This window comes from Tateyamaria sp. 7Alg 36, assembly GCF_059882455.1.
Genome location: NZ_CM187613.1, coordinates 680801 through 737023, shown reverse-complemented (window position 1 = coordinate 737023; position 56223 = coordinate 680801). Strand labels below are relative to the sequence as shown.

Genomic DNA, 56223 nt, shown 5'->3' with positions numbered 1-56223 from the left:
GATTCCCCGATCTGGACGCAACTCATAGACACGCAGGGCGCGCGCACTGCCGCCGCATCAAAAATCCCACGGCACGATCCACATCAAACGCCCTTATTCTACGGCCCATCCCACGCACAAAAACGCCTTCGGTGAAAAATCATCGAAAACTTCGCAAAACCGCGCTTGACGGGGCAGGGCGCAAAACATATGACCACCAAACGCAGCGGGCGGTTGTAGCTCAGTTGGTTAGAGTACCGGCCTGTCACGCCGGGGGTCGCGGGTTCGAGCCCCGTCAACCGCGCCACTGCTGCATAAAAAGCCGCTCCCGATTTCGGGGGCGGCTTTTTCATTTCCCCGACGCGACGCTCCCACCTCTCACCCGCTCATGGGGGCAAATAATTAATTTCTGCGAAACTCGGGATTTGGGCGCGAAAAGCCGTTGACGCCCGCGCCGTTGCATTCTATTCCGCCGCTCACGCGCGGTTGTAGCTCAGTTGGTTAGAGTACCGGCCTGTCACGCCGGGGGTCGCGGGTTCGAGCCCCGTCAACCGCGCCACTTTCCCCCCTTTGGAATGATCACTGCGCATAGCGTTAATAGCTGTAGCCCAAGGCCGATTCCTGCGCCGGATCAATCCGCGATTTCAGATAGTCCCAGTCCGCATCGCTCCACCCGTCAGGGGCGGGGGGGCGGTTGGTGATCGCCGGTTTGAACTTGGCCCCCAGCCGTTTCACCACAGGGCGGTAGGGCGCTGTGCGCGCGGGCATGTCGAGCCCTTGCAGGATCGCATCCAACGTCGCCTCGGGCGCGGCCTGCACATCCTCCACCCGTAAAAAGACGCTGGTACACTGCCGCCCCGTGATGCCGATCAGCTGATCCAGCTTGAACCGGCGCAGCATGAACAGATCGGCAAATCGCCCGCCGGACGCCGGATGGCGATCCTGTTGCAGCGGTGCGCCTACACTGCCCGCAGGCACCAGCCCTTTGAAGTAGCGCGGGCGGTCGATGATCGTGGTCCATGGCGCGCGGATGAAATCGGAAAACTCCAGTGCCTGCATTTCTGGCGTGGTGTGCCACGGCTTGTCGAACATGGACCGCGCCCATGTGTCCGCACGGCGCACAACGCAGATCACCGCCATGTCATGGGGCACGGCCAGCATATGAGGCGCGCCGTGTTTCCAGCCCAGAGCCTCGCTTGGTGACAGCGCGCTGTTGCGGCCCAGCAAGCGTTTGACAAAGTTCGTCCCCGAGGACCGTTCCCCCAGAACCTGATAGCGCTTGATCGGAGTGTCGCCCTTGCGCAGGATCGTCAGGCCGGTTCGGGCGAAGTCTTGGGGAAGGGCCATGGCACGCCTTTTGATGAAATTAACGTTCTCTTGTCGGGGTCAATGCGGTAGAATACCGAAAAACCAATCTCCGAGCAGGGCTTTATCAGATGCAGACAGTGGCCGCCGTTACCATGGTGCGCGATGACGCGTTTTTTCTCAAGGCGTGGCTGCGCCACTACGGTGGCATGCTGGGGCGCGAGAATTGTTACATCGTCAACCACGGTCGTGGCGCGCAGGTGGCCGAGATGGCGGCGGGCTGTAATATCATCGGGATTCCGGGCGATCCGCACAAGAATTTCGACGTTAAACGTTGGGGCTTGCTGAACAATATCGTGGGCGGTTTGCGCCGCTATTACAAGCACGTCATCGTGGGCGATGTGGACGAACTGGTGGTGCGCGACCCTGATGCGGGCGGCACGGTGCTGGACCTGCTGGAGGATGCGCCACAGGGGCGGGTTCTGACGCCCTTGGGCCTAGAGGTGATCCACCGCATCGATATCGAGGATGCGGCAATCGAGGACCAGATCATTGGCCCGCGCCGCCATGTGCGCCCCGCGCCGCACTATTCCAAACCCTGCATCGTCTCGACCCCCGTCAAGATTTCGCGGGGCGGGCATTTCACCCAAGATGACAAGCTGTTCGCACCGGATGATCTGTACCTCATGCACCTGAAGTTCTGCGATTTTCCGGCCTATGTGGGCGTGATGGACCACCGCAATCAGGTAACCGCAGATGTGAATGCCAGCGTGAAAGAGGCCGCCATTGGCCGCCACTGGTTTGCCGAGGCTCGGGGCGAGGATCGCGCGGTTTTCGAGGCCTTTGCCAAGCTGGAGATGGTCGAAGGTTTCGACATGCGCCCGCTACGCCGCAAAATGCGCCGCACGTTCAAACCGCGCGGTGAGACCGGTTTTTACCACTTCGACCGCCCCGATTACGGCACGCAATACGTGCTGCCGGAGCGGTTTGTGGGCGTGATTTAAGGCACGCGCACGCCTTCAGACGGGTTCAGGGCGTCGAATGTAGATCGCCGTAAGTGTGGTTGCCAAAGAAACCGACCCAAAGATAGCGTTGTGAATGTTCTAATTGTGCGAGCGTCAGATTGATGTAGGCCTGATCCACCCAAATATTGATCTGTTTTCGCTCGATACTGTAGTTGGGTGTTCTGATCTCTGACCTTGGCACAAAACGGATGTAGCCGTTTGTTACGTCTGAACTTGGTGACGGATCGCCCGCAAGGCGCACATACCCTTGTGCATCTGCTGCGCCGCTATTTGAATAACCTGCAGAGAAGTAAATGGCCTGGCGAACGATCAGAATTTGCCGCCCTGTAGAGGCGTTAAATGGTGATGGTGTGCCGAATATATGATCGAGTTCCGAGATGATTTCGTCGACTTGCTCCTCGACTGGCATTGGAAATATAGACATATCGATCCTTAATTTATTTGAAGATTATGGTTTAGGTAAAAAGTCGTTCAGTGCTCTAATAGTATCATACGGATGCGTATCGGGAAAGAAATGACCGCTTGGTAGGCCTTGGGCGCGCAAATTTGACAGGCGGTCGGCCCATGTCGCGCCCACGTCATAGGCTTGTCCCATGATCCCGTCCGCGCCGAACAGCACCAGCGCGGGCATGTCCAGACGGCGGGGCAAATCCTGCGCGTCTAGGGCAAAATCTACATCAATCGCGGCGCGGTAATCGTTGCACATCGCCGCGATGCAAGCTGGATCGCGCCACGCGGTGCGGTAGGCATCAAGGGCGGTCGCATCGAACCGGTCCATATCGCCGCCCCAACCAGCAAGGCAGGCGGTGAAATAGGCGTCAGGATCGTGGCCGATCAGGGTTTCGGGGAAGGGCGCGGACTGAGCCAGAAAGAACCAGTGATAATAGGCGCGCGCCACTTCTTTGGACAGGTCATCAAGCAACAGATGCGTTGGGATGATATCCATCAGGCACAGCGATAAAACCGACTCCGTATGATCCAGCGCAAGCCGGTGCGCAGTGCGCGCGCCGCGATCATGGCCCACCAGATGGAACTGATCGAAGCCTAAATGCTGCATGAGTTCGTACTGGTCCTGCGCCATGTTGCGAAAGCTCATCTCCTCCATCCTGTCGGGTTTGCTGCTGTCGCCATAGCCGCGCAGATCGGCGGTGATGACGGTGAAACGGTCGCTCAGGGCGGGGGCAATTGCGTGCCACATGGCGCGGTTTTGCGGAAAACCGTGCAGCATCAGCACCGGCGGGCCGTCGCCTGCGATGTCATAGGCGATGGTGGTTGCGTCCTTGGTGGTGAAATGCGCCATGTCTGTTCCTGATCTTCAAGGGGGAGGAGCGGGGGCCAGCCCCCGCACCCCCGAGGTATTTGTCACCCAAAGACGGGCAGGGGTGGTCAGGTCAGCGCATCAAGGATGCGCGCCCAGCTACGGATGCCTTTGTGGAAGCTTTCCAGATCGTATTTTTCGTTGGGCGAGTGGATTTGATCGTCGTCGCGGCCAAAGCCGACCAGCATGGGTGTGGTGCCGAGGATATGCTGGAAATGCCCTGCAATCGGGATGGAGCCGCCGCAGCCCACATAAGCCGCCGGAATATTCCATTCGTCGCTGAGCGCGGCGCGCGCCTGTTCGAAGGCCGGATCGGTGGTTTCGGTGATGGAAGCCGCGCCTGCGCCATGGGCGTGGAAGGTGGCAGTGCAGTCCGCGGGCAGGGCGTCGGTCACCATTTTGCGGAAGTTTTCGCGAATCTTGTGCGGGTTCTGATCGCCGACGAGGCGGAAAGACACTTTGGCGTGGGCTTCGCTAGGCAGCACGGTTTTGAAACCGGCGCCTGTATAACCGCCCCAGATTCCGTTCACATCCGCCGTTGGGCGGGACCAGATCATTTCAATCGGGGTCCGGTCCTGTTCGCCTGCGGGAACCGACAGATCTACGTCGCCGAGGAATTTGGCGTGGTCAAAGGCAAGGCCCTGCCACTGTGCCTCGATCGTGTCGGGCAGTTCGGGCACGCCGTCATAGAAGTCGGGCACGGTCACGCGCCCTGTGTCGTCGTGCAGATTGCCGAGGATTTTGGTCAACACGCGGATCGGGTTCATTGCGATGCCGCCGAACATGCCGGAGTGCAAATCCTTGTTCGCGGCGGTGATTGTGATCTCTTCACCCACAAGGCCGCGCAGCATGGTGACAATGGCCGGAACACGCGATTCGAACAGGCCGGTGTCGCAGATCAGCGCGATGTCGGATTTCAACTCTTCCGCGTTGTCGTTCATAAAGGGCACCAGCGAAGGCGAGCCGCTTTCTTCTTCGCCCTCGAAGAAGAAAGTGATGCGGCAGGGCAGGGTGCCATGTTCGGCCTTCCAAGCGCGGCAGGCTTCGACAAAGGTCATCAACTGCCCCTTGTCATCCGAAGACCCGCGCCCGCGGATCACGCGCCCTGCGGGGGTGTCCTCGATCTGCGGGTCGAACGGGTCGCGGTCCCACAGGTTCAGCGGATCAACGGGCTGCACATCGTAATGGCCGTAAAACAGCAGGTGCGGGCCATCGGTATCCGCATCTTCGCCCACATGACCCACCACCATCGGATGGCCGGGGGTGGGGCGTTTTTCTGCCTTCACGCCAATGCTTTGCAGGTCCGCCACCAGCCAGTCGGCGGCCTTGTCACAATCGGCCTTATAGGCGGGATCGGTCGAAATCGACGGGATGCGCAGCAGGTCGAGCAACCGCTCGGTTGCCTGTGGCAGGTCGGTGTCGATGCGGGAGAGAACGGCGTCGAGGGTCATCGGAAGCTCCTGATTGTCGCGTTTTTCTGGCACAGTAGCGGCGCGCGCAGGCGTGTCCAGAGCGCAGCCGAACGCGCGCAAGAGCGCGGGGTCAGGAATTGCCCACCTGCGACATGACGCCCGAGGGTTTAGCATTGAAGGCAGCGGCGACAGTCTATATTCGTTCTAAAGTGCAATTTTAAATCGACGCGTCAAAGGTTTGGCGTGAACACTGACCAAGATGGAGCCTCGTGTGGATTACACAGCCAAATTGGATGATGCCCTGCAGCGCCTTCATGACGAAGGGCGCTATCGTACGTTTATTGATATCGAACGTCAGAAAGGTCAGTTTCCGCACGCGGTCTGGACCCGCCCTGACGGCTCTCAGGCGCCGATCACGGTGTGGTGTGGCAACGACTATCTTGGCATGGGGCAGAACCCTGTGGTGCTGGCGGCGATGCACGAGGCGATTGATGCGACCGGTGCCGGTTCTGGCGGCACGCGCAACATTTCCGGCACAACCGTTTACCACAAACAGCTTGAGGCAGAACTGTCGGACCTGCACGGCAAGGAAGCCGCGCTGTTGTTCACCAGTGCCTATATTGCCAATGATGCGACCCTTTCGACGTTGCCCAAACTGTTTCCGGGGCTGATCATCTATTCGGACGCGCTGAACCACGCGTCGATGATCGAAGGGGTGCGCCGCAATGGTGGGGCGAAACGCGTGTTCCGTCACAATGACGTGGAACACCTGCGCGAATTGCTTGAGGCGGATGATCCTGCCGCGCCCAAATTGATTGCTTTCGAGTCGATCTATTCCATGGACGGCGATTTCGGCCCGATTGAGGAAATCTGCGATCTGGCAGATGAATTCGGCGCGTTAACCTATATTGACGAAGTGCATGCCGTGGGCATGTACGGTCCACGCGGTGGCGGTGTTTGTGAACGCGACGGTCTGATGGACCGGATCGACATCATCAACGGCACGCTCGCCAAGGCCTATGGCGTGATGGGTGGCTACATCGCCGCGTCGGCCAAGATGTGCGACGCGGTACGCTCCTACGCGCCCGGTTTCATCTTTACCACATCCTTGCCACCCGCCATTGCAGCTGGTGCGGCGGCGTCGGTCAAGTTCCTGAAAACGGCTGAAAATCTGCGGGCGGACCATCAGGCACAGGCCAAGGCGCTCAAGCTGCGGCTGAAGGGCATGGGCCTGCCGATCATCGATCACGGCAGCCACATCGTGCCTGTCATGGTGGGCAACCCCGTGCACACCAAGATCCTCAGCGACATGCTGCTGGAACAGCACGGCATCTACGTGCAGCCCATCAACTTCCCCACCGTGCCGCGCGGCACAGAGCGGTTGCGCTTTACCCCGTCGCCCGTTCACGGTCCGCGTGAAATAGATGCACTGGTTTCCGCAATGGACAATCTGTGGTCGCATTGTGCGCTGAATCGCGCCGAGGATGCGGGGTAGTTTACTTAAATTCGCAATTGGCGTTGCCATGTGTTAAAGTCTGTTAAACAAGAGCCGTGAGACGAATCGTGTGGGACAGGTTCGTTAACGCGATGACTACGATGGGGCAGGGGCATGATAGGGCGCAAATCCGCCAATACGAAGGACAAGGAAATCGTTGAACCCAAGGGTTTTGACGACTTTGATCTGCGTCTTGGGGATATCATGCGCGGCGAACGTGCGACCCTTGGCAAATCCCTGTTGGACGTACAGCGCGAGTTGCGCATCAAGGCGAGCTATATTGCCGCCATTGAGGCCTGCGATCCCAATGCCTTTGATACACCCGGTTTCATCGCGGGCTATGTGCGGTCCTACGCTCGCTATCTGAACATGGACCCCGACCGCGCCTTCGCCGGTTTCTGCGCCGAAAGCGGATTTTCCGTGGCCCACGGCATGTCTGCCGAAGCATCGGTGGTCAAGAAAACCAGCCGCGAGGAACGCCTTTCCCGTCGTCCCGCAGGCGATATCTTTTCCGCACCCGCCACCCCCTTCGCCCCCGCGGGCGAGGCGATGTGGTCCAGCATCGAACCTCGCGCAATCGGCTCGACACTCGTTTTGCTGGCGCTGATCGGCGGCTTGGGCTTTGGCGGTTATGCGATCCTTCAGGAAGTGCAACGCGTGCAAGTGGCCCCTGTGGACCAGACGCCGGTTGTTCTGTCCGACCTTGACCCGCTGAACGGTGCCGCGCCGGTTGAATCCGTGCTGGGCCCCGATGTGCAGACACCGCGCGCCGATGCGCTGGATCGTCTTTACCGCCCGCAAGCACTCGACGTGCCAGTGCTGGTCGCCCGTGACGCGCCAATCGCAACGCTTGATCCGCGCAATGTGGGCACGTTCACCGCACCCGAAACCGACGCCGCGCCCAGCCTTCTGGCCTCTGCCGCGCCGGCGCTGAACACACCCAGCGTGCCGCAGGTGGTTGAAACCCCTGCCGAGGCGCTGACCATGGTTGCCGTGCGCCCATCGTGGGTGCGTGTGCGCGCCGCCGATGGCACTGTCATCTTCGAGGCGACAATGCAGCCTGGTGACACATGGCAGGCCCCTCTGACCGAAGAGGCACCGACCCTGCGTACCGGCGAAAGCGGCGCGATCTATTTCGCGATGAACGACAAGTTCTATGGCCCCGTCGGAAAGACCGGCGCCGTGACCTCGAACCTGCCGCTGGAAATCGCGGGCCTTCAGGAAACCTACCTGCCGGTCGAAGTGTCGACCGACGAAGGTCTGGTCCGCTATGCCGAGGCCAAGGCCGCCGCCGTCGCGCAACCCACCGAATAAGACCGCCAAAACCTGTGCCGGGCCTTGCCGCGCGTTGCGTGGCTGACTAGGTGTGTGACAACTGGCACCCGTCGCAAAGGCCATCGATATGTCCCTGAACCACATCCGCCCGTGGCGGAACATCTACCGTCGTAAAAGCCGCCAGATCATGGTGGGCAACGTGCCAGTGGGGGGCGATGCGCCGATCACGGTGCAGACGATGACCAACACGCTGACCACGGATGCCGCTGCTACAATTGCACAGGTACAGGCCGCTGCCGAGGCGGGCGCGGATATCGTGCGCGTCTCGGTCCCGGACGAAGACAGTGCCAAGGCAATGAAGCAGATCGTGCGCGAAAGCCCCGTGCCGCTGGTTGCCGACATCCACTTTCACTACAAACGCGGGATCGAAGCGGCCGAGGCCGGCGCGGCCTGCCTGCGCATCAACCCCGGCAATATCGGGGACGAACGCCGGATCAAGGATGTGATCAAGGCGGCACGCGACAACAACTGCTCGATCCGTATCGGCGTGAATGCCGGTAGCCTCGAAAAACACCTGCTGGACAAATACGGCGAGCCGACCCCCGACGCGATGGTGGAATCCGGTCTCGACCATATCAAGATCCTGCAGGACAACGATTTCCACGAATTCAAGATTAGCTGCAAAGCATCCGATGTCTTCATGGCCGCCGCCGCCTACCAGCAACTGGCTGACGCGACGGACGCCCCGATCCACCTCGGCATCACCGAGGCAGGCGGGCTGACCTCCGGCACCATCAAATCCGCCATCGGTCTGGGACAGCTTCTGTGGATGGGCATCGGCGACACGATCCGCGTCTCCCTCTCCGCCGATCCGGTGGAAGAGGTGAAAGTCGGCTATGAAATCCTGAAGTCCCTCGGCCTGCGCCATCGCGGCGTGAACATCATCTCTTGTCCGTCCTGCGCGCGGCAGGGCTTTGACGTGATCAAGACGGTCGAAACCCTCGAAGAACGGCTCGCCCATATCAAAACGCCCATGTCCCTCTCGATCATCGGCTGCGTCGTGAATGGCCCGGGCGAGGCGCTGATGACCGATGTCGGCTTTACCGGCGGCGGGGCAGGGCACGGCATGGTCTATCTTGCGGGCAAGCAAAGCCATAAACAGGACAATGCCAGCATGGTCGATCACATCGTCGAACAGGTGGAAAAGAAAGCCGCCGAAATCGACGCCGCCGCCGCAGCCGAGGCTCAAGCCGCCGAATAACGCGCGCGGCTCCCCCGCATCACACTAAATTCTTTTGGCCAAAAATACTGCGGGGGTCCGGGGGCAGCGCCCCCGGTCGGTCGCCGCAGCGCCAGCGCGGCGAAACTAAAAGGCCAAAGCCCTCAGCCCGAACACCCTTACCCGCGTTTTTCCTCGACCAGTGCCTGCATCTGGTCATAGGGCAGATAGCCGCGCAGCAACTCGTCCTTCATCACGAAAGTCGGCGTGCCGGTGATCTGCAAGCGCTGCGCAAGGGCGCGGGTGCGGCGGATCTCTTCGGTGACGGCCTCGCTGTCCATCGCCGCCTCAATCGCATCCACATCCAGTCCGAATGTCGCGCCCATCCGTTTCAGGCTGCGCAGAGTCACATCGCCGTTCATCGCCATCAGCGCGTCGTTCAGCCCTTTATAGGCCGCATCGCCCGCCACCTGTTTTGTGGCAATGGCAAAGCGCGAGGCCAGCAGCGACTGCTCTCCCAAGATCGGGAACTCCTTGACGATCAGGCGAATATTACCGTCGGTTTCCAGCAGTTTGGCCACCTCGCCATGGGCGCGCTTGCAATAGCCGCAGCGGTAGTCAAGGAACTCGACCAGCGTGATGTCCCCGTCCGGATTACCGCCGACAAAGCTGTAGCCGTCGTCGAAAATCTCGTCGGCATTGTTCACCACAAGGTTCGCATCAGCCTCTTCCTGCGCGGCCTGTTCGCGCTGTTCCAGAACGGCGACCGCTTCCATGATGACTTGCGGGTTGTCCATCAGATAGCTGCGCACTTCCTCGCGGAAGATTTTGCGTTGCTCATCGCTCATCTGGGTCAGGTCAAAGGCCTGCGCGGGCAGGGCAAGGCCAAGCGCCAGAAGGGACGTGGCGGCGAGGGTGCGAAACATCGGGTTATCTCCGTTTTTTGGATTTTTTCAGGCGCTCGGACGCAAGGAGCACATCATGCGCCCGTTGCCAAGGGCCAGAGCCTTCGGGCAGCAGCCCCGTGGCCCGTTTTGCGTGAATGCCCGCGTCTTCCAGACTGCCGCGCAGGGCATAGCGTTCGGCGGTGATCAGCGCGGCCATGCCGGTATTGCCGGACCGCGCATAGGCCACCGACAGATCGCGCAGCATGGACCCGTCGCGGAAATCGATGGCGCGGGCACGTTCCAGAGCGGGCAGGGCGGCGCTTACATTGCCGCTGGCCAGCAGCGCACGGCCATATCCCGCCTGCAACAGCCCGTCGCGTGGGCGCAACTGCACGGCGCGCGCATGGGCATTGGCCGAGGCTTGGAATTGCCGCGTCTCCATCAGGATCTGTCCTTTGAGGTCGTAATAGAACGGATCGCTGGGGCGCATCGCAATGGCCTGATTGATCGCGTTCAGCGCCTGTTTGGTCTGCGAATTGCGGTGCCGCGCCATCGCCTCGCGCATCAGGCGCACATCGGCGTAACCGGTCTCGCCCAACCGGTTCAGCGTCCAGGTTGGCCGGCGCTGATAGGCGGTCAGCTTGCCCTTGGCGCGGGTGAACCAGTAATCCCACGTCGCCGCATTGGCGCTTTTCGTGTCGCCGTAAGCCGCGGCATAGCCTTCAATGGTGCGCAGCCGGTCACGGCTCAGCGGGTGCGAGCGCACGTAAGGATCCTGACGCGCGGCAGACAGAACTTCCTGACCGCGAAACAGTTGGAACACCTGCACCATGCCCGACAGCGGAATGCCCGCGCTGCGCAGATAGCGTGCACCGGCCTGATCGGCCGAGGTTTCCTCGGCCCGTGTATGGGTCAAGAAGGCGCGCATCGCAGCACTTTGCGACCCCACGGCCAGCGCGCCAGCGGCCTCGCCCCCGCCCGCAGCGGCGGCAACCACGGCCAGTGCCATGCCCAGTCCGGCAGCGGTGCGCGCACTTTTCATATTGGTCATGCGGCGCGTGATGTGGCCGTTGGCGATATGCGCGGCCTCGTGCGCGATGACCGCTTGCAGCATCGCGGCATTCTCCATCCGCCCGATCAGCCCCGAGTGGATATAGATCGCGTCATTGCCCACCACAAAAGCGTTCAGCGACCCGTCATCGACAACCAGTATCTTGGTACGCCCCGCGCTCAGACCCGCCGCGCTCAGCACAGGGGCGGCGACTTGGGCCAGCGCATATTCCATATCCGCATCGCGCAGCAGCGATGCCGCCCGCGCAGGCAGCGCCAGCGCCACAGCGACAATCAGTCCAAGTACATATGTTGACGCCAGACGCGCATAGGTATGAAAGGTCATGGCAGCGATCATAGGAGACCCCATGCGAACCTCAAGACGCAGTGACGTCGATGCCTTTATTGTGATGGACGTGATGGAGGCCGCACGCGCCGCCGAAGAGGCCGGACGCCACATCATCCACATGGAAGTTGGCCAGCCCGGTACTGGTGCACCGCAGGCCGCGATCCGCGCCCTGAATGCGGCCATGGCCGAAGGACCGCTTGGCTATACGGTGGCACTGGGTCTGCCTGCTTTGCGCGCCCGCATCGCGCGCCTTTATGGCGAGTGGTACAACGTCGATCTTGATCCCGAACGGGTGGTGGTGACCTCGGGCGCGTCGGGCGGTTTCCTTCTTGCCTTTAACGCGTTGTTTGACAGTGGCGACCGCGTCGGCATCGGCGCGCCGGGCTATCCGAGCTATCGCCAGATCCTGCGCGCCTTGGGGTTCGAGCCGGTCGATCTGCCCACCTCCGATTCCAACCGCTTGCAACCCGTGCCTGCCGACATTGCAGGGCTCGATCTGGCGGGGCTGCTGGTGGCGTCGCCCGCGAATCCCTCGGGCACCATGCTGGATCACACCGCCATGTCCGACCTGATCCACGCGACCCAAGGGGCGGGGGCGAGCTTTATCAGCGACGAGATTTATCACGGCATCGAATACGAGGCGAAGGCGGTGACCGCGCTGGAGGTCAGCGATGACGTCTATGTCATCAATTCCTTCTCCAAATATTTCTCGATGACGGGCTGGCGCATCGGATGGATGGTGGTGCCGCCCGATCATGTGCGTGCGGTTGAACGGCTTGCGCAGAACATGTTCATCTGTGCGCCCCATGCCAGTCAGGTGGCTGCCCTTGCCGCCATGGACGCGCATGATGAATTGCAGGCCAATATGGATGTATACCGCGCCAATCGTGCGCTGATGCTGGATGGGTTGCCGCGCGCAGGCTTTGACCGGATCGCGCCGCCGGACGGCGCATTCTATGTCTATGCGGACGTGTCAGACCTGACCGAGGATTCGCGCGTCCTTGCCCGCGAGATTCTGGACGAGGCAGGGGTGGCTGTGACACCGGGGCTCGATTTCGACCCCGTGCGCGGGCATAAGACCTTGCGCTTTTCCTATGCGCGCAGCACCGCCGACATTGCCGAAGGGTTGGAGCGTCTGACCAAATTCATGCAGGCGCGGCGTTAGGGGGATTCACCTGCGCAGCACTTTGCCCTAGACTGGTGAAAAAAGCGGGCACAGCTATGCGGGCGATCTTTCTTGCGGTTTCGATCTGGCTTGTCGCCATCACCTCGGCGGCGGCCCAAGACCTGTCGGGGCTGGCCCGTGTCGATCCCGACCGCAGCGGCGTGCACGAGGGGTGGTTCGGCACCACCACGCTGACACTGGCCCTGTCCCAAGGGGTGCCGTTCCGTGTCTTTGTCCTTGATGCGCCCGCGCGCCTTGTGGTCGATTTCCGCGAGGTCGATTTCACCGGCCTGTCGCGGGACAGCCTGCTGGGCAAGGCCACGGCCCTGTCCAACCCGCGTTTCGGCACCTTCAAACCCGGCTGGTCGCGCTTTGTGGCCGACCTTGAAACCCCGATGCTTCCGGTCGAGATCGGGATGCCTGTCGATGCGGCCACGGGCAGTGCGGTGCTGGAAATCAAGCTGGAAGAGGTCGAGGCCGACGCCTTTGCCACCCGCACAGGCGCGCCCGTTGATCCGTCTTGGGGTGTGCAGGCAGCGGCCCCGCCGGTGGTCGTAAAGGACGACAGTTTTGTCGTCGTGATTGATCCGGGCCATGGCGGCGTCGATCCCGGTGCGGTGCGTGACAGCACCACGGAAAAAGACCTGATGCTGGGAATCGGTCTGGCCCTGCGGGATGCGCTGCACCGTGCGGGCGGGGTCGAGGTGGTGATGACCCGCGACCGCGACGAGTTCGTGTCGCTGACCGGACGGGTGGCAATGGCGCACCAGGCGGGGGCGGATGCGTTCGTCTCGTTGCATGCCGATGCGCTCAGCGCAGGGCAGGCGCGGGGGGCCACAGTCTATACCCTGTCGGACGAGGCAAGCGATGCCGCATCGGCGCAACTGGCGGCACAACATGACCGGTCCGACATTATCGCGGGCGTGGACCTGAGCGGAACGGACGATCAGGTCGCCTCGGTCCTGATGGACCTTGCGCGCGCCGAAACCATGCCACGCACGCAGACACTGGCCAGAACGCTGATCGAAGCGATGAAAACCGCCGGTGGCCCGATGAACAAGCGCCCGCGCCGCGAGGCATCTTTTTCGGTGCTGAAAAGCGCCGATATCCCGTCGGTTCTGGTCGAGGTGGGGTTCCTGTCGGACAAACGCGATCTGGCCAACCTGCGCGACCCGATCTGGCGCGCGGTCATGGTCGAGGCGCTGGCAAACGGCATCCTGCAATGGCGAGACGCCGATCTGGCGATGCAGCCGTTGGTGCGCCAGTAACCGCCAAACCCGCCCATGGGGCAGGGATGCGACGCTGCGTCGGTGATCACATCGGCGGGATCGCGCCTTAGATGGCTTTTGACCCTGTCTGCGGCCTCGCGTATACCCCACCTATAAAGCAACCTTTCTAAAACAGGTGCGGGCGGTCATGCTTCGGTTCATTTTGTCCTTCTTCGGCGGGATTTTCACGACGGTCACAATGGGGATCGCCATGGTGGCGTTGTCCATCGGTGCGATTTTCTGGATGTACGGGCGCGACCTGCCCAGCCACGAGTCGCTGGCCCAGTACCAGCCGCCCACGATCAGCCGCATCTATTCCGGCGAGGGGCAGATCATCGACGAATTCGCGCAGGAACGCCGCCTGTTCGCGCCCGCCGATACGATCCCTCCGCTGGTCAAACAGGCGTTCATCAGCGCCGAGGACAAGAATTTCTACACCCACGAAGGCTACGACCTGCGCGGTATCGCGGCGGCGGCTGTGGATGCGGTGAAATCCCGTGGCCGCGACGTGCGCGGTGCCTCGACCATCACCCAGCAGGTAATGAAGAATTTCCTGCTGTCCGGCGACCGTCAGGCCGAACGCAAGATCAAGGAAATCATCCTTGCCGCCCGCGTCGAAGAGGCGCTGAGCAAGGAAAAGATCCTCGAATTGTACCTGAACGAGATTTTCCTCGGTCAGAACTCCTATGGCGTGGCTGCGGCGAGTCAGACCTATTTCAACAAGACGCTGAGCGAACTGGCCCCGCACGAGGCGGCCTTCCTTGCGTCGCTGCCCAAAGCGCCGTCCGATTATCACCCCGTGCGCCGCAAGGACCGCTTGCTGGCGCGCCGGAACTTCGTGCTGAAAGAGATGCACGAGAACGGCTATATCGACGCGGCAGTCTATGAGACCGAGCGTGCGATGCCGCTGCGGTCGGTGCAGAATGGCGACTTCGGCAGCTTTAAACAGGAACTGCCCCCGCGCGACTATTTCACCGACGAAATCCGCCGCCAGCTGAGCAACAACTTCGGTGAGGGCGAGTTCTTTACCGGTGGTTACACCGTGCGCGCTACCATCGACGCCGAGATGCAGCCTGTCGCCGCCGAGGCGTTGCGCCGCGAGCTTGAGAAATTCGACCGTAATTCCGGCACATGGCGCGGTACAGGCAAGAAAATTGCCGCCGAAGACATGGACAACTGGGCTGACGTGCTGGCCAACATGCCGCTGCCGCGTGACGTGGACCTGAATGGCGTCTGGCGTCCCGCCGTTGTGCTTGAGGTGGGCGATCAGGAATTGCGCGTCGGCATCGAAGGCTGGACCGAGGACGAACCCGCGCCCGTGGTCCCGCGTGAAGACATCAAATGGCTCAAGGGCAACTTTTTTGACAATTTCGAAGTCGGCGACGTGGTCATGGTGCGCGCCATGACGGCGGATTCCGACGGTTCGTTCATCCGCTGGTCGCTGCGTCAGGTACCAGCGGCGCAGGGCGGTTTCGTGGCAATGGACGTGAACACAGGCCGCGTGATCGCGATGCAGGGTGGTTTCAGCTATCAGCATTCGGTGTTCAACCGCGCCACCCAAGCCAAACGCCAGCCCGGTTCGTCGTTCAAACCCTTCGTCTATGCCGCCGCGCTGGACAGCGGGTACACCCCCGCCACAATCGTCGTGGACGCACCGATCGAGATTAACACGCCCCAAGGCCTTTGGCGTCCGCGTAACTCGTCCAACAAGTTCTATGGCCCGACGCCCCTGCGCACAGGGATCGAACGGTCGCGGAACCTGATGACGATCCGTCTTGCCGAAGAGGTGGGGATGGACATTGTGGCCGACTATGCCGAACGCTTTGGCGTTTACGAGGATATGGGTCCGTTCCTTGCCAACTCGCTCGGCTCCGAAGAAACGACGCTGTACCAGATGGTGTCGGCCTATGCGATGTTTGCCAACGGGGGCGAGCGTGTGCAGCCGACGCTGGTTGACCGCGTACAGGACCGTTTCGGGCGCACTGTCTATCGCCACGACGAACGGGTGTGCAACGACTGCACCCAACTGGCGAGCCTTGATCCGTCCTTCGCACCCAAGGTGGTGTCGAACCGCGAACGGGTCATGGACCCGATCACCGCCTATCAGCTCACGTCGATGATGGAAGGCGTTGTGCAGCGCGGAACGGCCTCGGGCACAGTCAAGCTGCCGGTGCCGATTGCGGGCAAAACAGGAACAACGAACGACGCCAAGGACGTGTGGTTCATCGGCTTTTCCAACAACATCGTCGCGGGCTGCTACATCGGCTATGACCAACCGCGCAGCCTTGGCCGTGGTGCGTCGGGCGGCGGCATGTGCGGCCCTGTGTTCCAAGCGTTCATGAGCGAAGCCATCAAGAAATACGGCGGCGGCAAGTTCGAGGTGCCCGAGGGTGGCTGTTTCATCAAGATCGACCGCTTTACCGGTTCGCGCCTCAGCGATGGTGCGTCGGGCGCCAACGTGGTTGCCGAATATTTCCGCGACTGCGAACTGCCGACCTTCAACGTGATCTTTGACGGTGGTTTTGCCATGGGTGCGGACCTGCCGCTGGTCGAGGAAGTCGGCGGCGGTGGCCGTCAGGTAACGACATCCACCGGCAAAAAGGCCGTTGTCGGCCCCAAGGCCACGTTCGGCACGCTCAGCTCGGGCGGTTTGTACTAATCATCAGCGGCGCGGCGGGGGAACCTGCCGCGCGCCTTGCCTGAACGGGGCAGGGGGCAAGACGGCTTGTAGCGACCTTGGGCTTGGGCTATCTCGAAACACTCCTAGAATGAGTTGAATTATGCGCGCGGAAATCCAGAACCTTGTGGCCGAAATCGAAAAGTCGGTGGACCTGTTGGCCCAGCGGCTGGACATCGAAACGGCCCAGCACCGCCTTGAGGAATTCAATGCGCGGGTCGAGGACCCGAACCTGTGGGACAATCCCGAGGCCGCGCAAAAGCTGATGCGCGACCGCCAGATGCTGGTCGACGCGCTTGAGGTGCATTCGCGCATCTCGCAGGATCTGGCGGACAATATTGAACTGATCGAACTGGGCGAAATGGAAGACGACGCCGAAGTCGTCGGCGATGCCGAGGCCGCGCTGAAGGCGCTGGCCGAACTGGCCGCCCAGAAAGAGCTTGAGGCGCTGCTGGACGGCGAGGCCGATGGCAACGACACCTTCCTCGAAATCAACTCGGGCGCCGGCGGCACGGAAAGCTGCGACTGGGCCTCGATGCTGGCGCGCATGTATGTCCGCTGGGCCGAGAAGAAGGGCTATAAGGTTGAATTGCAGTCCGAAAGCGCGGGCGAAGAGGCGGGGATCAAATCCGCCACCTACAAGATCAGCGGCACCAACGCCTATGGCTGGCTGAAGTCGGAATCCGGCGTGCACCGTCTGGTGCGCATCAGCCCCTTTGACAGCGCCGCCAAACGCCACACCTCGTTCACATCCGTGGGCGTCTATCCGGTGGTGGACGACAATATCGAGATCGAGGTGAACCCCGCCGATATCCGCATCGACACCTACCGGTCCTCCGGTGCGGGTGGCCAGCACGTGAACACCACCGACTCGGCGGTGCGGATCACCCACGCGCCCACGGGCATCGTTGTCACCAGTTCCGAAAAGTCCCAGCACCAGAACCGCGACATCGCCATGAAGGCGCTGAAATCGCGGCTGTACCAGATGGAGCTGGACCGCCGGAACGCGGCTGTGAACGAGATGCACGAGAACAAGGGCGATGCGGGCTGGGGCAACCAGATCCGGTCCTATGTGCTGCAACCCTACCAGATGGTCAAAGACCTGCGCACCAACTACGAAACCTCTGACACCAAGGGGGTGTTGGACGGTGATCTGGACGGGTTCATGGCGGCGACGCTGGCGATGGACGTATCGGGCAAAAGCCGCGCCGAGGCGCAGGGCGACTAAGCCCCGCCTTTCCCTCTCACAACGCTTGATTTGGCGGGCCCGAACGGTCCACTCTGACACAGGTGCGCGCAGCACCGGTGACAGAAGGAATGCGCTGTGATCGAAGACGGAGCCTTGGCCCTACGTGCCCGCATTGACGCGGGCGAGATCACGGCGCAGGATGTGATGGCCGAAACGCTGGCGCGGATCGACGCCTGCAACGGGCAGGTAAACGCCATCGTGTCGCTGCGCGATGCCGACGCCCTGATGGCCGAGGCCGCAGCGGCCGATGCTGCGCCTTCCAAGGGCTGGCTGCACGGCATTCCCATGGCGATCAAGGATCTGGCCAATGCCGCGGGTTTGCCCACTTCTATGGGATCGCCATTGTTTGCGGGGCAGGTGGCGGCGCAGGACGACATTTCCATCGCGCGGCTGCGGGCGGCTGGCGCCATCTTTATCGGCAAGACGAACACGCCCGAATTCGGTCTGGGATCGCACAGCATCAACCCCGTCTTCGGTCCCACCCGCAACCCTTACAACACGGCGCGCAGCGCGGGCGGATCGTCAGGCGGGGCGGGTGTGGCGCTGGCCTGCGGTATGCTGTCGGTGGCGGACGGATCGGATATGATGGGCAGCCTGCGCAACCCTGCGGGCTGGAACAATGTCTACGGGATGCGGCCAAGCTGGGGCCTTGTCCCGTCAGAACCGGCGGGCGACAGTTTTCTGCACCAGTTGTCCACCAACGGGCCGATGGCACGCAACCCGCGTGATCTGGCCGCGCTGCTCGACACCATGGCCGGACCCGACCCGCGCCAGCCTCACGGCGTGGCGCAAGCGCCTGCCTTGCCGCAATTGGCGGGCGGGACGGGTGTGCTGAACCTTGGCTGGTTGGGAAACTGGGGCGGGGCCCTCGCGTTCGAGGCGGGCGTGCTGGACCTGTGCGAACACGCCCTTGGCGAGATGGGCGAAATCGGGGTGACCGTCACGCCGCTTGATGCGCCCTTTGACCGCGACGCACTGTGGCAGGCGTGGATCACCCTGCGTAGCTGGGCGGTCGCCGGTGGCCTCGGTGACATCTATGCCGACCCTGCGCGGCGCGACCACCTCAAGGATACTGCCATCTGGGAGGTCGCGCGCGGCCTTGCCCTGTCGGCGATGGAGGTGCACCGCGCCAGCCTGATCCGCAGCGACTGGTTCAAGACCGCCGCGACCCTGTTTGACCAATATGACGTGCTGGCCCTGCCAAGCGCGCAGCTTTTCCCCTTTGACGTGACACTGGACTGGCCGCGCGAGATCGCGGGGCAGGGGATGGACACCTATCACCGCTGGATGGAGGTGGTGATTGCCGCGAGCCTGATTGGCCTGCCCGTGGTCAATGTGCCCATTGGCTTTGGCGGCTCGGAGGATTTGCCCATGGGCCTGCAACTGATCGGACGACGCGGCAGCGACGCACAGTTGTTGCGTCTGGCGCAGGCGTGGCACGAGGCAACCGACTGGCCCACGCGCCGCCCGCCCGTGTTAGGCAAAGGCGCAAGGGCATGACCGCCACCAACCCCTATCCTGATCTGCCCGCCGGTATCCCGCCGCTGCACGCCCCGATCGAGGGGCTGGTGCGCCGCGCCCTTGCCATGGGCTGGACCGATTTTAGGGCGCGCCCGTTCTTCGGCCTGCTGACAGGGGCGGCGGCGGTGCTGGCGGGTTGGGTGCTGATCGCATTGACCCTGTGGGCGGGGCATACGTTCTGGCTGGTGCTGGCGGTGTTCGGCTTTCCGCTGGTGGCGCCGATCTGCGCCCTTGGCACTTACGAGGTGTCGCGCCGTCTGGGGTCGGGCGAACCCGCCACGGTGGGCGCGGTGCTGGGGCGGTTGCGCGCCGAAGGGGCTCGGCAGATCCCGTGGCTGTCGATGCTGATGATGTGCGCGCTGCTGTTCTGGTTCTTCCTCGGTCACATGATCTTTGCCCTGTTTCTGGGGCTGAAGCCGATGGTCAACGTCACCTCGTCGCTGGACGTGTTCCTGAGCGCGGACGGGCTGATGATGATCGCCCTTGGCACCGCTGTGGGCGGGTTGTTCGCGCTACTGTTCTTTGCGATCTGCGTGTTGGGCCTGCCGCTGCTGCTGGCGCGCGAAGTGGATTATGTGACGGCCATCATCACCAGCGTCGGCTATGTGCGCCGTTATCCGCGCGCGATGCTGTCTTGGGCGGTTGTGATCGCGGTGCTGTTGGGCCTTGCGGTCTTGCTGGGATTGCTGGGGCTGTTCGTTGTGCTGCCGTGGCTGGGCCATGCGTCTTGGCACATCTATGCGCAGATCGCGGCGGGCGCGCGCTAAAGCGGCGTTTCGCGCCCCATGTTCACCAGTTCGGCTCTGAGAGACGCGGTCAGCGGATGCCCCGCCTCAAGCGCGAAGACATGGGCGTGGGTCAAATAGAACGCACGCGCGCCGTCGGTGTCTGCCTGTTGCGCGGCCGTGTGATACAGGGTGACAAGGGTCGCCAGATCGCCGCTTGCGTGGGCGGCAAGCAGGCGGTCGTCCAGATCCGTCATTCGGCTGCTTGGGCGGGGGCTGCGCGATGATCAGCCATCCGTGCGGCCACCCAGTCGTGGAACATATGGGTCGGCCCGTCCATCACGGGCGAGAACCGTCCGCCGTCGAACATCGGCGCATGGCGGCCACGCTGCATTCCTTCGACGACGAAAATGTCCTCTTCGAACACCAGCTTCCATTGTTCGGTGTTGCGCGCACGCAGGGCCGGATCGGTGTCGGCACTGGCATAGAACAGGTGCACGGTTTCGGTTGTGCGGTCGGTGCTGACAGGCGTCAGGATGATCGCAAAGGCATGGTCGCGGTGCACGCCCAGCAGGACATTGGGATAGGCGGCAACATATTCTGCCGCCGTGTCCCACTGCGCGGGCATGTCGGCAAAGTCGGGAAAACGCGCGCCATCGTCGCCCTGCAATTGGCGATAGACGGTGGTGCCCTGACCGGAGAACCTGTCGGGCGCTTCGATATGGTAATGATCTTCAAGGCGGGAATAGCTGTTCAGGCCCGGATGGACCCACGGCAGGTGGTAGCTTTCGCAGTAATTCTCGACTGCGAGCTTCCAGTTGCAGTTCACCGCCAGTTCAAACCGGCTGTCCGCGCCGCCGTGGTGGAACGGTTTGTCGAAATCAGACCAGCGCGCCAGCAAATCGGCGTTCGCATCCTCGAACGCGGGGGCGGTGCCGGACAGGTTGATCCAGACCACGTTGAACCAGATATGGCTGCGCACTTCGATCAGGCCCAGCAGGGCGGGGTCGATGCCTTGGGCAGTGTTCTGCCCCGGTCCGCCCACATGGGGAGTAGAGACAAGCCGCCCTTGGGTCGAATAGCACCAGCTGTGATAGGGACAGCGGATTGCCCCTTCGATCTTGCGGGGCACATCGACAAGGATCATGCCGCGATGGCGGCAGATATTGTGGAACACACGCACATCGCCCGCACGGTCGCGGATCAACAGTAGTGGCATGCCCAGAAATTCCATCGGGACTGCATCGCCCGCCTCTGGCACATCATCGCTGGCGGCAAGGCCGGACCAGCCCGCCATCAGCAGCGCGTGCTTTTCCTCGTCAAACACGGACGGGTCGATGTAATGCGCGTTTGGCAGGCCATGGGCGTGTGAAATGGGCTGGCGGACGGCGCTGAGGTCAGTCTGGTGCATCGGTTCCTCCCGTGGCTTGCCGGTCCAAGCCTAGGGATCACCGTTGCGGGTGCTTGCGCGTTTTCGACGTGGATTTGCCTGCAACGACACCCGAAGGTGCGGCAAAGGTCAGCCTAGGCGTTTTCGCGACGCAGTGCGCGCAGCCACGGGGTGGGCGGCTGTGCCCTTGGCGGGAAAGGGGATCACATGGGCAGTGTCGGACAGGGTGGTACAAATCTGTGCCGTGACGGCGGCCAGACCGTCAATCGCCTCGCGGCCCGCGCTGGTTTGTACGCAGCGGGGATTGGAGGCCAGTCGCATGTTGCGATGGGTGCGCACGTCAACCTCAAGCAGGTCGCCGATCTGAAAGAACGTCTCGGGCAGATTGCCCGCATGTGCGCCGGACAGATAGGCGAGATCGCCCTGGTCTTCGCACCATAGAACGGCCTTTTGTGCGGCCGCGTCGCTCCATAAAATTACACCTAGCATACCACTACCATTAGTTGATTAAACAACAAGAAATTCAATTCCCGCTTTAAATTACAGTCCCAATACAGAGTCGTACGCTTGCTTTTTGTGTCGATGAGAGTATCGTCTAGGTGCGCTTACGCGTCAGTTTGACGCTATTTAGCGTCGAATTGGTTGATAGATCATCTATCTGGTAGCACTTTTGACCAGTTTGCGACACCCAAAACAAAAGGTGGGACGATGCCATGGTTGAAACACGGCGGTCACCGGCGGAATTACGCAGTATGTTTGGGGCAAATCTGCGGATTCTTGCCGATGCGTACCCGTCTATCTCTGAACTGTCCCGCCAATTGGGGATAAACCGCACCCAATTCAACCGCTATCTATCTGGCGAAAGCTTTCCGCGCCCCGATGTGCTGGCGCGAATCTGCGACTTTTTCGATGTGGATGCGCGGGTTCTGCTTGAACCGGTCGACAATATCATCACAACCGACGACCCGCTGACCGGTCCCGTGCTGGGCGCCTATCTGGGCGTCGGCGTGCAAAGTGTGACCGAGAGCGTATTCCCAAGTGGCTTTTACCGCTTTTCACGGCGCAGTTTCATGGAAGGCAAGAAATACATCACCGGCGTCGTGCGCGTGTTCCGCCAAGGGTCGGCAACGTTCATCCGTGGCTATGAGGCACGCGAGGCGATCAAGGCACAGGGCCTGAACCTCACACGGGGCACGCGGGAATTTCGCGGGCTGGTCATGCGGCAAGAGGACGGGATTGCGGCGCTGATCTCGCGCAAGGACGCGATGACCACGTCCTTTAATTATCTAACCCGCGTCACCTCGTTCGAAAATAACTATTGGGTCGGATATGTGACGCGCACGGTGCGGGACGAGCCGGGGCAGGAACGGGCCGTGCGGATGGTCTATGAGTATCTCGGTACCGGCATCGGCACCGCAAAAGCCGCCAGCAAGGCCGCCGGCTATTGCGATATTGACGATCTGCTTCCGTTTCATCAGCGGTTGCTGAAGCCGGACACGCCGTTCCGTTAATCGCCGCGGGGCAGGGCGGCGACGCCGGTACGGGCCACTTCGACCAGACCCAGCGGGCGCATCAGATCGGCAAAGGCGTCGATCTTTTCGGGCGCGCCGGTAATCTCGAAAATGAAGCTTTCCAGGGTGCTGTCCACCACATTTGCGCGGAAGATATCGGCCAGACGCAGCGCCTCGACGCGCTTGTCACCTTTGCCCGCCACTTTGAACATCGCCAGTTCACGCTCGACCGACGGCCCTTCGACCGTCAGGTCGTGGACCTCGTGCACAGGCACGATGCGGCCAAGCTGCGCCTTGATCTGTTCGATCACCTGCGGCGTGCCGGTTGTCACGATGGTGATGCGCGACAGGTGCCCCTGATGGTCCACCTCGGCCACGGTCAGGCTTTCGATGTTGTAACCGCGCCCAGAGAACAGGCCGATAACGCGCGCGAGGACACCGGGTTCGTTTTCGACCAGCACCGCCAGCGTGTGCTTTTCCACCACATCCGAGAATGTGGGCCGTAGGTTATAGGCGGAATGGCTGTTGGAGCCTTTTTTGAGTTTTAGTGCGGACATCTCAGCGCTTCCTTATACCAGAACCGAACCGGAGGCGTCGATCGCCCCTTGGGTGTCGGCCTCGCCCATCAGCATTTCGTTATGTGCCTTGCCCGACGGGATCATCGGGAAACAGTTCTCGTGCTTTTCAACCAGACAGTCGAACAGGACAGGGCCGTCATGGTTGATCATCTCCATGATCGCGTCGTCCAGATCGTCGGGGTCGGAACAGATGATGCCCTTGGCGCCAAAGGCTTCGGCCAGTTTCACAAAGTCGGGCAGGCTTTCGGACCAGCTGTGCGAATAGCGTTCGCCGTGCAGCAATTCCTGCCACTGGCGCACCATGCCCAGACGTTCGTTGTTCAGGATGAACTGTTTGACGGGCAGGTTGAACTGCATCGCCGTGCCCAGTTCCTGCATGTTCATCAGCCACGACGCCTCGCCCGCGACGTTGATCACCAACGCATCCGGATGGCCCATCTGCACACCGATAGACGCAGGGAAGCCATAGCCCATGGTGCCCAGACCACCGGAGGTCATCCAGCGGTTCGGATCCTCGAAGTTGAGGTACTGCGCGGCCCACATCTGGTGCTGGCCCACTTCGGTACAAATGTAACGGTCGTGATCCTTGGTCAGTGCCTCAAGCCGTTGCAGGGCGTATTGCGGTTTGATCACCTTGCCCTTCTGTTGGAACTTCAGGCAGTCGACCTTGCGCCAACCGTCGATCTTTTCCCACCATTTGGACACGGCTGCCGCGTTGGTCTTGCGACCGCGCGATTTCCAGACCTTCAGGATATCTTCGAGTACGTGCGCCACGTCGCCCACAATCGGGATGTCGGCCTTGATCACTTTGTTGATCGAGCTTGGGTCGATGTCGATATGCGCTTTGATCGAATTCGGGCTGAACGCGTCGATGCGCCCCGTGATCCGGTCGTCAAAGCGCGCGCCGATGTTGATCATCAGATCGCAACCGTGCATCGCCATATTCGCCTCATAAAGGCCGTGCATGCCCAACATGCCCAGCCACTTGTCGCCCGACGCCGGATAGCAGCCAAGGCCCATCAGGGTCGAGGTGATGGGAAAGCCCGTAGATTCAACCAGTTCGCGCAACAACTGGCTGGCCGCGGGGCCAGAGTTGATGACGCCGCCGCCGGTGTAGAACACAGGGCGTTTGGCGGTTTCGAGGGCGGCAACCAGTTCGGTAATTGCCTCCATGTCGCCTTTGACCTGCGGCTGGTAATGCGAGGTCGACGCCTTGGGGGGCGAATAGGTGCCGGTGGCGAACTGCACGTCTTTGGGGATGTCGATCAGCACCGGACCCGGACGACCCGCTGTGGCCACGTGAAAGGCCTCGTGCAGGACGCCGGACAGGGCGTCGGTTTCCTTGACCAGCCAGTTGTGCTTGGTGCAGGGGCGGGTGATGCCGACGGTGTCGGCCTCTTGGAACGCGTCCGATCCGATCATGAATGTCGGCACCTGACCGGTCAGAACGATGATCGGAATGCTGTCCATCAACGCATCCGTCAGGCCCGTCACCGCGTTCGTCGCGCCAGGGCCGGAGGTCACAAGGCACACACCGGGTTTGCCGGTGGCACGCGCATAGCCTTCGGCGGCATGGACCGCGCCCTGTTCGTGGCGCACCAGAATGTGTTTGATGGAGTTTTGCTGAAAGACCTCATCATAGATCGGTAGCACAGCCCCTCCGGGGTATCCGAATACTGTATCCACACCTTGGTCGATCAAGGCTTGGACGACCATTTTCGCTCCGGTCATTTGACGTGTCATATCCGCGTGCTCCGAGTTGCGGTTTCAATTCAGCAAAAAAAAGGCCCCCGAAAATCCGGAGGCGCATGGGTTTGGTTTTGGATTTCCGTTACCGGCCCATGCGCTTGTGTCCTACGATGACGACTAGTGGTGTCATTGACCTCTTGGCCCCTTGATTGCGTGCAGGGACACTATGCGCGGTGAAAAAGGGCGTCAACCGGCAAAAGCCCGAAAAAAGTGTCTCTGGCGTCGAAAATTGCGACATTTTGTTGCGCCGTTTTCGGATTGGCCGCAATAACTGGGAAAATTTGCGCGGATTCGGGGCCGGATCGGCGCTATTTGCGGCGGTGCAGCACGGCGGCGGATGATCTGTGAAGGGCACGAGCGCGCCAACCGAGGCGCAAAAGCACCCCGAGCAGGTAGTATATGCGTTGAGCGAGGGGCGCGCCTAGCGCGCGTTGCCGGTGCCTTGCAGCACGCCGTGTTCCAGTGCGTAACGGGTCAGACCGGCGGTCGAGGAAATGCCGAGCTTGCGCTTGATGTTCTTGCGGTGGGTTTCGACCGTGCGCACCGAGATATCGAGTGCGGTGGCCACGTCCTTGTTCGACATGCCCTGCGCCAGTTTCAGAAGGATGGTTTGTTCGCGCCCTGTCAGCGCACCGGGCACGTCGGAGGAACGTGGGGCAATCGCGCCCTCGGCCCCTGTGCACAAATACCGTTCGCCACGCATCACAGCCTCGATCGCGCGGGCGATTTCGTCGGTTGGCACGTCCTTGAGGAGATAGCCCATCGCCCCGTGCCCGAGGGCGGAGGAGATATATTCGGGGCTGTCATGCATCGACAGGATCAGCACCCGCGTGTTGGGGCGCTGTTCCAGCACCAGTTCCGTCGCGGTCAGCCCGCCCATGCCGGGCATGTTCAGATCCATCAGGATCACATCGGGGTCCAGCGCATCCAGTTGCGCAATCGCGGCGCGCCCGTTGCCCAGCGTGCCAACCACCTCGATCCCGTCATGGTCCTCAAGAACGGACTGGATGCCTTGGGCAACCATGGGGTGGTCATCCACGATCAGCACACGGATCAGGGCAGAGGAGGGGGCAGGTGAGGTCATGCGCGGGCGCGGTCCTTGGTCATCAGGTCGGGGGCAGTGTCGGGGTCTGCGTCTTGGGTCGGTTCAGGCGACGGTTCCGGCGGCAGCAGGTGCGTCAGCGGCACGGTCACTTCGATCATGGTACCATCGCTGTTTGACAGGATGCGCAGCTGCCCGTCCAGCTGTTCCACCCGTTCCTGCATATTGCGCAGACCGATGCCTGCGCTGGCCTCGCGACTGGTGCGGGCAAGGCCGATGCCGTTGTCCGAGATACGCAGCGTCGCGCCGCGTTTGTGTCCGCGCAGATCGACCGAAACTTTGGTTGCATCCGCATGGCGTTCGATATTGGTCAGCGCCTCTTGGGCGATACGATAAAGGGCGATCTTCGCATCCGAATCCAGCCGGTTGCGGAACACCACCGTGTCAAACTGCGTGTCCATGCCGGTGCGCTGCCCGAAATCGCCTACCAGCGCCTCAAGCGCGGGACCAAGGCCCAGATCGTCCAGCGCACCGGGGCGCAGGTCGCGGCTGATCCGGCGGACTTCGGTGATGGCGGTGGCAAGGTTGTCGACGCCCTGATGCAGGGGTGTGCCCACATCGCCGCTGCCTTTTTCCAGCCGCCGCCGCGCAGTGTCGAGCGCATAGCGCACGCCCACAAGGATCTGGCTGATCCCGTCATGCAATTCGCGCGCCACGCGGCCGCGTTCTTCTTCTTGTGCGTCCAGCACCCGCTGGGTCAGTTTCTTCAGTTTTGCATCCGCCATCCGGCGTTCACGCACATTCAGCGCCATGCCCGACGCAAACACCAGAAACAGCGCCACAAGCGTGATCGCCCAGATATAATAGAAGGTATGCGCCACGCGGTTTTCCACCTCGGCGCGGGCGGCGGCCACGGTGGTCAGAACGTCGTCAATGAACACGCCCGTGCCAACCGCCCACCGCCATGACGGGAAAGAGGTGACATAGGTGATCATCTCGGCCTCTTCGCCGGTCGAGGGTTTGGGCCACAGATGCGTCAGATACCCGTCGCCTTGGCGCGCTATCTGGATCAGGTCGGACACCACGGGCGTGCCGCTGCTGTCGGTGAGGTCCATGTGGTTCTGGTTGATCATGTCGGTCTGGCGCGGGTTCACCAGATTGGTGCCGTCATAGTCATAGACGAAAAAGAACCCTTCCTCGCCATAGATCATCGCCGACAGGATTTGCGCCACCTGATCCTTTGCGGCCTGATCGTCCGGCGCGGCAGAGCCGTAGATAAAGTAGAACCCGTTGCGCGCTTGGGTGACATAGTTGCGCAGCTCGCGCTTCTTGGCCTCGATCAGTTGGGATTCCAGCGCGGCAATCTCGCGTTCGGCCAAAGTGCGCGATTGCAGCGCCACAAGGGCGGCAATGGCCGCCACCGCCAGAACAAGCGGAATCGCCGCCACAAGGGACAGCTTTTGCGCATAACTCAGGCGCGGGAAGGGAAAGAAAGAAGCCACAAGGTTTCGATACGCCGAAAGCGGCTCGAATCAAAGGGACGCCGCAGCTTCTGTCACACAGGCTTATCGTTCGGGTGGAAATTGCGCCGCCCGATTGGTCAAATTTTCCGACCGCAGGGGGTATTTTCGGTGCCATCTACGCAGTTCTAGGTATTCCCATCGCCGCGCGCTTCGGTAGTGTGACGACACTCGAAACGGTCGCGCTGCATGTGACGAACCGTTCGCAATATTCTGGGAGGAGTACAAAATGGACCGTCGTTCATTTCTGAAGACATCTGCACTTGGCGGTGGCGCAGCCGCTGCAACAACACTCGCGGCACCGGTTTACGCGCAAGGCAAGCGCACGCTGACAATGGTCACATCCTGGCCACGCGGCTTTGCGGTTCTGGATGACGCGGCCAGCTACCTTGAGCAATTCGTGGGCGAAATGTCCGATGGCAACCTGACCATCGACAAAAAAGCACCTGGCGAACTGGTTGGCGCGTTCGAAGTATTCGACGCCGTGTCCTCCGGTCAGGCCGACATGTATCACTCGGCAGACTACTATTTCATCGGCCAGCACCCTGCATTCGCCTATTACACAGCCGTTCCATTCGGTGGCACCGCGCAGGAAGTCACCAACTGGTACGAGCATGGCGGCGGTCAGGAACTGCACGACGAGCTGGGCGAAATCTTCAACCTCAAAGGTCTGCTGGCAGGGAACTCCGGTTCGCAGTCCGGTGGCTGGTTCCGCAACGAAATCGGTTCGGCTGACGACTTCAACGGTCTGAAATTCCGTATGCCAGGTCTGGGCGGCAAGGTTCTGGGTAAACTGGGCGCATCCGTTCAGAACATTCCAGGCGGCGAACTGTATCAGGCGCTGTCTTCCGGTGCTCTGGACGGTCTGGAGTGGGTTGGCCCGATGGCCGACGAACGCGCCGGCTTCCAAGAGGTTGCCAAAGTCTACTACACTGCCGGTTTCCACGAGCCAGGTTCGGCGCTGGCCGCCAACATGAACCTCGACGTGTGGAACGACCTGTCGCCTGCACATCAGGCGATCATGAAAGGTGCCGCACGCGCGACAACGCACTACCAGCTGTCCGAGACACTGGCCAACAACGGTGCAGCCCTTGCGCGTCTGCAACAGCAGGGCGTCAAAACGCTGCAGTTCAGCGATGACGTCTGGGATGCGTTCGGCCGCGCCTCTGCCGAGGTCATGGACGAGAACATGGACGACGAACTGTTCGCCCGTACACGCGCGTCCTTCGAAGAAAGCCTCGCGACATCCGCAAGCTGGATCAACAAATCCGACGGCTACTATGTCGAACAGCGCGTGCGCGTGCTGGGCGGCTAAGCCTTACCATTTGGACCAAGACCACCAAGGGCCCCGTCGCGGGGCCCTTGGAGCAGTTAGAATAACGCGGTGACGCAAGGCGCAACAGATCGCCACGCACAGCGAGGGGGGGAACGATGGACAACGAGAACAGCGCCGAGGCTGGCGGTTTTTTTGTGGCTTTGGGCGAAGGCCTTTGGTGGTTCATCCACAGCCTCGCCATGGGCTTTTACAACCTCTTTTATGCGATCACGCATCCGGCGTCGTGGCTGGATTGGCTCAGCTGGGCCAACACCACCGAAGACAAGGAATCGCTGATGCGGTTCGTCTATTACGGTGGCTCTCAGGAGTTCTTCTTCTGTGTGCTGGCGGTCGTGCTGACCGTCATCGCGGTGGGCATGTGGCGCAACAGCTTCATGTGGGGCTGCGTGCGTGCGCTGGAAGGGATGGCGAACGGCGTGGGCCGCTTGGCCGCGTGGGCGGGTCTGCTCATGGTGCTGCAACAGATCATCATCGTGTTCATGCAGCGTATCTTTACACGGCCCGACATCTCGTTCGGCTTTGGCATTCCGCTGCAATTCGACATCTCGTGGTTTGCCGAAGAACTGAAACTTTACAATGCCTTGGTCGTCTGTCTTTGCGTGACTTACACCTTTGTGCAGGGCGGACATGTGCGGGTTGACCTAGTCTATGCTGCCGTCAGCCACCGCGCCAAACGCATGATCGACATGATCGGTTCGCTGATCTTTATGGTGCCGACGGCGGTGCTGATCTGGCTTTATGGCTGGTACTTCCTGTGGCGCCACCTGATCACGCCGAACCCTGCGGCCAGCTATGACCTTGAACGCCTGATGCGGTCCTCGCGCGCCGTGCGCTGGAGCGTCGAGACCATCGGGTTCAGCCCGAACGGGTTCAACGGCTACTTTCTGTTCAAGATCCTTCTGGTCGTGTTCGCGGGCATGGTCTTTATCCACGGCATCGCGTTTTTCATGCGCTCTTATCTCGAATGGAAAGAGGGCGAGGAAAGCGAAGACAAATACCTTGATCGCGACAGCCTCGGTGCAGGCGAAGAAGCGTACGAAGGCACACACTAACGGGCACTGGCAGACAGGACGCGCCAGCGTTCGGGCCGGAAACTCAAGAATAAGACAGGGACGGAAAAGCGATGTTGTTTGGACTTGATGGCGTAGAGATCGGCCTGATCATCGTCTTTGCCTGCCTATTTGGCGGCATTCTTTCGGGATTTCCGGTGGCGTTTGCCATTGGCGGTGCGGGGGTGATCTCCTTCGGGATCATTGCGGCGCTCGACAGTGCGGGGTTGCTGATCCATCAGGCGATTGACCAATCCAGCCAGATGTATCGCGATCTGGTGAACAGCGGGGTGAAGGCGGATACGATCAGCGTCTTCCGCTATCCCGACCTGCCGCGTGTGGCGGAATCGGTGTTCCCCTCGGGCTGGGAAGTCGCACTGGACCGCAATGTGTCCTTCGTGGTGAACCGGATGAACGAACGGGTTCTGGCGGGGCAGTCGATCGAAACACTGCTGGCCGTTCTGATGTTTGTTCTGATGGGCATCACGCTCGAACGTTCCAAAATTGCCAACGACCTGCTGACCACGATGGCGCGGGTCTTCGGCCCGCTGCCGGGCGGTCTTGCGGTGTCCATCGTCGTGGTGGGCGCGTTCCTTGCGGCTTCGACCGGTATTGTGGGCGCGACCGTGGTGACCATGGGCTTGCTCGCCCTGCCGACCATGCTGCGCAACGGCTATTCGCCCGAACTGTCCACGGGTGTCATCGCGGCTTCGGGCACGCTTGGGCAGATCATTCCGCCGTCTATCGTGATCGTTCTGCTGGGCACACTGGCGGGTGATCTGTACTCCGCCGCGCAAGAGGCGCGCGCCCAGACTGCGGGCTGTACCGACGCGCTGACCTATCTGGGTGAGCCTGCCGTGGTTTCGGTAGGCACGCTGTTCCAAGCGGCGCTGCTGCCTGGCATCCTGCTGGCACTGCTGTATGCACTCTATGCCTTTGGCTATGCGTTGCTGAACCCCGACAAGGCCCCTGCGGTCGAAATGGGCACCACCAGCGCCGAGCCTGTTACGCGTTCCGAAGCGTTCACATGGTTCCTTGGTGCGCCCATCCTGCTGGTGGTCGGCACCATCCTTCTGGGCACTGTGAACATCGTGGGCAGCCAGTCGACCACCGTGTCCTCATTCTCGGACATCGGGGCGGCGGCGTCGCTGCGCACCAATGTTGGGGACGAATGTAAAGCGGCGATGATCGAACTGCATGGGCAAGAGGCGTGGGATACCGCCGTGGCCCAGCAGGAAGAAATCGCAGCCGCAGGTGGCGTGCAGGAATCCGAGCGCCTGACCGAAGAAGAGCTGAGTGCCGCCATTGAGGCCAAGGTTGAAAATGCTGCACCAATCGGCACCGGCACGGCGATCCTGCTGATCCTTCTGGGCTTGATCCTCACCACCGCGCGCGGCATCGCGCCCAGCCGTGATCCGCAGCCCTTGCTGATCGGCGGGGTCGGGATTGTGCTGGCACTGCTGGTGGACATCGCGCTGATCGGGCCGCTGAACTCGTCAGGGTATTACGTGGCCGTCATGGCGATCCCCTTCGCACTGGTCCTCTATGGTGTTGTCGAAGGTGCCAAGCGCTGTGCCGGAAACGAGCTGATCCGCGTGGTCTTCCCACCGCTGATCCTCATCGTGGCGGTGCTGGGGTCGATCCTTGGCGGGATCACCAACCCGACGCCCGCAGCGGCGCTTGGGGCAGGGGGGGCGATCATGCTGGCCGCCTATCGCAAGCTGCGCGATCAGGACCGCAACCCGCGTGTCATCATCTGGTCCACGCTGGCGATCATCATCTGCATCCTGATCGGCGTGAACTTCGATCTGCGGATCAATCAGGAAACCGTCACCGCGCAAAGCTGGATTGCCTTCTTTGCAGCCTATGCGGCCTATCTCTATGCGCTGTTCGGGTTGCTGTTCAGCTGCTACGTGCTGTGGACCTCGGGCGTGCTGTCGCCTGTGGTACGCGAAACGGCCAAGGTGACGTCCATGGTCTTCACCATTCTGATCGGCTCGCAATTGCTGAACCTTGTGGTGATCTCCTTCGGTGGTGAGCATTACATCCAGCAGTTCCTCAAGTCCTTTGACAACGAGTTCACGGTCTTCCTGATTGTGATGCTGGTGTTGTTCGTGCTGGGCTTTGTGCTCGACTTCCTCGAGATCATCTACATCGTGATCCCGATTGTGGGGCCGGTGATCTATGGCGGCACGTTCGATCCGAAATGGGTGACGATCATGATCGCGGTGAACCTGCAAACATCGTTCCTGACGCCGCCCTTCGGCTTTGCCTTGTTTTATCTGCGCGGGGTGGCACCGAAGGAAGTGACGACCGGCCACATCTATCGCGGCATCATTCCCTTTGTCCTGATTCAGGTGGCGGGGCTGGCCCTGCTGTGGACCTTCCCGGGGATTGTGACGCTGATACCGGATCTGATCCCGAACTGATCGGGGCGCGGTTGGATGCGACCGGAGCCATGATGAAATACGAAGGGCGGTCCTTGCGGGCCGCCCTTTTTCTTTCTGGCTGGTTGAGTGCTGTTGGCCCCGAACTGGCGACGGCGCGCGCGTCGACGGAGGTGCTTTAGGTATTTTTAACCCAAAGACGGGCGCAGTCTGCGCATCAGGCAGGACTAGCGCGTGGGGCGAGTGTCGGGGAGGGAGATATTGGCGACCTGTTCCGCGATGGGATCGGTCGAGAGCGGGTGCGAGTTGGGTTCAAAATTCTTGGGGTCCGGCATCTTTTGCCAGCTACCACCCAAGTAGACCTCAAGCCCTGCGAAGTTTGATTTGTACCCCATCTTCTGGCTGCCCGGCACCCAGTAGCCCAGATAGACGTAAGGCAGGTTCGCCTCTTGTGCGATGCGGATGTGGTCGAGGATCATGTAGGTGCCCAGCGACCGGCGTGGCGCGTCGGGGCGGTAAAAGCTGTAAACCATGCTGAGCCCGTCGCTCAGCACGTCCGTCAGGCTGACGCCGGTGAGGGCGCGGGTGTTGGTATCGGTGTATTCGATGACGCGGCTGCGGATCGGGGTTTCCTCGATCATGGCGGCGAATTCGAACACGTCCATATCGGCCATGCCGCCATCGGCATGGCGGCTGTCGAGATAGGTGCGGAACAGCTCGTACTGGTCCTCGGTTGCCCATGGTGATGTGGCGCGGCGTTCAAGGTCCGCATTGCGGTTGATCGCACGCCGCTGGCTCTTGCTTGGGGCAAAGGCCGACACGTCGATCCGCGCCGACAGACAGGCCGAGCAATCGGCGCAGGATGGCCGGTAAAGCACGTTCTGCGAGCGTCTAAACCCTTGTTGGCTCAGGCTATTATTGAGCTTTTCGGCGTTGTCGCCTTGCAGCGCCGTGAACAGCTTACGCTCCATCCGCCCGTCCAGATATGGGCAGGGTTGCGGGGCTGTCACATAGAATTGCGGGGCAATGGGAAGCGTGTGGCGCATCGGTATCCTGACTGAACTGGGCAGGATGATACCGATGCTGTGTCCTGTGGCAAGTGCAGAACGACCCTAGGCGCGCGCCTTGCGATTCATTGCCGCTGTGCCCAGTACCATGTCGGTCAGACCCTGACCGCGGTTGGAGGTGGCCATCAGCACGATCGAGATCAATTGCAGCGGCGCAACTGTCCAGCTGACCGTATAGCCGAGCGTGTGCAAAAAGGCGTGCCCGAGGTCGAGCCGTGCGCCGGATGCGTCGCGGATTTCAAGGGCCATCAGGCGCATGCCCCATGTGGCCGAACCGGTTGCGAGGGTGATGACGCGGTAGACAAACCCGACCACCGCCATCAGCCCGAAGAAAAAGAACAGGGCCACAAAGGCAGTAAACGGCACGATCAGCAGGCTGATCAGGAACACAAGTAGGACGTCAACGCCCCATGCCAGCAGACGTTTCATTGCCACGTCGCGGTAGAATTGGGGCTGTGTCAGGGGATCGGCGAGGTGCATCTAGGGGCGCTCCGGCGGCGGGAATAAGGGAACGGCCCCCCGCAGATCGGGGGACCGGATTGGCGTAGCTTAGTCGTCGGACTTCGCGGCGTTTGCGCGTTCGTCCATGAACTGGTCGAATTCCGATTTGTCCTTGGCTTCGCGCAGGCGTTCAAGGAAGGCTTCGAAATTGTGCTGTTCCTCTTCAAGGCGGCGCAGCGTGTCGTTCTTGTAGGCGTCGAACGCCGCGTTGCCTGTGGGGCGCATGGCGGTCATTCCGTGGCTCATGCGGGTGGTGCGGCAGGATTTCGAGAACATGCGTTTACTCCAGATCATGTAGAACAGAATGGCGAGGCCAACGGGCCAGAAGAAGACGAAGCCGAGAACCATGGCCGCGATCCAGGCACCTTTGCCTTTGTCGTCAAGCCAGCGTTCAGTGCGGGAGAACCAGCCGCTCGGGGCTTGGGACGCCGGTGCGGTCGTGGACATGGATGTCATTGTCAAACCTTTCGGATGTGTCAGGGCGTGGCCCTGTCTGTTGCGTTGCTATGTGAATGCCTTTCACATTACCTAGATTGGTATCGCACCCGCACCTTGCAAGGCTTAATGTGAATGTTTTTTACATAAGCGTGGATTAGGTAGTAAAATCAGCCGCTTGCGCGCCGGATATTTCCAGCAGCTCCGCCGGTGTCGCGCGGAAAACATGGTGCGGCGTGCCCGCTGCGGCCCAGATCACCTCGAAATCCATCAGTTTGGGGTCGTAGAACGCCCGTATCGGGTTCAGGTGGCCAACGGGGGACACGCCGCCGATGGCAAAACCGGTCTGCGCACGGATCAGTCCCGCGTCGGCCTTGCCCAACGCTTCGCCCGCGCAGACCGAGGCCTTGGCCGCGTCGACGCGGTTGCCGCCGGCGGTAATGAACAGGATGGCCTGCTGGTTTTCTTCTCCGCGAAAGATGATGGATTTCGCGATCTGGTCGATTTCGCAGCCAAGGGCCGCTGCCGCCTCCGCGGCGGTGCGGGCGGCGGCGGTTTCACGGATTTCGGTGTCGATCCCGGCCGCATCCAAGGCGCGGGTCACGCGTTTCAGGCTTTTACTCATGGCGCGACCCTGCATCGGTCGAAAAGCGGCTGCAAGGGGCATTGACGCCGCCGCCTGCCGCTTTGATGGTGGCGGCATGAAACTGGTTAATCATCTCACGCGGATGCCGCGTCCCTTTGACCCCGACCTTGGGGCCGATGCCCTGACGTATGTGCCTTCGCTGTCTGGGCCGCTTCGCGATCTGGTGCATGGGGCGGCGTCGTGCAGCCCGTTCCTTGCCACCCTGATCGGGCAAGAAGCCGCGTGGCTGCCCGAAGCGCTTGAGGACACGAATGCGGCGATGGCGGACCTGTTGCGCCCGCCCGAGGGGGATCTGGACGCGCTGCGTCCTGCGCTGCGGCAGGCTAAACGGCGCGTTGCGCTGCTGGCCGCCTTGGCCGATCTGGGCGGCGCGTGGTCGCTGGAACAGGTGACGGGCGCGTTGACCGGCTTGGCCGATATGAGTTGCGATGTGGCGCTAAGCGCGGCGATTGCGGCGCAGGTCAAACGCGGCAAGCTGAAGGATCCCGATGTGGGTCTGTTCGTGCTCGCCATGGGCAAGATGGGCGCGCACGAGTTGAACTATTCGTCCGATATCGACCTGATCTGCCTGTTTGACGAAACCCGCCACGATCCGGCGGATCACGCGCTGGTGCGCAAGGCCTGCGTCAAGGCGGTGCAGGACATGTCGGGCGTGCTGAACGATCTGACGGGCGACGGCTATGTGTTCCGCACCGATTTGCGGCTGCGCCCCGATCCGGCGGTCACGCCGCTGGTTGTGTCCACCGGCGCGGCGGAACGCTATTACGAAAGCCTTGGGCGCACATGGGAGCGCGCCGCCTATATCAAAGCGCGCCCCTGCGCGGGCGATCTGGCGGCGGGGGCCGAGTTTCTTGAGACATTGCGCCCCTTCGTGTGGCGGCGTCACCTCGACTTTGCTGCCGTGCAGGATGCCCATGACATGCGCCTTGCGATCCGCGCCCACAAAGGCACCGGCGGGCCGATCACCTTGCCGGGGCACAACATGAAACTGGGACGCGGTGGCATCCGCGAGATCGAGTTTTTCACCCAGACCCGCCAGTTGATTTCCGGCGGGCGCGATCCGGGCCTGCGGGTGCGCGCCACCTGCGAAGGGTTGGCGGCGCTGGCGGAAAAGGGCTGGGTCGACCAGAGCCTCGCCGACAGCCTGAGCGATCACTACCGCTTTGCCCGCACGGTCGAACACCGCGTGCAGATGGTGCGCGATGCGCAGACCCACGCGCTGCCCACTTCGGAAACCGGCTTTGACCGGCTGGCGGCAATGATGGACCGCGACCGCCCCGATCTGGAGGCCGAGCTGCGCGACCGCCTGTCCGCCGTTCATACCGAGACCGAAGGCTTTTTCGCACCCAGCACCGATGCCCCGCCAGAGACCGAGTTCGAGATCGACAGCGCCATCAAGTCCCGCTGGCGCAACTATCCCGCCCTGCGTTCGGAACGGGGCGCGGCGCTGTTTGAACGGATCGAACCGCAGCTTGCCGCCCGTCTGGGCGCGGCGGGCAAGCCCCAAGAGGCGCTGGCCGCTTTTGACGGTTTCCTCGAAGGGTTGCCCGCAGGGGTGCAGTTGTTTGCCCTGTTCGAGGCCAATCCGCAGCTTGTGGACCTGTTGATCGACATCGTGACAACCTCGCCCGCGCTGGCGGGCTATCTGTCGCGCAATGCGGGTGTGCTGGACGCGGTGATCGGGGGCAGTTTCTTTGCGCCATGGCCGGGACGGGATGCGCTGGCGACCGAAGCGGCCCTGAGGATGCATGCCGAGAATGATTACGAGGCCAAGCTGGACGCGATCCGTGCATGGGCGAAGGAGTGGCATTTCCGCGTGGGCGTGCACCATCTGCGCGCGCTGACTTCTGCCGAAGAGGCAGGCCGCCAATATGCCGATCTGGCGCGCGCGGCGCTTATCGCGCTCTGGCCCGAGGTCGAGGCGCATTTTTGCGAACGCTACGGCCCGCCACCGGGACGCGGGGCGGTCATTCTGGCGATGGGCAGCCTTGGCGCGGGTGTGCTGACCCCGCATTCCGACCTTGATATGATCGTGATCTATGACCCTGACGGTGCCGAGTATTCCGAGGGGCGCAAACCGCTGCCGGTGCGGCCCTATTACGCCAAGCTGACGCAGGCGATGATCACCGCCATCACCGCGCAAACGGCGCAGGGGCGGCTTTACGAGGCTGACATGCGTTTGCGCCCCTCTGGCAATCAGGGGCCGGTGGCGACCAGTTGGGCGGCTTTCCAAAGCTATCAGAGCAATGATGCGTGGCTGTGGGAACATCTGGCCCTTGTGCGCGCTGCCTGTATCGCGGGGCCCGAGGATCTGGCGCAGGACATCACTGCCTTTCGTGCCGAGGTGCTGGCCAAGCCGCGCGATCCCGATCAGGTGCTGGTCGATTTGGCCGAAATGCGTGGGCGGCTCGCGGCGGCGAAACCCCCGACCAGCGTCTGGGACGCCAAAAGCGGTGCAGGGCGGATGCAGGATATCGAGTTGTTGTCGCAGACCGGCATCGTGCTGACCGCCAATGCAGGGTCGGATGTGGCCGTGGGCTTGCAGGCCTGCGTGCAGGCCGGACTGCTGGACGACGCGCAGGCGCAGCTATTGGCGCAGACTCACGAGATGCTGTGGCGCGTGCAGATGGCGTCCCGCCTGCTTAGTACCGGACCGATCCGGATCGAGGCGGTGGGCACGGGCGGTCTGGCGGTGCTGGTGCGTGCCACGGGGCAGGAGGATCTGGCCAGCGCCGAACATCACCTGTCGCAGGCCCATGCCCAAGCGGCCGAGATCATCGACGCCGCCGTTCACGGCGCACAAAAGGCAGGGAACGGCGCATGACTCCGAAAGGGCTGAAAGGGGATGAGCAGGATCCCAAGGGGCTGATCTACGAGGCTTACCGCATTGACGGGATCACGCTGGCCGAATGCCGCACCATCTTTCTGGACTGGGCGCTTAGCCTGCCGGACGCGCAGGATACAGGCCGCACCATTGATGCGCTGCTGGCGCGCTATGGTGGCGAAAACGCGGATCATCCGATGACCCAAGTACTGACCGACGGGCGCCAGACCATGATGAAACCGCGCCGTCGCGGCGGCTGGCGCAGCCGCACCCGCCCCAGTTGAGAACACCAAAACACCCCGAATTTGAACAAAATTGGTCGCATTTCCGCCCTGTTTCGCAGGCATTCCCTTCGGCACCAGATCGCACGGCCCTCACCCGTGCCAAACCGGAGAGTACAAATGCAACGTTTGAAATTGGTAGTGATGTTAGCGATGGGTGGCCTTGTTTCGGCCTGTGCAGATACGAACGTCGCCACGCGGAACACAGCACCGTTTCAAGCGGCGTCGATCGCTGGCGCGATCAGCACTGAAACATTGCCGGCGGCAATGCTGGTTACATCCGCAACGGATGTGCGGGTCGACAATATCACCGTGCGTGTTCCCCGCGCCCTGACCGTGTCCGAGGCCAACCGCTATCTGCCCAAAAGCGATATCGTCTGGCGCGAGGATCCGATCGGGGACCGTCATGCGCAGGTCGCCAACATCTTCCACGCCGCCATGCATCGCGGCACGGAAAAACTGGACGGCGCGCGCGCTGTGGCACTGGATATCGAAGTGAAACGCTTTCACGCGCTGACCGAAAAGGCGCGCTATACCACGGGCGGCGTCCATAACATCGTCTTCAACCTGACCCTGCGGGACGCCGAAACCGGCGCGCAGATTGCCGAAACACGCCGTGTGCGGGCCGATCTTGACGCCTTTGGTGGGCGTGAGGCATTGGCCGCCGAAGCCCGTGGCCAGACCCAGAAGGTGCGTATCTCGGACCATCTGGCCGAGGTGATCCGTCAGGAACTGACCACCGCCGAAGGGTTCAAGAACCCGCAACTGGGTCTCATTCAGGCGATGAACCAACTCTGAGCTTTCCCAGACGGGCAGAAGGGATTAGAGGGGCGCTATGACAGCGCCCCTTTCTGATACAGAGACCCGCCCCGTAATCCGCATGCGTCCCAAGATGGACACGCGTCGGATCCGCCATGGTTTTCCATGGGCCTATGCCAACGAAGTCGTGACCGACCGTCGTACCAAGGCGCTTGCCGCCGGTACGATTGCCGTGTTGGAGGACGAGCACCGCAATGCGCTTGCCCTTGTGGCGGTCAATCCTGCCTCCAAGATCATCGCCCGCGTGGTGGATATGGATGTGCAGGCGACCATCGACACCGACTGGTTTGCCGCACGTTTGGCGCGTGCCTTTGATCTGCGCACGCGGTTGTTTGATGCGCCGTTCTACCGGCTGGTCCACGCCGAGGCCGATGGCCTGCCCGGTGTGGTGATCGACCGGTTTGACGATGTGCTGGTGATTCAGCCGAACGCGGCATGGGCCGATGCGCGCATCGACATGCTGGCGCAGGCGGCAATGGATGTGACCGGTGCCACCACCGTGTTCAAGAACGCCGCCGGACGTGCCCGTAGCCTTGAAGGGCTGGATGATGAAAACGTGGTGCTACATGGCACCGCGCCCGACGCCGCGATCCCCGTCAAGATGAACGGGGCCACTTATATGGCCGACGTCACAGGCGGTCAGAAGACCGGCCTGTTCTATGACCAGCGCCCCAACCACGCCTTTGCCGCCGATCTGGCGCGCGATGCGCGGGTGCTGGATGTGTTTTCCCATGTGGGCGGTTTTGGCCTTGCCGCATTGGCGGGGGGCGCACAATCGGCGCTTTGCGTCGACGGCTCCGCGCCTGCGCTGGACCTCGCGGCCCAAGGGGCGGCAGCGATGGGCGCGTCCGACCGCTTTACCGCGCGTCAGGGCGATGCGTTTGACGTGCTGACCGCGCTGAACGAAGAGGGCGCGCAGTTCGATCTGGTGATCTGTGATCCGCCCGCCTTTGCACCCGCCAAACCGGCGCTGGACGCGGGCCTGCGCGCTTATGAACGGGTGGCGCGCCTGTCTGCCACATTGGTGGCACCGAACGGTATTCTGGCGCTGTGCAGTTGCAGCCACGCCGCCGACCTCGACAAGTTCCGCAGCGCCTGCGTGCGCGGCATCGGACGGGCAGGGCGCACGCCCGCGCTGATCCGCACGGGCTATGCGGGGCCGGACCACCCATTGATGCCGCAACTGGCCGAAAGCGGTTACCTCAAGGCGCTGTTCTTCCGCCTATGAGGATTATGATCGACGCCTGTGTCCTGTACCCCACCGTCATGCGCGAGGTGGTGCTGGGCGTGGCGCGCACGGGGCTGTTCACGCCACAATGGTCCCCACGCATCCTAGAGGAATGGGCCCGCGCCGCGATCAAGCTGGGCCCGCAGGGCGAGGCGCAGGCGCGCAGTGAAATCGCCATGTTGCAGGCCGCATGGCCTGCCGCATCGGTGCGCCACCCGCCCGAGCTTGAGACGCGCCTGTGGCTGCCCGACCCCAATGACCTGCACGTACTGGCCGCTGCCGTGGCCGGATCGTCAGACGCGATCATGACGGTGAATGCCAAGGATTTCCCGCGCAATATCCTGACCGAAGAAGGGCTGCACCGCGTCGATCCCGACAGTTACCTGCAAGGCTGCGCCGAGGCGAACCCCGACCGTGTGGCCCCCGTGGCGCTGGCCGTTCTGGACGAGGCACGCCGCCTGTCGGGCGAGGATTGGACCCTGCGCAAGTTGATGAAAAAGGCGCGCCTGCCGCGCTTTGGCAAGGCGGTCGAGCGGCTGCTTTAGGACTTGATCTGCCATTTCGCTTCAAGGTCGCGCAGCGCCTTGATCCGCTCGCCCGTTTTGGGATGGCTCATCAGCCATGCAGGCGGGGCGCTGCCGCCCGAACGGGTCAGGGCGTCAAGCTTTTCAAACATGCTGATTTGCGGTGCGATGCCGATGCCTGCTTTGGTCAGCAACGCGGCGGCATAGGCGTCGGCCTCGTATTCGTCCTGCCGCGACAGGCGCGCGGCCAGCAGTGAGGTCAGCGCATTCGCAATCCACATGCCCAATCCGGGGATAAAGCGCGACAGCACCATCCCAAGGGCGGCACGGATCGCGTTCTGGCCGGAAAAGTCGATCATCCGGCGGCGGCTGTGGCCCAAGGCGACATGGCCCAACTCGTGCGCGATCACGCTTGCCATCTCGGCCGCGGATACGGTGCCACTGCGGAATTTGTTGTAAAATCCGCGGGTGATAAAGATCCGCCCATCCGGCGCAGCGAGCCCATTCACAGGGTCAATTTCATAGATATGCACCTTGATTCGCGGCAGGTCGAGCGCGGCGGCCAACTGGTCACACATCTGCCGCAGCAGCGGATCAGCCAGTTCCGTGGACTGCGCGTCAAGGTTGCGTGACGTGCGCCAAACCGAGAACCGGTACATGACCAAACCGTAAAGGACGGCCAGCAAAATCGGGGTAAATTTCAACATAGGTTAGATATGGGGCAGGGCGCGCAGGAATTCCAGCGGATCATGACGCGCTGCGACGATACCACCCTTGCGGGTAAACTGTTGCGCTATACGCAACAGTACGTTTCCGCATCGGCCACACAAATCTCTATTCGGGATTTGACGCGCCTGTGGTAGCGTCAGGCATTACCGTGGGGGTTATAGAAATGCTTGGATTAATTGCTTTATTGATGGGCGGTGTCGCTGGTGCGGCGCTGCTTGGGACGGATGGTGACGACGAGATTCAGGGCACCGATGGTGCTGATGCAATCGACGCGGGGCCTGGAAATGACTTTGTAAATGCGCGCGGCGGGGCTGACCTGATCGACGCAGGTGAAGGCGACGACACCATTCAGGCGGGATCGGGCCATGACACGGTCGCAGGGCGCGGCGGTGACGATCTGATCCGCGGGGCGCAGAACGATGACGTTATTGATGGCGGCACCGGTAATGACACCGTCGAGGCAGGCACCGGACAGGACATCGTTCTGGGGTCTGACGGCGATGATTTGTTACTGGGTGAAGGCGGCGGCGACTGGCTGCGCGGTAATGACGGCGCGGACACGCTGGTTGGCGGCTTTGGCAAGGACTTGCTGGGTGGCGGTCAGGGCGATGACATCCTGCGCGGCGGTCAGGGCATCGACACGCTGAACGGATCGGGCGGGCAAGACCTGCTGATCGGCGGCGCGGGCGGTGACGTGATGAATGGCGGTGCCGGTGATGACGATCTGCGCGGCAATAGCGGCCAAGACCTGATGGACGGCGGGTCGGGCAACGATATTCTGGACGGCAGCGACGGCTTTGACACGCTGAACGGCGGTGCGGGCTATGACATGCTGATCGGCGGCGCGGACGATGACGTGCTGAACGGCGGGGATGATGCCGACACGCTGGAAGGCGAGGCCGGCGACGACACGCTGGACGGGGGTGGCGACTATGACATCCTGCGCGGCGGTTCTGGCAATGATCTGTTGCTGGGCGACAGCGGCGAAGATGCCGAGAACCAGACCCTCGATGACCTCTATGGCGAGGACGGCGACGACACGCTGTATGGCTTTGGCGGCTATGACTACCTGTTCGGCGGCGGCGGCGATGATGCACTCTATGGTGGCGACGACATTGACCTGCTGGTGGGTGAGAACGGCTGGGACTACATGGATGGCGGCGCGGGCGATGACACCATGGAAGGTGGCAACGGCGAGGACACGCTGATCGGTGGTGCTGGCAATGACATCATGGATGGCGGACGCGGGCACGACGTGCTGATCGCGGACGAAGGGGCCGACACCGTGACAGGCGGCTTTGGCAACGACCAGCTGTTCCTCGGCCAGACCTTTACCGGATATGCCGACGGCGGAGACGGAAACGATACAATCCTTGGTCTGGACGATCTGTTTGATGAGGGTGCGGAGATCAACGCAGGCGCCGGTGACGACGTTGTTCTGTTCAACGGTATCTTGGGGCAGGTGGTCAGCTTGGGCGAGGGAGCGGATGTGCTTGGCTTCTCGCCCGAATTGCGCGACAGCCCGCTGCCCGCGATCGTTAAGGATTTCGATCCAAGCGAGGATCAACTGATCTTTGCGACCGGATCGGACGAGGAAGTAGATACCGAACTGTCGATCTTTACCGATATCGAGCAGAACATCACGGTCGTTTCCTTCCATCTGCCGCAGGTCGAGGACGACCTGAGCGCGACCTATCGCGTGGTTCTGCATCTTGAGGGCGCACCTGAGGTGACGCCCGACCACATCAAGATTGTGACCGGCAGTGCCCTGAGTTTGGAGGATGTCGCCTAGCGCGTCAGCGCCTTCATCCCGCGGCTGAGGCCTTCGAGTGTCATTGGCACCATGGCCTCAGCCCCGAAAATCTCCTGAATCATGCCGATAGAATGGGTGTAGCCCCAGTATTTCTCGGGCACGGGATTGATCCACAGATGCGATGGCCACTGGTCACGCGCACGGCCCAGCCAGACTTGGCCTGCCTCGGCATTCCAGTGTTCATTGGCCCCGCCCGCATAGGCGATTTCATAAGGGGACATGCTGGCGTCGCCCACAAAGATGCATTTGTAATCAGAGCCATAGGTGCGCAGCACCTCGTGGGTTGGGATTTGCGCATCCCAGCGGCGGCGGTTGTCGCGCCACACCCCTTCGTAAAGGCAGTTGTGGAAGTAGAAGTGTTCGAGGTGTTTGAACTCGGACTTCGCGGCGGAAAACAGTTCTTCCACGATTTTCACATGCGGGTCCATGGATCCGCCAATATCGAAGAATAACAATACCTTGACGGCGTTTCTTCGTTCGGGACGCGTTTGCACATCCAGATAGCCGTGTTCGGCTGTGGCGCGGATGGTGCCGTTCAGATCCAACTCTTCTGCTGCACCGTCTCGGGCCCAACGACGCAGGCGTTTCAGGGCCACCTTGATATTGCGGGTGCCCAGTTCAACTGTGTCGTCCAAGTTCTTGAATTCACGCTTGTCCCAGACTTTGACCGCCTTGCCGTGGCGGCTTTCTTTCTGGCCGATGCGCACGCCTTCGGGGTTGTAGCCGTAGGCGCCGAAGGGCGAGGTGCCAGCGGTGCCGACCCATTTGCTGCCGCCCTGATGGCGGCCCTTCTGCTCCTCAAGCCGCTTCTTGAGCGTCTCCATCAGTTTGTCGAACCCGCCAAGCGCTTCGATCTCGGCGCGTTCTTCTTCGCTCAGATGCTTTTCAGCCAGCTTTTCCAGCCATTCCTGCGGGATATCCACGGCCTCAAGCACCTGTTCGGTGCTGATCTGTTCCAGCCCGTCAAATGCCGCGGCAAAGGCACGGTCGAACTTGTCGATATTACGCTCGTCTTTGACCATGGCGGTGCGGGCGAGGTAATAGAACGCCTCGATGTCATAGGTCGCAAGCCCTGCCTTCATCGCCTCGAGAAAGGCGAGAAATTCGCGCAGGGATACCGGCACGCCGCCTTTGCGCAGATGTTCGAAGAAGGGCAGGAACATAGGCCTAGGCGCTCAGCACGCGGTCGATGACCACCGTGGCAATCAGTCCCACCACCACAAAGGCCAGCGCATAGCCTGCCGCATATTGCGCGATGTCCAGCTTGTTGCCGTCCCGCTTGCGCGCGGTCAGACCGCCGATGATCGCGCCAAGAATGGCGGCTGCGATTACAATCATTTCACTTGCCTCTCAAACACTTGGGGCGGCAAGTTCATCCATTCAGCGGGTTCAGAGAAGAGATTTCCCGCAGCTTGGCACGCACCGCCCAGTCAGGGCCGAATCCGTAGCGCGCCCACCCGATGCTGTCCAGTCTGACGGTACGTGCTTCGGCAGAGCGCCCCTGAAGGTCCAGCGCCTCGGCGCGCAGCAACAGCAGCGTCGACAGCAGGGCAGCGTTTTCGTTGCGTGCGGCCTGATCGATATGCGGCGTCAGCAGCGTCATGGCCGTGTCGCCATCGCCACGGGTGACGGCGTAGGCGGCAAGCTGGGTGGCCACATAGGCGCGGTGCAGATGCGCGCCCTTGGTGGCGGCGTAATATTGGTCGGCGGCGCGGAAATGGGACTGCGCGGCGGCAGGGTCGCTGGCCAGCAGCAGACGTCCGTTGGCATAGTGCGCAAAGGCGCGGCGGTGATCTTTCCACCCCATGGCGCGGGCGATTTCCAACGCTTTCTTGGCGGCAGCGCGGCGTGCAGCAGGCGACGCACCGGGCCCAAGGGCGGTTTGCACGGCCTGGCTCCAGGCGCGGGGGGTGCGGGTGGCGAATTGTGCAGGTAGGCTGTCACCGCGCCGGTTGATCCGCGACAGGATGGCAGGCAGCTTGGCCGCGACCTGTCCACGTGTCATGCCGGACCGCAGTTCGGGCGCGTAATAGGCCTTGAGGATCAGCATATCAAAGCCGGTCAGAACCGTGTGCACGTTGTCGTCGTTGAACACGCTGTCGGGCAGGCGATACAGGTCGTTCAGCGGGCCAAGCGCCTGTGCCAGTTCTTCGTGCAGGCAGTCGCGGACTTCTTGCGGGCTCGAGTCATTGGGCAGGAAGATCGCCAGTTGTGTGCGCGTGCGCAGATGGGTCCAGCTGGTGCGGATGCTGCGGCGGTTCGGTTTGTATTCAGAGATGTCGGTGATGTTGGGCACCACGAAACAGGCGGCATGAGGCAGGGCGCGGCGGATTTCGGCGCGGCTGACGGCCTGAATGGTGATGTTGGCCTGCGCGTTTGGTGCCGCTTCGTAGATGTCGATGTTCGCTTCGGTCCGAAGGCGGTGCATCAGGCGGCGTAGATCGGTGCCAAGGGATGCGGGCGGCGCGCCAGTGACGCGCACGGAAATCGGCCCTTCAAAGCGGGTGAACACGGGCAGTTCGCGCCCTGACTCCAGCTGGAAGCTCAACTCGATGAAATCGAGCGCCAGATCGTTGTTCGAGCGGATGGGCGAACCGGGCTGTGGCGCGCCAAAGGTTTTCATCGGGGGCAGGTCGCTTGTCAGCGGCAGCGCACGGGTCGGCGTGTCACCAGGGGTAACGGGAACGCAAGCGTTCAGGGCCAACACAAGCGGCAGGACAAAGCGGCGCATCATGCTCATCCCCTGTCATACTTTATGAAAGGGGTGAGGCGGCCGATCCGGTCATAAAGCTTGCGCGCCTCTGTATTGTTCTCTTGGGTCAGCCAGTAGACCGACGGGCAGCCCGCAGCATCCGCCGCGGCATACACCGCTTCGATCAGTTTGCGCCCCACGCCCTGACCACGCACGGACGGGTCGGCATAGAGATCCTGAAGATAGCAGACATTTTCAATGCGCCAGCCATGGCGGTGAAAAAGATAATGGGTCAGGCCGACCAATTTGCCGTTCTGTTCGGCAACGAGACAATTAAAATCCTGGGGGTCATCGCCCAAAAGGCGGTCAAAAAGCGTATCAAACACATCTTTGGGGCGCGACGTCTCGTAAAAGGCGAGATATGCAGCCCACAAGTCATCCCATTGCGGGCGATCCACTATAAATAAGGGGCGCACAATAAGTGCGTCTGAACGGGTCATTAATATTACTGCCTGCCTCTAAGCATATTGGATGGGGTGTTTTCACCTCTCATCAAGGCTAAGTTACGGAGCAATTTAGGCAAAAGAAAGATATTTATTCCCATAATCGCCATGGTTGTGCTTTTGCTGCCCGCTTATGTGGCACAAAAACACAACCCTGCGGTGCGCGGCGGAACTGTGGCGGGTGGTTGCGCGGGGACAAATCTGCATTCGTATGCATGCATCCTGAGAAAGCGCGCCGCTTCCTGCACACGCAAGGCGGGTCTGGCGGTGACGGGGGGCGATAGATGCAAACCCGCCTGTTCAATCGTTCTGGCAAGACGGTGATCGTATTGCAGCACCGCGCTTGCACCATCGCCCAGAAACAGGGTCTCACAATATGCGCCGTTTGCGCGAACGATGTGATGTTTGGCCAACAGAATATGCACATAGGTGACAAAGGGTTTTGGCGTGAGCTGCACGCCATCCATCCCGAGAAATGCCTTGGCGGGGGCCAGCACCTCGCTGCTGCCGAAATAGAGTTGTGATCGGGGTGCGCGGATCAGGATGCGGTGGTTCTGCGACACGACCAAGGGCTGCGCATTGCCGAGCACCCCAGCGGCGAAGGTCACAGGTGTATCGGCGCGAAACCCGACGCAATCACGCCGACCCGCCCAGATGACAGGCTGCGCGCCATCGTCCAGCGTCATTACCCGATCACCAGCGCTCAGCGCCTCAACCGCGACGGGCCCCGTTTCGGTGTCGATTAGCGTACCGGCGGCAAAGCAGACGAAGGTGTGCGTATAGGCGGGATCAATGTCCTGGGTGTGAAACTGCGGCTCGGCAGAGGGGTTGTAGTTGGCCGCATACCAGCCCTCCAGATCAAAGCCGGGGGTCCAGATGACCTGCGCGATATTGCCTTGGTCATCCAGCCCTTCGAACACGATGATCCCGCTGGTGCCATCGGCGTCCGGCGCAAGGTCGGACCGGACGACAACCGCGTTCAGCATGGTGCCGCCGCCCAGTTGACCGCCCCAGTTCACATCATAGGTGTCACCAATTTCGAAAAGGCGCGGGTCGTCGTCACCATCGCGGACGGTGATGATCAGATCCTTCGACCCCTGCGGCGGGTTGTCGAAGGTGGATTGGTTCGGCTCGGTTCCGACATTGGCGCCGCTGGCCACAGCGAATTCATTGTCGATGCCGTAAAAGATCAGGGTCATGTGCAAAGCTCCTCAAGGGGGCTTCGCACAAAAGGTTTAAAAGACTGCCTACATCACCCCGCGGATCAGCGCGGGGCAGGGCATCAGCGTCCGCCGCGGGCCATAAAGGCCAGCCGTTCAAACAGGTGCACATCCTGTTCGTTCTTCAGCAGCGCGCCATGCAGTTTCGGCAGCGCGCTCGCCCCGTTCTGCTTGAGGTCTTCGGCACTCAGATCCTCGGCAAGCAACAGCTTGAGCCAGTCGAGCACTTCGGACGTCGAAGGTTTCTTTTTCAGCCCCTGCTGGTCGCGGATTTCAAAGAATTGCGTCAGCGCGGTGGTCAGCAGCGATTGCTTGATATCGGGATGGTGCACGGCAACGATGGCTTTCATCGTCTCCATGTCGGGGAACTGGATGTAGTGGAAGAAACAGCGGCGCAGGAAAGCGTCGGGCAGTTCCTTTTCATTGTTCGAGGTTATGATGACCACAGGACGCTGGCGGGCCTTGATGGTCTCTCCGGTCTCGTAGACAAAGAACTCCATCTTATCGAGTTCCTGCAAAAGGTCGTTGGGGAATTCGATATCGGCCTTATCAATCTCGTCAATCAGCAGCACGACTTTCTCGTCCGCCTCGAAGGCCTCCCACAGCTTGCCCTTCTTGATATAGTTGGACACGTCATGCACGCGATCCTCGCCCAACTGGCTGTCGCGCAGGCGGCTGACGGCGTCATATTCGTACAGGCCCTGCTGTGCCCGCGTGGTGGATTTGACGTTCCATTCGATCAACCGCATGCCCAAAGCGCGCGAAACCTGTTTGGCCAGTTCGGTCTTTCCCGTGCCGGGTTCACCCTTGACCAAAAGCGGCCGTTCCAAAGTGACGGCAGCGTTCACCGCAATGGTCAGATCGTCGGTGGCGACGTAGGCATCGGTACCTTGGAATTTCATGTCAGTTCACCCTGTTGCACAGTTTTGTTCATCACGTTGCTTTTACCCAAAGCCAAGCAGTAATGGGTAGTGACAATGTCCCTGACGTCGGATAAACGCTGCGGCAGGGAGCTGATCGAGGCAGTAACCGGACACCTCAGGGAACCGAATTATGGCCAATGTCAGTCGAGTTGAGGACAAAGAAATGAAACAGGAAACGTTTTTGCCGGACGATTATCGACCAGCTGAAAACGAACCGTTCATGAACGAACGGCAAGTTGAATATTTTCGCCGCAAACTTCTGAGCTGGAAAGCCGAACTGCTGGCAGGAAGCCGCGACACCATCGAAGGTTTGCAAGACGGCACGCGCAACATTCCGGATGTTACGGACCGCGCGTCCGAAGAAACAGACCGCGCTTTGGAACTGCGCACCCGTGACCGTCAGCGCAAGCTGGTTTCGAAGATCGACAGCGCGCTGCGCCGGATCGACGATGGCGAGTATGGCTATTGCAGCGTGACGGGCGATCCGATTTCGCTCAAGCGGCTGGATGCGCGGCCCATCGCCACGATGAGCCTTGAGGCGCAGGAAAAGCACGAGCGCCGCGAGAAGGTGCACCGCGATTCCTAAGTCGCATCTGCGCAAGCGGGTGGGGCGAATGGCTGGGACGGCCCTGTAGGGCCGACAGCCAACGGGGCGGTTTTTGCGTCTGACAAATGAATACAACCCAAAACAAAAGGCGCGCCAACCGTGCGCCTTTTTTGCTTTTCTAGGGCATGGCCCGTGGGGCGGGTGGTCTAGCCCTTTGACCGCATCGTCATGCCGAACAGATCGCGCGGATCATCCGGATCGGCCAGCAGGTCCAGCGGGTGGAAGAACGCGGTGCCCTTGATCCGGTCGCGCACAAAGCGCAGGGCCGAAAAATCCTCGATCGCGAAGCCGACACTGTCAAAGATGGTGATCTGCTTGTCCGAGACACGCCCCTTGGCAGCGCCTGTCATCACCTGCCAGAGTTCGGTAACAGGGTGGTCGGGGTCAAGTTGCTGAATATCCCCTTCGATCCGCGTTTGCGGCGGGTATTCCACAAAGATGTCGCCGCGTTGCAGGATCGCGGGTGCAATCTCTGTCTTGCCGGGGCAGTCGCCGCCGATGGCGTTGATGTGCACACCTGCGCCGACCATGTTGTCGGTCAGGATCGTGGCATGGGCCTTGTCCGCCGTGCAGGTGGTCAGGATCTGCGCGCCTTCGATCGCCGCCTCGGCAGAGGTGCAGCGCGTCACGTGGAGCCCCGTGCCTTCGAGGTTGCGGGCGCATTTCTCGGTCGCGGCGGGGTCGATATCGAACAGCCGCACATGGGTGATGCCCGCGATGGCCTGCATGGCAAGGCTTTGGAATTCGGACTGCGCGCCGTTGCCGATCATCGCCATGGTTGTCGTCCCTTTAGGGGCCAGCGTGCGCGCGACCAGTGCCGATGTCGCCGCCGTGCGCAGCGCGGTCAGAATGGTCATTTCGGTCAGCAACACGGGATAGCCCGTCTGCACATCCGCCAGCAGGCCGAACGCGGTCACGGTCTGAAGCCCTTCGGACGTGTTCTTGGGATGGCCGTTCACGTATTTGAACCCGTAGGTTTCACCGTCTGAGGTCGGCATCAACTCGATCACGCCCTCGGCGGAATGGCTGGCCACGCGGGGCGTTTTGTCGAACAGTTCCCAGCGTTTGAAGTCTTCTTCTATATAGTCGGCCAGCGCGCGCAGCATTTCGGGCAGGCCGATATGATGGATCAGCTGCATCATGTGATCGACCGAAACAAAAGGCACTAGCGCCTTGTCCGAAGGGGGCAGGTGGGTCATCTCGGGTCTCCGATCTGTCAGGAATAGGCGCGGGTGGGGCGGTCGAACACGCGGCGTCCAAAGGCCGAGGCGGTCAGATCCACCATCGCCTGCGCCGTGCGGCCGCGTTCGTCCAGAAACGGGTTCAGCTCCACCAGATCAAGCGAGGTCATAAGGCCGGAGTCGCAGATCATCTCCATCACCAGATGGCCCTCGCGCATTGTTGCGCCGCCTGGAACAGTGGTGCCAACCGCAGGGGCGACGGACGGGTCAAGGAAATCCACATCCAGCGACACATGCAGCAGCGCATCGGCAGCAGCGGCGCGGTTCAGGAAGGACGACAGTGGCTTGGCAATGCCATGTTCGTCGATATGGCGCATGTCGATATATGTGACATCGGTTTCTTCCAGCGCAGCGCGTTCTTCGGGATCGACCGAACGCAGGCCCAGCATCGCAATATTGCCGTGCGGGATCGGGTTGGGCACGTCGGGAAACCCGTCAAAGCCGTCGCGCCCCGTCAGATAGCCCATCGGCGTGCCGTGCAGGTTGCCCGAAGCCGTGGTTTGCGGCGTGTGGTAATCGGTATGCGCGTCCAGCCACAGCACGAACAACGGCTTGCCAAGACGCGCAGCATGGGCCGCCGCGCCATGCACGGTGCCAAGGGCCATGGCGTGATCGCCGCCCATGAAAATCGGCAGGGATGTTGCGCAGGCCTGTTCGGACACGGCGCTGAGTGCTTCGGTCCAAGCGATTGTTTCGTTGAGGTGGTGCAGGTGCGTGTGCGTTTCCTCGTCAAAGTCACGCGGCGCCACATTGCCCGCATCGCGCACCTGATGGCCAAGCGAGCGCAGCGCCTCGGCCAGACCGGCGGTGCGATAGGCATCCGGCCCCATCAAACACCCGCGGCGCTGTTTGCCGCTGTCCATGGGAACGCCGATCAACTGTATGCTTTGTGGGGTCATCTGAGTCTCCGATTGACTGTTGGGTGCAAGTATTGCGCAATATGTCGCGTGGACAAGCATGCATTTTGTCCATACCGGAACTAAAAAAGACAAAACGGAATATGATTATGGACGATACGGACGCCCGTCTGATTTCCGCGCTGCGCCATGACGCGCGCGCGTCGCTGTCTGACCTGTCGATACAGTTGGGCCTGTCGCGCACGACGGTGCGGGCGCGGCTCGACAAGTTGCGCAGCCGTGGCGACATCATCGGCTTCAGTGTCGTGCTGCGCGAGGATGCCCTGCGCGATCCGGTGCGCGGTCTGATGATGATCGCCATCGAAGGGCGCGGGACGGAAAAGATCATCCGCCAGCTTCAGGGCATGAGCGAGGTGCGCGCGGTACATTCTACCAACGGGCGGTGGGATGTGATCGTCGAGATCGGGACAGATACGCTGGAAAGTTTTGATGCGGTGCTGTTCCGCATCCGGCGTCTGGACGGCATCACATCAAGCGAGACATCGCTGCTGCTGTCCACCCGCAAGTCCGCATAGCGGTATCAGCGGGTGCGCAGCGCCCAGATCCAGAGGGCCGCAAGCATCAACGAGATGATCATGTTCCAGCCCGCCATGCTGACCCCTGCCAGTTCCCACGCGATATCGTCACAGCGGATCAGCGGTGCGGCCATGATCTGGTCAAACAGCGCGTCCGCATCCATCCCGCCCACGGGGGCAGATGAACAACTGGTCGGCCCTTGCCACCAGCCTTGTTCCACCCCGACGTGATAACCACCGACCGCCGCCGTCCCGAGGGCCGCAATCGCGCCAAGGGCCAACAGGGCAGGGACGGGCACAAACAGGGCAATCGCGCCGATCAGGATCGCGGCGGCATGGGGATAGCGTTGCCAGATGCACAGCTTGCACGGGGCCAGTCCGCCCACATACTGAAAGCCGAACGCGCCCAGCAACATGGCCGCCGAACCGCCCGCCGCCAGAAGTATCAGAAACTTACGTGTCACAGTGCACTCACCGCCAGAAATCCGCCAATCAGGATCACGACAAACAAAGTGAACATCAAGCCCAAACGCCGCTCGATGAAATCACGAATAGGTGCGCCGAATTTCCACAGCAACGCGGCAACGATGAAAAAGCGCAAACCGCGTGCGAGAATAGAGGTGACAATAAACGTGGCCAGCGGCATGCCGGTCCAGCCGGACATGATGGTGATAACCTTAAACGGAAAGGGCGTGATGCCCGCCGTCAGTACCGCCCAGAAACCCAGATCGTTAAAGCGGCCATTGAATGCCTCCATCGCGTCGGCCTTGCCAAGCGCGGCAAGGATCGGCTGGCCGATGGTGTCAAAGGCCAGTGCGCCGATGGCATAGCCCAGCAAACCGCCCAGCACGGATGACACAAGGGCAACCCCCGCGATCAGCCATGCGCGACGCGGCGCGGCAAGGATCATCGGGATCATCAAAACATCCGGCGGGATCGGAAAGACCGAGCTTTCAATGAAGGCAACAAAGGCCAGAACCCACAAAGCACGCGGGTGATCGGCCCAGGCCATCGTCCAGTTATAAAGGCGCTGTATCATGCACGCGCCAGAGCATGCAGCGCGCCTGACGTCAAGTCAGCACGGCACGCATTATCCCGCGTTTTCCTCTTGCCCCCCCGAGGCGCTTTCGCTAATCGGGACGCCTGAGGCCCAAGTGGCGGAATGGTAGACGCAGGGGATTCAAAATCCCCCGCCTTTGCGGGCGTGCCGGTTCGAGTCCGGCCTTGGGTACCAGCCTCAAACATTACTGAAAGACATCACCGGACGCACGGCGTTTGCGGTGCAATATGCCTTTTTCACAAGGGTTATATCGCACTCCCGTGTGCTGCCGCGCGGGCCGTGGCGAATCCCTTATTGGCGAAAACACGCCGAACGGGAAATCCATCCTTCAAAAACACGTTAGACGCGGCTTACTCTTGGTCAAGCGAATCTCTAACTGTGGCAGTGATTGTCACATTTTGCCTCGAATTTGTCCTTTTTGGCTGAATTGTTTCTCGTTTGAGAACGTAGGCCTCAAAAATTTTCAATTATGTCAGTACCATACGCTGCCGTTTGATTGTTTCACCTTAAGAAACCAGACGTTGTAGGTCTGAATAGTTATTTTCCCCAAATTTCTTAGAAAATCATGATGTTTTCCGGGTTCCTGCCGAATTGGCGCGAATCCGAGTTTCTATTTGTGGTTGTGGATTGTCCACAAAACTGCGTCTTGCAGAAGGCGCCAAACGCTCGATAGCGGAGTTTTTCAGCTATTTTTCTCTTTTTATGAGTCAACTGTGGCCGTACTAATGTTCTTGCCCAACTGGGGGGCAAAGTCTGATTAGGTCACGGGGGCGACCGCACTGGACGTGTATCCATTCTGTGGATGCAGGAGACGTGTGTCGCTGGAGTTGCTTCGGCAATCTAAGTGCATTCTACAGTATCGAGGTTTAACGCCTCGGTGCTCATGGCGCCCGTGTGCGTTGGTCTCCTCATCCATTTGGTGCGCGTGTTTCTGCGGTCGCCGTTTCCCGCTGGCGAACTCACAGGGCTTGATAATTTCTGTCCGCTTATCAGCGGATTAGTATGCCGGACGCCGGCGAATGGAGACGATGATGGCTGATAATTTTAATGACCCTTTTGCGCAGAACCTTATTGGATTGTGGGATTTTCTAAGCAGTGACCCGAAAGGCGACACAGGCTTGGCCGATGGTATTGCACAGGACGGATCGCTGGGGGGCGGCGCGTCAATTTCCGGCGGGCGTTTGCATACAGACGGGCATGGCGACTATTTCGACGTTGATGGCAATTACGGCCCCAACGACGTGCCTTTTGATCTGAGCGAGGGGACAATTGCGGTCCAGTTCACTCAGGGCTACCACAAGGGCACATCGCCAGACACGCTCGTCAACCGTGGCGAGTATCTGGACAAGCACAGCGATGGCTGGTTCGGTATTCAGGTGACGCTGCACGGCGCCGTGACGGTTCAGCACGTCTCCAACGGCCAGAACGTGACGCTGACAACGAACAACCACTTCTTCTCGCCCGGTGACACGGTCAAGGCGACCTATGCATGGTCGCAGGATGACGGCCTGACCTTTACGGTCCAGAACCTCACCAAAGGCACCGAACAGACCCTGACCAGCTCGAAAACTGGGCTGACCATGGATATCGGCGACAATGACGACGAGATCTTTACCTTTGCCGCGCGCGAACTGAATGACGGTCAGTATGACGAGGAATTCAAAGGCGCGATCGACTATGTCGCGGTCTATAACACCGACATCCTGAACACGCCCCCCGTTGTGCCCGAAGACGGCGCCGTGGACGGCGAGGATTTCGGCGAGGTCATGGGCCTTGGCTATGACGACTCGAACGCGCCAACCGATCAGGGCGGCGACATCATCACGCAAGATGCCGATCTGATCTTTGGCAATGGCGGCGCCGACACAATCGACGGCGCGGGCGGCAACGACACGATCTATGGCGACGGCGGTAATGGCATGGCCGTTGCGGGCCGCGAAAGCTTTAACTGGAGCCCCGTGAGTGAGCACCAGATCGACTATGGCGTCACGCAGAACACCGGTTCGGTCAACGTGACCTATGAACGGATCACCGACACCGGCACGCACGAAAGCTTCAAGGACTACGACACGCTTAACGTCTCGGGCATCGACGGCGGCGGCGAAACTGTCGACAACGACCGCGGCCTGCGTTCGGAAACCAACGGCAAAGGCAACGACGGCGACTTCCAGTGGACGTTCTCTGAACCTGTTGGCGATGTCGAATTCAACATCAACGACATTGATGGCGACGGTCTGGTGACCGTGCGTGCCTATGACGCGGACAACAACGAGATTCCGGTCGGCATCGTGGGCGGCTCGCACCTGACGGTCAACGGCAACGTGATCGACAGCAACGGCGGCTATGCCAACACAAACAGCACGGCCTATAACGCGCAGATCACCATCGAAGGGCCTGTGTCCCGTATCGTGGTCGAGCATGACCAGAACGGCTACAACAACTCCGGTGTGACCATCACCGACATGTATTTCGACGTGTTCGACGATACAGGGTCCGATGTCACACCTGCCGATGACGTGATCATGGGCGGCGCTGGCGACGACGTGATCTATGGCGACAACGGCGAAGACCTGACAGCCACCCCACCTTCCACCGGCATCATTGATGTCGAAGAGGTGCCAGGTGCGGACCATTCCTTTATCGTGTGGGAAATTTCCGACGCGACCTATGTGAATGCGGGCTGGAATGGTGATCCGTTCCGCAGCGACAGCGTCGGCGAATACTACATCAACGGCTCGAAATTTACGCTGAACCCGAACTCCGTGCCCACCACCGTCGGAATCCGCGACAACGACAGCCGTTTCGAAGATGGCGACAATGGCCAGCAACTGGTGCAGGGTGTGACCCTGAACGGTCGCACCGTGCAAGCCGGTGAAGAACTGGAAATCGAATATTCCTATTCGGTGCAGGACACGTCCGGCAACATCATCAATATCTACGCGGTCGAAGAAGACAGCGATCAGGTCGTCGGCTTTATCTCGGACCGTCCGCTGGTTCTGGGCGAGGAATATACATTCGTCGCCCGCACCAGCACTGATCCCGAAATCAGCTACGACAAGATCGCGACGTCCTATATGGACCCGAACGCGCCAATCGATCCCGGTTCTGATGGCACCAATGGCGCAGGCGGTGACGATGTCATCACCGGCGGCGAAGGTGCGGACACCATGTTCGGCGAAGGCGGCAACGACACGTTC

Annotated in this window: 51 protein-coding genes and 3 tRNA genes (1 of these 54 running past the window's edge); 26 read left to right on the top strand and 28 right to left on the bottom strand. The window is 61.3% G+C overall.

Going from position 1 to position 56223, the window contains the following annotated elements; all coding sequences use genetic code 11:
• The first annotated feature begins 209 nt into the window (after positions 1-209).
• Positions 210-286, top strand: a tRNA-Asp gene (locus AC6GQJ_RS03530).
• A gap of 175 nt (positions 287-461) precedes the next feature.
• Positions 462-538, top strand: a tRNA-Asp gene (locus AC6GQJ_RS03525).
• 35 nt (positions 539-573) lie between these two features.
• Here the strand turns inward: AC6GQJ_RS03525 and AC6GQJ_RS03520 are convergent.
• Positions 574-1326: a hypothetical protein gene (locus AC6GQJ_RS03520; protein ID WP_500771833.1), complete on the bottom strand. Its 753-nt coding sequence runs from the start codon at positions 1324-1326 to the stop codon at positions 574-576.
• An 89-nt stretch (positions 1327-1415) separates the two neighbouring features.
• Between AC6GQJ_RS03520 and AC6GQJ_RS03515 the strand changes: the two genes are divergently transcribed.
• A complete protein-coding gene (locus AC6GQJ_RS03515; protein WP_500771831.1) occupies positions 1416-2288 on the top strand; it encodes a glycosyltransferase family protein in 873 nt (290 codons plus the stop codon).
• A gap of 25 nt (positions 2289-2313) precedes the next feature.
• On the opposite strand, the gene AC6GQJ_RS03510 is transcribed toward AC6GQJ_RS03515, so the two are convergent.
• The 3 genes from AC6GQJ_RS03510 to AC6GQJ_RS03500 all read right to left on the bottom strand — a co-directional run bounded on the left by AC6GQJ_RS03510 (position 2314) and on the right by AC6GQJ_RS03500 (position 5078).
• Entirely contained in the window at positions 2314-2733 is a 420-nt protein-coding gene (locus tag AC6GQJ_RS03510) for a hypothetical protein (RefSeq protein ID WP_500771829.1), read from the bottom strand.
• Between the two features lie 24 nt (positions 2734-2757).
• The gene (locus tag AC6GQJ_RS03505; protein ID WP_500771827.1) at positions 2758-3609 is read right to left on the bottom strand and encodes an alpha/beta fold hydrolase; all 852 of its coding nucleotides are present in this window, start codon (positions 3607-3609) and stop codon (positions 2758-2760) included.
• 86 nt (positions 3610-3695) lie between these two features.
• The gene (locus AC6GQJ_RS03500) at positions 3696-5078 is read right to left on the bottom strand and encodes a M20/M25/M40 family metallo-hydrolase (RefSeq protein ID WP_500771825.1); all 1383 of its coding nucleotides are present in this window, start codon (positions 5076-5078) and stop codon (positions 3696-3698) included.
• A gap of 232 nt (positions 5079-5310) precedes the next feature.
• Here AC6GQJ_RS03500 and hemA point away from each other — a divergent pair, with 232 nt between their 5' ends.
• From hemA to ispG, 3 genes are all read left to right on the top strand, one after another.
• On the top strand, positions 5311-6534 hold the full coding sequence (gene hemA / locus AC6GQJ_RS03495; RefSeq protein WP_500771823.1) for a 5-aminolevulinate synthase: 1224 nt from the start codon (positions 5311-5313) through the stop codon (positions 6532-6534).
• 114 nt (positions 6535-6648) lie between these two features.
• Positions 6649-7848 carry a helix-turn-helix domain-containing protein gene (locus tag AC6GQJ_RS03490; protein WP_500771821.1) on the top strand — a complete coding sequence of 400 codons (1200 nt, stop codon included), beginning with the start codon at positions 6649-6651 and terminating at the stop codon, positions 7846-7848.
• 88 nt (positions 7849-7936) lie between these two features.
• The gene (ispG, locus tag AC6GQJ_RS03485; protein WP_500771819.1) at positions 7937-9070 is read left to right on the top strand and encodes a flavodoxin-dependent (E)-4-hydroxy-3-methylbut-2-enyl-diphosphate synthase; all 1134 of its coding nucleotides are present in this window, start codon (positions 7937-7939) and stop codon (positions 9068-9070) included.
• A 137-nt stretch (positions 9071-9207) separates the two neighbouring features.
• Here the strand turns inward: ispG and AC6GQJ_RS03480 are convergent, their stop codons facing one another.
• Positions 9208-9954 (bottom strand): DsbA family protein, encoded by a 747-nt coding sequence (locus AC6GQJ_RS03480; protein ID WP_500771817.1) that lies wholly within the window; start codon positions 9952-9954, stop codon positions 9208-9210.
• A 4-nt stretch (positions 9955-9958) separates the two neighbouring features.
• Entirely contained in the window at positions 9959-11311 is a 1353-nt protein-coding gene (locus AC6GQJ_RS03475) for a M48 family metalloprotease (RefSeq protein ID WP_500771815.1), read from the bottom strand.
• Positions 11312-11333: 22 nt separating this feature from the next.
• On the opposite strand from AC6GQJ_RS03475, the gene AC6GQJ_RS03470 reads away from it, so the two are divergent.
• From AC6GQJ_RS03470 to AC6GQJ_RS03445, 6 genes are all read left to right on the top strand, one after another.
• Complete coding sequence (locus tag AC6GQJ_RS03470; RefSeq protein WP_500771813.1) at positions 11334-12479, top strand: pyridoxal phosphate-dependent aminotransferase; 1146 nt, start codon at positions 11334-11336, stop codon at positions 12477-12479.
• A 56-nt stretch (positions 12480-12535) separates the two neighbouring features.
• Entirely contained in the window at positions 12536-13747 is a 1212-nt protein-coding gene (locus AC6GQJ_RS03465) for an N-acetylmuramoyl-L-alanine amidase (RefSeq protein ID WP_500771811.1), read from the top strand.
• A gap of 148 nt (positions 13748-13895) precedes the next feature.
• On the top strand, positions 13896-16406 hold the full coding sequence (locus AC6GQJ_RS03460) for a penicillin-binding protein 1A (RefSeq protein WP_500771809.1): 2511 nt from the start codon (positions 13896-13898) through the stop codon (positions 16404-16406).
• A gap of 121 nt (positions 16407-16527) precedes the next feature.
• Positions 16528-17652 (top strand): peptide chain release factor 2, encoded by a 1125-nt coding sequence (gene prfB, locus AC6GQJ_RS03455; RefSeq protein WP_500771807.1) that lies wholly within the window; start codon positions 16528-16530, stop codon positions 17650-17652.
• 96 nt (positions 17653-17748) lie between these two features.
• Complete coding sequence (locus AC6GQJ_RS03450; RefSeq protein WP_500771805.1) at positions 17749-19173, top strand: amidase; 1425 nt, start codon at positions 17749-17751, stop codon at positions 19171-19173.
• Positions 19170-19961, top strand: coding sequence for a DUF2189 domain-containing protein (locus AC6GQJ_RS03445; protein WP_500771803.1), 792 nt, complete (start codon positions 19170-19172; stop codon positions 19959-19961). The genes AC6GQJ_RS03450 and AC6GQJ_RS03445 overlap by 4 nt, the downstream gene beginning before the upstream one ends.
• On the opposite strand, the gene AC6GQJ_RS03440 is transcribed toward AC6GQJ_RS03445, so the two are convergent.
• The 3 genes from AC6GQJ_RS03440 to AC6GQJ_RS03430 all read right to left on the bottom strand — a co-directional run bounded on the left by AC6GQJ_RS03440 (position 19958) and on the right by AC6GQJ_RS03430 (position 21798).
• Positions 19958-20176, bottom strand: a complete 219-nt coding sequence (locus tag AC6GQJ_RS03440) for a hypothetical protein (RefSeq protein ID WP_500771801.1) — start codon at positions 20174-20176, stop codon at positions 19958-19960. The two genes, AC6GQJ_RS03445 and AC6GQJ_RS03440, sit on opposite strands and share 4 nt — an antisense overlap.
• Positions 20173-21330 carry an aromatic ring-hydroxylating oxygenase subunit alpha gene (locus AC6GQJ_RS03435; RefSeq protein ID WP_500771799.1) on the bottom strand — a complete coding sequence of 386 codons (1158 nt, stop codon included), beginning with the start codon at positions 21328-21330 and terminating at the stop codon, positions 20173-20175. The genes AC6GQJ_RS03440 and AC6GQJ_RS03435 overlap by 4 nt, the downstream gene beginning before the upstream one ends.
• Before the next feature lie 108 nt (positions 21331-21438).
• Positions 21439-21798 (bottom strand): hypothetical protein, encoded by a 360-nt coding sequence (locus AC6GQJ_RS03430; protein ID WP_500771797.1) that lies wholly within the window; start codon positions 21796-21798, stop codon positions 21439-21441.
• A gap of 263 nt (positions 21799-22061) precedes the next feature.
• Here AC6GQJ_RS03430 and AC6GQJ_RS03425 point away from each other — a divergent pair, with 263 nt between their 5' ends.
• Positions 22062-22820, top strand: a complete 759-nt coding sequence (locus AC6GQJ_RS03425) for a helix-turn-helix domain-containing protein (RefSeq protein WP_500771795.1) — start codon at positions 22062-22064, stop codon at positions 22818-22820.
• On the opposite strand, the gene ilvN is transcribed toward AC6GQJ_RS03425, so the two are convergent.
• The 4 genes from ilvN to AC6GQJ_RS03405 form a co-directional block, all read right to left on the bottom strand.
• A complete protein-coding gene (gene ilvN / locus AC6GQJ_RS03420) occupies positions 22817-23377 on the bottom strand; it encodes an acetolactate synthase small subunit (RefSeq protein ID WP_500771793.1) in 561 nt (186 codons plus the stop codon). The genes AC6GQJ_RS03425 and ilvN overlap by 4 nt on opposite strands.
• 12 nt (positions 23378-23389) lie before the next feature.
• Positions 23390-25141: an acetolactate synthase 3 large subunit gene (locus tag AC6GQJ_RS03415; RefSeq protein WP_500771791.1), complete on the bottom strand. Its 1752-nt coding sequence runs from the start codon at positions 25139-25141 to the stop codon at positions 23390-23392.
• A 427-nt stretch (positions 25142-25568) separates the two neighbouring features.
• On the bottom strand, positions 25569-26231 hold the full coding sequence (locus AC6GQJ_RS03410) for a response regulator transcription factor (RefSeq protein ID WP_500771789.1): 663 nt from the start codon (positions 26229-26231) through the stop codon (positions 25569-25571).
• Positions 26228-27691 carry a cache domain-containing protein gene (locus AC6GQJ_RS03405; RefSeq protein ID WP_500771787.1) on the bottom strand — a complete coding sequence of 488 codons (1464 nt, stop codon included), beginning with the start codon at positions 27689-27691 and terminating at the stop codon, positions 26228-26230. The genes AC6GQJ_RS03410 and AC6GQJ_RS03405 overlap by 4 nt, the downstream gene beginning before the upstream one ends.
• A gap of 247 nt (positions 27692-27938) precedes the next feature.
• Here AC6GQJ_RS03405 and AC6GQJ_RS03400 point away from each other — a divergent pair, with 247 nt between their 5' ends.
• From AC6GQJ_RS03400 to AC6GQJ_RS03390, 3 genes are all read left to right on the top strand, one after another.
• Complete coding sequence (locus AC6GQJ_RS03400; protein WP_500771785.1) at positions 27939-29024, top strand: TRAP transporter substrate-binding protein; 1086 nt, start codon at positions 27939-27941, stop codon at positions 29022-29024.
• Positions 29025-29140: 116 nt separating this feature from the next.
• Complete coding sequence (locus AC6GQJ_RS03395; RefSeq protein ID WP_500771783.1) at positions 29141-30097, top strand: TRAP transporter small permease subunit; 957 nt, start codon at positions 29141-29143, stop codon at positions 30095-30097.
• Between the two features lie 71 nt (positions 30098-30168).
• On the top strand, positions 30169-32523 hold the full coding sequence (locus AC6GQJ_RS03390) for a TRAP transporter large permease (RefSeq protein WP_500771781.1): 2355 nt from the start codon (positions 30169-30171) through the stop codon (positions 32521-32523).
• Between the two features lie 185 nt (positions 32524-32708).
• Here the strand turns inward: AC6GQJ_RS03390 and AC6GQJ_RS03385 are convergent, their stop codons facing one another.
• The 4 genes from AC6GQJ_RS03385 to AC6GQJ_RS03370 form a co-directional block, all read right to left on the bottom strand.
• On the bottom strand, positions 32709-33527 hold the full coding sequence (locus AC6GQJ_RS03385; protein ID WP_500771779.1) for an arginyltransferase: 819 nt from the start codon (positions 33525-33527) through the stop codon (positions 32709-32711).
• A gap of 66 nt (positions 33528-33593) precedes the next feature.
• On the bottom strand, positions 33594-34028 hold the full coding sequence (locus tag AC6GQJ_RS03380; RefSeq protein ID WP_500771777.1) for an RDD family protein: 435 nt from the start codon (positions 34026-34028) through the stop codon (positions 33594-33596).
• 69 nt (positions 34029-34097) lie between these two features.
• On the bottom strand, positions 34098-34505 hold the full coding sequence (locus AC6GQJ_RS03375) for a DUF2852 domain-containing protein (RefSeq protein WP_500771775.1): 408 nt from the start codon (positions 34503-34505) through the stop codon (positions 34098-34100).
• A 136-nt stretch (positions 34506-34641) separates the two neighbouring features.
• Positions 34642-35109, bottom strand: coding sequence for a YbaK/EbsC family protein (locus tag AC6GQJ_RS03370; protein WP_500771774.1), 468 nt, complete (start codon positions 35107-35109; stop codon positions 34642-34644).
• A 76-nt stretch (positions 35110-35185) separates the two neighbouring features.
• Here AC6GQJ_RS03370 and AC6GQJ_RS03365 point away from each other — a divergent pair, with 76 nt between their 5' ends.
• The 5 genes from AC6GQJ_RS03365 to AC6GQJ_RS03345 all read left to right on the top strand — a co-directional run bounded on the left by AC6GQJ_RS03365 (position 35186) and on the right by AC6GQJ_RS03345 (position 40827).
• On the top strand, positions 35186-37954 hold the full coding sequence (locus AC6GQJ_RS03365) for a [protein-PII] uridylyltransferase family protein (RefSeq protein WP_500771772.1): 2769 nt from the start codon (positions 35186-35188) through the stop codon (positions 37952-37954).
• Entirely contained in the window at positions 37951-38238 is a 288-nt protein-coding gene (locus AC6GQJ_RS03360) for a hypothetical protein (protein ID WP_500771770.1), read from the top strand. The genes AC6GQJ_RS03365 and AC6GQJ_RS03360 overlap by 4 nt, the downstream gene beginning before the upstream one ends.
• A gap of 117 nt (positions 38239-38355) precedes the next feature.
• The gene (locus tag AC6GQJ_RS03355; protein WP_500771768.1) at positions 38356-39033 is read left to right on the top strand and encodes a DUF6778 family protein; all 678 of its coding nucleotides are present in this window, start codon (positions 38356-38358) and stop codon (positions 39031-39033) included.
• A 37-nt stretch (positions 39034-39070) separates the two neighbouring features.
• A complete protein-coding gene (locus tag AC6GQJ_RS03350) occupies positions 39071-40282 on the top strand; it encodes an RSP_2647 family RNA methyltransferase (RefSeq protein WP_500771766.1) in 1212 nt (403 codons plus the stop codon).
• Positions 40279-40827, top strand: a complete 549-nt coding sequence (locus AC6GQJ_RS03345) for an RSP_2648 family PIN domain-containing protein (protein ID WP_500771764.1) — start codon at positions 40279-40281, stop codon at positions 40825-40827. The genes AC6GQJ_RS03350 and AC6GQJ_RS03345 overlap by 4 nt, the downstream gene beginning before the upstream one ends.
• Here AC6GQJ_RS03345 and AC6GQJ_RS03340 read toward each other — a convergent pair.
• Positions 40824-41513: a M48 family metalloprotease gene (locus tag AC6GQJ_RS03340; RefSeq protein WP_500771762.1), complete on the bottom strand. Its 690-nt coding sequence runs from the start codon at positions 41511-41513 to the stop codon at positions 40824-40826. The two genes, AC6GQJ_RS03345 and AC6GQJ_RS03340, sit on opposite strands and share 4 nt — an antisense overlap.
• Positions 41514-41722: 209 nt before the next feature.
• Here AC6GQJ_RS03340 and AC6GQJ_RS03335 point away from each other — a divergent pair, with 209 nt between their 5' ends.
• Entirely contained in the window at positions 41723-43327 is a 1605-nt protein-coding gene (locus AC6GQJ_RS03335) for a calcium-binding protein (RefSeq protein WP_500771760.1), read from the top strand.
• On the opposite strand, the gene AC6GQJ_RS03330 is transcribed toward AC6GQJ_RS03335, so the two are convergent.
• The 6 genes from AC6GQJ_RS03330 to AC6GQJ_RS03305 form a co-directional block, all read right to left on the bottom strand.
• A complete protein-coding gene (locus AC6GQJ_RS03330) occupies positions 43324-44511 on the bottom strand; it encodes a vWA domain-containing protein (RefSeq protein ID WP_500771758.1) in 1188 nt (395 codons plus the stop codon). The two genes, AC6GQJ_RS03335 and AC6GQJ_RS03330, sit on opposite strands and share 4 nt — an antisense overlap.
• A 4-nt stretch (positions 44512-44515) precedes the next feature.
• The gene (locus AC6GQJ_RS03325; protein ID WP_500771757.1) at positions 44516-44686 is read right to left on the bottom strand and encodes an apolipoprotein acyltransferase; all 171 of its coding nucleotides are present in this window, start codon (positions 44684-44686) and stop codon (positions 44516-44518) included.
• Between the two features lie 34 nt (positions 44687-44720).
• Positions 44721-46079, bottom strand: coding sequence for a DUF2927 domain-containing protein (locus tag AC6GQJ_RS03320; RefSeq protein ID WP_500773791.1), 1359 nt, complete (start codon positions 46077-46079; stop codon positions 44721-44723).
• Between the two features lie 5 nt (positions 46080-46084).
• The gene (locus AC6GQJ_RS03315) at positions 46085-46540 is read right to left on the bottom strand and encodes a GNAT family N-acetyltransferase (RefSeq protein ID WP_500771756.1); all 456 of its coding nucleotides are present in this window, start codon (positions 46538-46540) and stop codon (positions 46085-46087) included.
• 134 nt (positions 46541-46674) lie between these two features.
• A complete protein-coding gene (locus AC6GQJ_RS03310) occupies positions 46675-47742 on the bottom strand; it encodes a Hint domain-containing protein (RefSeq protein WP_500771755.1) in 1068 nt (355 codons plus the stop codon).
• An 83-nt stretch (positions 47743-47825) separates the two neighbouring features.
• Positions 47826-48665 (bottom strand): AAA family ATPase, encoded by an 840-nt coding sequence (locus AC6GQJ_RS03305; protein WP_500771753.1) that lies wholly within the window; start codon positions 48663-48665, stop codon positions 47826-47828.
• A 184-nt stretch (positions 48666-48849) separates the two neighbouring features.
• On the opposite strand from AC6GQJ_RS03305, the gene dksA reads away from it, so the two are divergent.
• Entirely contained in the window at positions 48850-49272 is a 423-nt protein-coding gene (gene dksA / locus AC6GQJ_RS03300; protein ID WP_500771751.1) for an RNA polymerase-binding protein DksA, read from the top strand.
• A gap of 167 nt (positions 49273-49439) precedes the next feature.
• On the opposite strand, the gene ocd is transcribed toward dksA, so the two are convergent.
• Both ocd and rocF read right to left on the bottom strand, forming a co-directional pair.
• Positions 49440-50492, bottom strand: a complete 1053-nt coding sequence (gene ocd / locus AC6GQJ_RS03295; protein WP_500771749.1) for an ornithine cyclodeaminase — start codon at positions 50490-50492, stop codon at positions 49440-49442.
• Positions 50493-50509: 17 nt separating this feature from the next.
• Positions 50510-51433: an arginase gene (rocF, locus tag AC6GQJ_RS03290; RefSeq protein WP_500771747.1), complete on the bottom strand. Its 924-nt coding sequence runs from the start codon at positions 51431-51433 to the stop codon at positions 50510-50512.
• A 107-nt stretch (positions 51434-51540) separates the two neighbouring features.
• Between rocF and AC6GQJ_RS03285 the strand changes: the two genes are divergently transcribed.
• Positions 51541-51966, top strand: coding sequence for an Lrp/AsnC family transcriptional regulator (locus tag AC6GQJ_RS03285; protein WP_500771745.1), 426 nt, complete (start codon positions 51541-51543; stop codon positions 51964-51966).
• Between the two features lie 5 nt (positions 51967-51971).
• On the opposite strand, the gene AC6GQJ_RS03280 is transcribed toward AC6GQJ_RS03285, so the two are convergent.
• Together AC6GQJ_RS03280 and AC6GQJ_RS03275 are read right to left on the bottom strand one after the other, a co-directional pair.
• Positions 51972-52430, bottom strand: coding sequence for a disulfide bond formation protein B (locus AC6GQJ_RS03280; RefSeq protein WP_500771743.1), 459 nt, complete (start codon positions 52428-52430; stop codon positions 51972-51974).
• A complete protein-coding gene (locus tag AC6GQJ_RS03275; RefSeq protein ID WP_500771741.1) occupies positions 52427-53005 on the bottom strand; it encodes a YqaA family protein in 579 nt (192 codons plus the stop codon). Before AC6GQJ_RS03275 ends, AC6GQJ_RS03280 begins: the two co-directional genes overlap by 4 nt.
• Before the next feature lie 109 nt (positions 53006-53114).
• Here AC6GQJ_RS03275 and AC6GQJ_RS03270 point away from each other — a divergent pair.
• A tRNA-Leu gene (locus AC6GQJ_RS03270) sits at positions 53115-53200 on the top strand.
• An 857-nt stretch (positions 53201-54057) separates the two neighbouring features.
• Positions 54058-56223, top strand: the 5' portion of a protein-coding gene (locus AC6GQJ_RS03265) for an Ig-like domain-containing protein (RefSeq protein ID WP_500771739.1). The gene runs 4506 nt beyond the window's last position; 2166 of the gene's 6672 nt are visible here — the first part of the coding sequence; it begins with the start codon at positions 54058-54060; its stop codon lies beyond the right edge, outside the window.

Coding starts and splice junctions, on each gene's coding strand:
- AC6GQJ_RS03385 (WP_500771779.1), bottom strand. CDS start 33,527: ATGCGCCACACGCTTCCCATTGCCCCGCAATTCTATGTGACAGCCCCG.
- AC6GQJ_RS03340 (WP_500771762.1), bottom strand. CDS start 41,513: ATGTTGAAATTTACCCCGATTTTGCTGGCCGTCCTTTACGGTTTGGTC.
- rocF (WP_500771747.1), bottom strand. CDS start 51,433: ATGACCCCACAAAGCATACAGTTGATCGGCGTTCCCATGGACAGCGGC.
- AC6GQJ_RS03335 (WP_500771760.1), top strand. CDS start 41,723: ATGGGCGGTGTCGCTGGTGCGGCGCTGCTTGGGACGGATGGTGACGAC.
- AC6GQJ_RS03400 (WP_500771785.1), top strand. CDS start 27,939: ATGGACCGTCGTTCATTTCTGAAGACATCTGCACTTGGCGGTGGCGCA.
- AC6GQJ_RS03445 (WP_500771803.1), top strand. CDS start 19,170: ATGACCGCCACCAACCCCTATCCTGATCTGCCCGCCGGTATCCCGCCG.
- AC6GQJ_RS03505 (WP_500771827.1), bottom strand. CDS start 3,609: ATGGCGCATTTCACCACCAAGGACGCAACCACCATCGCCTATGACATC.
- AC6GQJ_RS03460 (WP_500771809.1), top strand. CDS start 13,896: ATGCTTCGGTTCATTTTGTCCTTCTTCGGCGGGATTTTCACGACGGTC.
- AC6GQJ_RS03395 (WP_500771783.1), top strand. CDS start 29,141: ATGGACAACGAGAACAGCGCCGAGGCTGGCGGTTTTTTTGTGGCTTTG.
- AC6GQJ_RS03345 (WP_500771764.1), top strand. CDS start 40,279: ATGAGGATTATGATCGACGCCTGTGTCCTGTACCCCACCGTCATGCGC.
- AC6GQJ_RS03410 (WP_500771789.1), bottom strand. CDS start 26,231: ATGACCTCACCTGCCCCCTCCTCTGCCCTGATCCGTGTGCTGATCGTG.
- dksA (WP_500771751.1), top strand. CDS start 48,850: ATGAAACAGGAAACGTTTTTGCCGGACGATTATCGACCAGCTGAAAAC.
- AC6GQJ_RS03350 (WP_500771766.1), top strand. CDS start 39,071: ATGACAGCGCCCCTTTCTGATACAGAGACCCGCCCCGTAATCCGCATG.
- AC6GQJ_RS03365 (WP_500771772.1), top strand. CDS start 35,186: ATGAAACTGGTTAATCATCTCACGCGGATGCCGCGTCCCTTTGACCCC.
- AC6GQJ_RS03475 (WP_500771815.1), bottom strand. CDS start 11,311: ATGACCTTTCATACCTATGCGCGTCTGGCGTCAACATATGTACTTGGA.
- AC6GQJ_RS03370 (WP_500771774.1), bottom strand. CDS start 35,109: ATGAGTAAAAGCCTGAAACGCGTGACCCGCGCCTTGGATGCGGCCGGG.
- AC6GQJ_RS03520 (WP_500771833.1), bottom strand. CDS start 1,326: ATGGCCCTTCCCCAAGACTTCGCCCGAACCGGCCTGACGATCCTGCGC.
- AC6GQJ_RS03430 (WP_500771797.1), bottom strand. CDS start 21,798: ATGCTAGGTGTAATTTTATGGAGCGACGCGGCCGCACAAAAGGCCGTT.
- AC6GQJ_RS03320 (WP_500773791.1), bottom strand. CDS start 46,079: ATGCGCCGCTTTGTCCTGCCGCTTGTGTTGGCCCTGAACGCTTGCGTT.
- prfB (WP_500771807.1), top strand. CDS start 16,528: ATGCGCGCGGAAATCCAGAACCTTGTGGCCGAAATCGAAAAGTCGGTG.
- ocd (WP_500771749.1), bottom strand. CDS start 50,492: ATGACCCACCTGCCCCCTTCGGACAAGGCGCTAGTGCCTTTTGTTTCG.
- AC6GQJ_RS03490 (WP_500771821.1), top strand. CDS start 6,649: ATGATAGGGCGCAAATCCGCCAATACGAAGGACAAGGAAATCGTTGAA.
- AC6GQJ_RS03310 (WP_500771755.1), bottom strand. CDS start 47,742: ATGACCCTGATCTTTTACGGCATCGACAATGAATTCGCTGTGGCCAGC.
- AC6GQJ_RS03415 (WP_500771791.1), bottom strand. CDS start 25,141: ATGACACGTCAAATGACCGGAGCGAAAATGGTCGTCCAAGCCTTGATC.
- AC6GQJ_RS03315 (WP_500771756.1), bottom strand. CDS start 46,540: ATGACCCGTTCAGACGCACTTATTGTGCGCCCCTTATTTATAGTGGAT.
- AC6GQJ_RS03380 (WP_500771777.1), bottom strand. CDS start 34,028: ATGCACCTCGCCGATCCCCTGACACAGCCCCAATTCTACCGCGACGTG.
- AC6GQJ_RS03355 (WP_500771768.1), top strand. CDS start 38,356: ATGCAACGTTTGAAATTGGTAGTGATGTTAGCGATGGGTGGCCTTGTT.
- AC6GQJ_RS03360 (WP_500771770.1), top strand. CDS start 37,951: ATGACTCCGAAAGGGCTGAAAGGGGATGAGCAGGATCCCAAGGGGCTG.
- AC6GQJ_RS03470 (WP_500771813.1), top strand. CDS start 11,334: ATGCGAACCTCAAGACGCAGTGACGTCGATGCCTTTATTGTGATGGAC.
- AC6GQJ_RS03440 (WP_500771801.1), bottom strand. CDS start 20,176: ATGACGGATCTGGACGACCGCCTGCTTGCCGCCCACGCAAGCGGCGAT.
- AC6GQJ_RS03425 (WP_500771795.1), top strand. CDS start 22,062: ATGTTTGGGGCAAATCTGCGGATTCTTGCCGATGCGTACCCGTCTATC.
- AC6GQJ_RS03515 (WP_500771831.1), top strand. CDS start 1,416: ATGCAGACAGTGGCCGCCGTTACCATGGTGCGCGATGACGCGTTTTTT.
- AC6GQJ_RS03480 (WP_500771817.1), bottom strand. CDS start 9,954: ATGTTTCGCACCCTCGCCGCCACGTCCCTTCTGGCGCTTGGCCTTGCC.
- AC6GQJ_RS03325 (WP_500771757.1), bottom strand. CDS start 44,686: ATGATTGTAATCGCAGCCGCCATTCTTGGCGCGATCATCGGCGGTCTG.
- AC6GQJ_RS03510 (WP_500771829.1), bottom strand. CDS start 2,733: ATGTCTATATTTCCAATGCCAGTCGAGGAGCAAGTCGACGAAATCATC.
- AC6GQJ_RS03465 (WP_500771811.1), top strand. CDS start 12,536: ATGCGGGCGATCTTTCTTGCGGTTTCGATCTGGCTTGTCGCCATCACC.
- AC6GQJ_RS03305 (WP_500771753.1), bottom strand. CDS start 48,665: ATGAAATTCCAAGGTACCGATGCCTACGTCGCCACCGACGATCTGACC.
- AC6GQJ_RS03275 (WP_500771741.1), bottom strand. CDS start 53,005: ATGATACAGCGCCTTTATAACTGGACGATGGCCTGGGCCGATCACCCG.
- AC6GQJ_RS03390 (WP_500771781.1), top strand. CDS start 30,169: ATGTTGTTTGGACTTGATGGCGTAGAGATCGGCCTGATCATCGTCTTT.
- AC6GQJ_RS03285 (WP_500771745.1), top strand. CDS start 51,541: ATGGACGATACGGACGCCCGTCTGATTTCCGCGCTGCGCCATGACGCG.
- AC6GQJ_RS03435 (WP_500771799.1), bottom strand. CDS start 21,330: ATGCACCAGACTGACCTCAGCGCCGTCCGCCAGCCCATTTCACACGCC.
- AC6GQJ_RS03500 (WP_500771825.1), bottom strand. CDS start 5,078: ATGACCCTCGACGCCGTTCTCTCCCGCATCGACACCGACCTGCCACAG.
- AC6GQJ_RS03375 (WP_500771775.1), bottom strand. CDS start 34,505: ATGACATCCATGTCCACGACCGCACCGGCGTCCCAAGCCCCGAGCGGC.
- ispG (WP_500771819.1), top strand. CDS start 7,937: ATGTCCCTGAACCACATCCGCCCGTGGCGGAACATCTACCGTCGTAAA.
- AC6GQJ_RS03330 (WP_500771758.1), bottom strand. CDS start 44,511: ATGTTCCTGCCCTTCTTCGAACATCTGCGCAAAGGCGGCGTGCCGGTA.
- ilvN (WP_500771793.1), bottom strand. CDS start 23,377: ATGTCCGCACTAAAACTCAAAAAAGGCTCCAACAGCCATTCCGCCTAT.